This is a genomic window from Alteromonas sp. K632G, from assembly GCF_017653625.1.
Lineage (GTDB): Bacteria > Pseudomonadota > Gammaproteobacteria > Enterobacterales > Alteromonadaceae > Alteromonas > Alteromonas naphthalenivorans.
Genome location: NZ_JAGGDM010000001.1, coordinates 311,531 through 369,201, shown reverse-complemented (window position 1 = coordinate 369,201; position 57,671 = coordinate 311,531). Strand labels below are relative to the sequence as shown.

51 protein-coding genes (2 of these 51 running past the window's edge) are annotated in these 57,671 nt (G+C 43.5%); 18 read left to right on the top strand and 33 right to left on the bottom strand.

The window, feature by feature from the left end; translation table 11 throughout:
* A protein-coding gene (locus J5X92_RS01595; protein WP_063458284.1) for a M20/M25/M40 family metallo-hydrolase crosses the window boundary here: on the top strand, positions 1–1,065 show its 3' portion. Its footprint begins 336 nt before the window's first position; only the last 1,065 of its 1,401 coding nucleotides appear in the window; its start codon lies beyond the left edge, outside the window; it ends in the stop codon at positions 1,063–1,065.
* 69 nt (positions 1,066–1,134) lie between these two features.
* Here the strand turns inward: J5X92_RS01595 and J5X92_RS01590 are convergent, their stop codons facing one another.
* The 4 genes from J5X92_RS01590 to J5X92_RS01575 all read right to left on the bottom strand — a co-directional run bounded on the left by J5X92_RS01590 (position 1,135) and on the right by J5X92_RS01575 (position 5,295).
* Positions 1,135–2,331: an alpha/beta hydrolase-fold protein gene (locus tag J5X92_RS01590; RefSeq protein ID WP_244360031.1), complete on the bottom strand. Its 1,197-nt coding sequence runs from the start codon at positions 2,329–2,331 to the stop codon at positions 1,135–1,137.
* Positions 2,332–2,870: 539 nt separating this feature from the next.
* A complete protein-coding gene (locus J5X92_RS01585) occupies positions 2,871–4,538 on the bottom strand; it encodes a diguanylate cyclase (RefSeq protein WP_126871910.1) in 1,668 nt (555 codons plus the stop codon).
* A gap of 189 nt (positions 4,539–4,727) precedes the next feature.
* Complete coding sequence (locus tag J5X92_RS01580) at positions 4,728–4,916, bottom strand: hypothetical protein (protein ID WP_013784965.1); 189 nt, start codon at positions 4,914–4,916, stop codon at positions 4,728–4,730.
* Positions 4,917–5,082: 166 nt separating this feature from the next.
* Positions 5,083–5,295 (bottom strand): cold-shock protein, encoded by a 213-nt coding sequence (locus tag J5X92_RS01575; RefSeq protein WP_013784966.1) that lies wholly within the window; start codon positions 5,293–5,295, stop codon positions 5,083–5,085.
* Positions 5,296–5,848: 553 nt separating this feature from the next.
* Between J5X92_RS01575 and gloA the strand changes: the two genes are divergently transcribed.
* Together gloA and glpQ are read left to right on the top strand one after the other, a co-directional pair.
* The gene (gloA, locus tag J5X92_RS01570) at positions 5,849–6,235 is read left to right on the top strand and encodes a lactoylglutathione lyase (RefSeq protein ID WP_013784967.1); all 387 of its coding nucleotides are present in this window, start codon (positions 5,849–5,851) and stop codon (positions 6,233–6,235) included.
* A gap of 59 nt (positions 6,236–6,294) precedes the next feature.
* Positions 6,295–7,308 carry a glycerophosphodiester phosphodiesterase gene (gene glpQ, locus J5X92_RS01565; protein WP_041452973.1) on the top strand — a complete coding sequence of 338 codons (1,014 nt, stop codon included), beginning with the start codon at positions 6,295–6,297 and terminating at the stop codon, positions 7,306–7,308.
* 93 nt (positions 7,309–7,401) lie between these two features.
* On the opposite strand, the gene J5X92_RS01560 is transcribed toward glpQ, so the two are convergent.
* Complete coding sequence (locus J5X92_RS01560) at positions 7,402–8,208, bottom strand: OmpA family protein (protein WP_049791830.1); 807 nt, start codon at positions 8,206–8,208, stop codon at positions 7,402–7,404.
* Positions 8,209–8,524: 316 nt separating this feature from the next.
* Between J5X92_RS01560 and rnt the strand changes: the two genes are divergently transcribed.
* Entirely contained in the window at positions 8,525–9,181 is a 657-nt protein-coding gene (gene rnt, locus J5X92_RS01555; RefSeq protein ID WP_013784970.1) for a ribonuclease T, read from the top strand.
* A 178-nt stretch (positions 9,182–9,359) separates the two neighbouring features.
* On the opposite strand, the gene J5X92_RS01550 is transcribed toward rnt, so the two are convergent.
* Positions 9,360–9,965, bottom strand: a complete 606-nt coding sequence (locus J5X92_RS01550; RefSeq protein ID WP_013784971.1) for a peroxiredoxin C — start codon at positions 9,963–9,965, stop codon at positions 9,360–9,362.
* A gap of 251 nt (positions 9,966–10,216) precedes the next feature.
* Between J5X92_RS01550 and J5X92_RS01545 the strand changes: the two genes are divergently transcribed.
* Positions 10,217–10,411, top strand: coding sequence for a bacterioferritin-associated ferredoxin (locus tag J5X92_RS01545; RefSeq protein ID WP_013784972.1), 195 nt, complete (start codon positions 10,217–10,219; stop codon positions 10,409–10,411).
* Between the two features lie 94 nt (positions 10,412–10,505).
* Here the strand turns inward: J5X92_RS01545 and J5X92_RS01540 are convergent, their stop codons facing one another.
* The gene (locus J5X92_RS01540; protein ID WP_041452975.1) at positions 10,506–13,340 is read right to left on the bottom strand and encodes a TonB-dependent receptor; all 2,835 of its coding nucleotides are present in this window, start codon (positions 13,338–13,340) and stop codon (positions 10,506–10,508) included.
* Positions 13,341–13,575: 235 nt separating this feature from the next.
* Between J5X92_RS01540 and J5X92_RS01535 the strand changes: the two genes are divergently transcribed.
* Positions 13,576–13,815 (top strand): hypothetical protein, encoded by a 240-nt coding sequence (locus J5X92_RS01535; RefSeq protein WP_126871912.1) that lies wholly within the window; start codon positions 13,576–13,578, stop codon positions 13,813–13,815.
* Here J5X92_RS01535 and J5X92_RS01530 read toward each other — a convergent pair.
* The 4 genes from J5X92_RS01530 to J5X92_RS01515 form a co-directional block, all read right to left on the bottom strand.
* Entirely contained in the window at positions 13,791–14,861 is a 1,071-nt protein-coding gene (locus tag J5X92_RS01530) for a FecR domain-containing protein (RefSeq protein WP_126871913.1), read from the bottom strand. The genes J5X92_RS01535 and J5X92_RS01530 overlap by 25 nt on opposite strands.
* A gap of 1 nt (position 14,862) precedes the next feature.
* Entirely contained in the window at positions 14,863–15,423 is a 561-nt protein-coding gene (locus J5X92_RS01525) for an RNA polymerase sigma factor (protein ID WP_013784975.1), read from the bottom strand.
* 147 nt (positions 15,424–15,570) lie between these two features.
* Complete coding sequence (locus tag J5X92_RS01520) at positions 15,571–18,132, bottom strand: TonB-dependent receptor (protein ID WP_013784976.1); 2,562 nt, start codon at positions 18,130–18,132, stop codon at positions 15,571–15,573.
* A gap of 293 nt (positions 18,133–18,425) precedes the next feature.
* Positions 18,426–18,776 carry a Grx4 family monothiol glutaredoxin gene (locus J5X92_RS01515; RefSeq protein ID WP_013784977.1) on the bottom strand — a complete coding sequence of 117 codons (351 nt, stop codon included), beginning with the start codon at positions 18,774–18,776 and terminating at the stop codon, positions 18,426–18,428.
* Positions 18,777–19,286: 510 nt separating this feature from the next.
* Here J5X92_RS01515 and sodB point away from each other — a divergent pair.
* From sodB to J5X92_RS01495, 4 genes are all read left to right on the top strand, one after another.
* On the top strand, positions 19,287–19,868 hold the full coding sequence (sodB, locus tag J5X92_RS01510) for a superoxide dismutase [Fe] (RefSeq protein WP_013784978.1): 582 nt from the start codon (positions 19,287–19,289) through the stop codon (positions 19,866–19,868).
* 241 nt (positions 19,869–20,109) lie between these two features.
* Entirely contained in the window at positions 20,110–22,032 is a 1,923-nt protein-coding gene (locus J5X92_RS01505; RefSeq protein WP_208804336.1) for a PrkA family serine protein kinase, read from the top strand.
* Between the two features lie 43 nt (positions 22,033–22,075).
* Positions 22,076–23,362: a YeaH/YhbH family protein gene (locus tag J5X92_RS01500; RefSeq protein WP_208804518.1), complete on the top strand. Its 1,287-nt coding sequence runs from the start codon at positions 22,076–22,078 to the stop codon at positions 23,360–23,362.
* Between the two features lie 3 nt (positions 23,363–23,365).
* Positions 23,366–24,880, top strand: a complete 1,515-nt coding sequence (locus J5X92_RS01495; RefSeq protein ID WP_208804334.1) for a SpoVR family protein — start codon at positions 23,366–23,368, stop codon at positions 24,878–24,880.
* Positions 24,881–24,978: 98 nt separating this feature from the next.
* On the opposite strand, the gene J5X92_RS01490 is transcribed toward J5X92_RS01495, so the two are convergent.
* From J5X92_RS01490 to prmB, 4 genes are all read right to left on the bottom strand, one after another.
* Complete coding sequence (locus J5X92_RS01490) at positions 24,979–25,443, bottom strand: hypothetical protein (protein ID WP_126871917.1); 465 nt, start codon at positions 25,441–25,443, stop codon at positions 24,979–24,981.
* 192 nt (positions 25,444–25,635) lie between these two features.
* Positions 25,636–26,811 (bottom strand): MFS transporter, encoded by a 1,176-nt coding sequence (locus tag J5X92_RS01485; RefSeq protein ID WP_013784983.1) that lies wholly within the window; start codon positions 26,809–26,811, stop codon positions 25,636–25,638.
* Positions 26,812–26,925: 114 nt separating this feature from the next.
* The gene (gene aroC / locus J5X92_RS01480) at positions 26,926–28,044 is read right to left on the bottom strand and encodes a chorismate synthase (protein WP_208804332.1); all 1,119 of its coding nucleotides are present in this window, start codon (positions 28,042–28,044) and stop codon (positions 26,926–26,928) included.
* A 9-nt stretch (positions 28,045–28,053) separates the two neighbouring features.
* Positions 28,054–28,989 carry a 50S ribosomal protein L3 N(5)-glutamine methyltransferase gene (gene prmB / locus J5X92_RS01475; RefSeq protein ID WP_013784985.1) on the bottom strand — a complete coding sequence of 312 codons (936 nt, stop codon included), beginning with the start codon at positions 28,987–28,989 and terminating at the stop codon, positions 28,054–28,056.
* Positions 28,990–29,077: 88 nt separating this feature from the next.
* Here prmB and smrB point away from each other — a divergent pair, with 88 nt between their 5' ends.
* Positions 29,078–29,671 (top strand): endonuclease SmrB, encoded by a 594-nt coding sequence (gene smrB, locus J5X92_RS01470; protein ID WP_208804330.1) that lies wholly within the window; start codon positions 29,078–29,080, stop codon positions 29,669–29,671.
* 84 nt (positions 29,672–29,755) lie between these two features.
* Here the strand turns inward: smrB and J5X92_RS01465 are convergent, their stop codons facing one another.
* The 11 genes from J5X92_RS01465 to J5X92_RS01415 form a co-directional block, all read right to left on the bottom strand.
* On the bottom strand, positions 29,756–29,881 hold the full coding sequence (locus J5X92_RS01465; protein WP_208804328.1) for a DUF3149 domain-containing protein: 126 nt from the start codon (positions 29,879–29,881) through the stop codon (positions 29,756–29,758).
* A 275-nt stretch (positions 29,882–30,156) separates the two neighbouring features.
* Entirely contained in the window at positions 30,157–31,545 is a 1,389-nt protein-coding gene (locus J5X92_RS01460) for a HAMP domain-containing sensor histidine kinase (RefSeq protein WP_208804326.1), read from the bottom strand.
* A complete protein-coding gene (locus J5X92_RS01455; RefSeq protein ID WP_013784989.1) occupies positions 31,542–32,885 on the bottom strand; it encodes a sigma-54 dependent transcriptional regulator in 1,344 nt (447 codons plus the stop codon). The genes J5X92_RS01460 and J5X92_RS01455 overlap by 4 nt, the downstream gene beginning before the upstream one ends.
* Before the next feature lie 22 nt (positions 32,886–32,907).
* Complete coding sequence (locus J5X92_RS01450) at positions 32,908–34,116, bottom strand: FtsX-like permease family protein (RefSeq protein ID WP_208804324.1); 1,209 nt, start codon at positions 34,114–34,116, stop codon at positions 32,908–32,910.
* A 10-nt stretch (positions 34,117–34,126) separates the two neighbouring features.
* Complete coding sequence (locus J5X92_RS01445) at positions 34,127–35,440, bottom strand: FtsX-like permease family protein (RefSeq protein ID WP_126871921.1); 1,314 nt, start codon at positions 35,438–35,440, stop codon at positions 34,127–34,129.
* A gap of 1 nt (position 35,441) precedes the next feature.
* Positions 35,442–36,176, bottom strand: coding sequence for an ABC transporter ATP-binding protein (locus J5X92_RS01440; protein ID WP_013784992.1), 735 nt, complete (start codon positions 36,174–36,176; stop codon positions 35,442–35,444).
* 18 nt (positions 36,177–36,194) lie between these two features.
* On the bottom strand, positions 36,195–37,451 hold the full coding sequence (locus J5X92_RS01435; protein WP_013784993.1) for an HlyD family efflux transporter periplasmic adaptor subunit: 1,257 nt from the start codon (positions 37,449–37,451) through the stop codon (positions 36,195–36,197).
* Positions 37,452–37,813: 362 nt separating this feature from the next.
* On the bottom strand, positions 37,814–38,761 hold the full coding sequence (locus J5X92_RS01430; protein WP_041452569.1) for a transposase: 948 nt from the start codon (positions 38,759–38,761) through the stop codon (positions 37,814–37,816).
* A 254-nt stretch (positions 38,762–39,015) separates the two neighbouring features.
* Positions 39,016–39,654 (bottom strand): hypothetical protein, encoded by a 639-nt coding sequence (locus J5X92_RS01425; protein ID WP_013784996.1) that lies wholly within the window; start codon positions 39,652–39,654, stop codon positions 39,016–39,018.
* Between the two features lie 66 nt (positions 39,655–39,720).
* The gene (gene gshA, locus J5X92_RS01420) at positions 39,721–41,319 is read right to left on the bottom strand and encodes a glutamate--cysteine ligase (protein ID WP_208804322.1); all 1,599 of its coding nucleotides are present in this window, start codon (positions 41,317–41,319) and stop codon (positions 39,721–39,723) included.
* Between the two features lie 91 nt (positions 41,320–41,410).
* Positions 41,411–44,248, bottom strand: coding sequence for a pitrilysin family protein (locus J5X92_RS01415; protein WP_208804320.1), 2,838 nt, complete (start codon positions 44,246–44,248; stop codon positions 41,411–41,413).
* A 230-nt stretch (positions 44,249–44,478) separates the two neighbouring features.
* Between J5X92_RS01415 and J5X92_RS01410 the strand changes: the two genes are divergently transcribed.
* From J5X92_RS01410 to J5X92_RS01400, 3 genes are read left to right on the top strand one after another with little or no spacing between them, the layout of a single operon-like run.
* The gene (locus J5X92_RS01410; protein WP_013784999.1) at positions 44,479–45,036 is read left to right on the top strand and encodes an Hpt domain-containing protein; all 558 of its coding nucleotides are present in this window, start codon (positions 44,479–44,481) and stop codon (positions 45,034–45,036) included.
* Complete coding sequence (locus J5X92_RS01405; RefSeq protein ID WP_208804318.1) at positions 45,037–45,873, top strand: pseudouridine synthase; 837 nt, start codon at positions 45,037–45,039, stop codon at positions 45,871–45,873.
* A 5-nt stretch (positions 45,874–45,878) separates the two neighbouring features.
* Positions 45,879–46,955: a 2-dehydropantoate 2-reductase gene (locus J5X92_RS01400; RefSeq protein ID WP_244360028.1), complete on the top strand. Its 1,077-nt coding sequence runs from the start codon at positions 45,879–45,881 to the stop codon at positions 46,953–46,955.
* A gap of 90 nt (positions 46,956–47,045) precedes the next feature.
* Here J5X92_RS01400 and lysS read toward each other — a convergent pair whose 3' ends face one another.
* Positions 47,046–48,602, bottom strand: coding sequence for a lysine--tRNA ligase (gene lysS / locus J5X92_RS01395; RefSeq protein ID WP_208804316.1), 1,557 nt, complete (start codon positions 48,600–48,602; stop codon positions 47,046–47,048).
* Between the two features lie 25 nt (positions 48,603–48,627).
* Positions 48,628–49,726, bottom strand: a protein-coding gene (gene prfB, locus J5X92_RS01390; protein WP_126871927.1) for a peptide chain release factor 2 whose coding sequence is annotated in 2 segments (ribosomal slippage) — positions 48,628–49,650 and positions 49,652–49,726 — 1,098 coding nt in all. Because the reading frame shifts where the segments join, the coding sequence is not laid out codon by codon here.
* A 508-nt stretch (positions 49,727–50,234) separates the two neighbouring features.
* Between prfB and J5X92_RS01385 the strand changes: the two genes are divergently transcribed.
* The gene (locus tag J5X92_RS01385) at positions 50,235–50,792 is read left to right on the top strand and encodes a sigma-70 family RNA polymerase sigma factor (RefSeq protein ID WP_208804314.1); all 558 of its coding nucleotides are present in this window, start codon (positions 50,235–50,237) and stop codon (positions 50,790–50,792) included.
* Positions 50,782–51,129, top strand: coding sequence for a DUF6768 family protein (locus J5X92_RS01380; protein ID WP_208804312.1), 348 nt, complete (start codon positions 50,782–50,784; stop codon positions 51,127–51,129). Before J5X92_RS01385 ends, J5X92_RS01380 begins: the two co-directional genes overlap by 11 nt.
* Before the next feature lie 90 nt (positions 51,130–51,219).
* On the opposite strand, the gene J5X92_RS01375 is transcribed toward J5X92_RS01380, so the two are convergent.
* The 4 genes from J5X92_RS01375 to J5X92_RS01360 all read right to left on the bottom strand — a co-directional run bounded on the left by J5X92_RS01375 (position 51,220) and on the right by J5X92_RS01360 (position 54,337).
* Positions 51,220–51,657 carry a DUF2177 family protein gene (locus J5X92_RS01375; RefSeq protein WP_013785006.1) on the bottom strand — a complete coding sequence of 146 codons (438 nt, stop codon included), beginning with the start codon at positions 51,655–51,657 and terminating at the stop codon, positions 51,220–51,222.
* A gap of 93 nt (positions 51,658–51,750) precedes the next feature.
* A complete protein-coding gene (locus J5X92_RS01370; RefSeq protein WP_013785007.1) occupies positions 51,751–52,377 on the bottom strand; it encodes a DUF6515 family protein in 627 nt (208 codons plus the stop codon).
* Between the two features lie 127 nt (positions 52,378–52,504).
* Positions 52,505–53,125 (bottom strand): HD domain-containing protein, encoded by a 621-nt coding sequence (locus tag J5X92_RS01365; RefSeq protein ID WP_013785008.1) that lies wholly within the window; start codon positions 53,123–53,125, stop codon positions 52,505–52,507.
* 3 nt (positions 53,126–53,128) lie between these two features.
* Positions 53,129–54,337 carry a TauD/TfdA family dioxygenase gene (locus tag J5X92_RS01360; protein ID WP_013785009.1) on the bottom strand — a complete coding sequence of 403 codons (1,209 nt, stop codon included), beginning with the start codon at positions 54,335–54,337 and terminating at the stop codon, positions 53,129–53,131.
* A 96-nt stretch (positions 54,338–54,433) separates the two neighbouring features.
* On the opposite strand from J5X92_RS01360, the gene J5X92_RS01355 reads away from it, so the two are divergent.
* Positions 54,434–55,342: a LysR family transcriptional regulator gene (locus J5X92_RS01355; RefSeq protein ID WP_126871928.1), complete on the top strand. Its 909-nt coding sequence runs from the start codon at positions 54,434–54,436 to the stop codon at positions 55,340–55,342.
* Between the two features lie 73 nt (positions 55,343–55,415).
* Here J5X92_RS01355 and J5X92_RS01350 read toward each other — a convergent pair whose 3' ends face one another.
* Positions 55,416–55,997: an NAD(P)H-dependent oxidoreductase gene (locus J5X92_RS01350; RefSeq protein ID WP_126871929.1), complete on the bottom strand. Its 582-nt coding sequence runs from the start codon at positions 55,995–55,997 to the stop codon at positions 55,416–55,418.
* 348 nt (positions 55,998–56,345) lie between these two features.
* Here J5X92_RS01350 and J5X92_RS01345 point away from each other — a divergent pair, with 348 nt between their 5' ends.
* Positions 56,346–57,671, top strand: partial view of an EAL domain-containing protein gene (locus tag J5X92_RS01345; RefSeq protein ID WP_126871930.1) — the 5' portion only. Its footprint extends 1,863 nt past the window's final position; the window shows 1,326 of its 3,189 coding nt (coding positions 1–1,326); it begins with the start codon at positions 56,346–56,348; the stop codon falls past the right edge of the window.

Genomic DNA, 57,671 nt, shown 5'->3' with positions numbered 1-57,671 from the left:
CAGGATTTATACGGTACTGCTTTAGGTGGTGGCGCTCCATCAAAAGAGAGTATTGATGCCGATGTAGTATATTTTAGAGATATTCACGCATTATCAGATGTTAAGGATGGCAGCCTTAGCGGAAAAATTGCTTTTGTCGATGGCGACAAAATGGTTAAAAGCCAAACCGGCGCAGGTTATGGCCAAGCCAATCAACGTCGAAGAATTGGCTGGCAACATGCGCAGCGTGGTGGCGCTAGCGCATTGGTGGTTCGCTCTGTCGGTTCAGACTCACATCGATTCCCACACTCAGGGATGATGAGTAAAGACGGTGACAAATGGGCAGATATTCCAGTTATCGCTATCTCAAATCCTGACGCTGATCACCTTCGCCGCTTACATGGATTAAGCAAGCCTATAAGTCTTTCACTGCATTCAGAATCAAAATGGAAAGGCGAAGTGAAAAGCGGAAATGTTGTTCTCGATTTAGTGGGAAGTGAGAAGCCTGAAGAAATCGTACTTATTGGTGGCCATCTAGACAGCTGGGATTTAGGCACTGGCGCGGTTGACGATGGCGCAGGCGTTGCCATCACTACCGCAGCTGCCGCGTTGATTGCTAATTTACCGACTCGCCCCAAGCGCACCATTCGGGTGGTAATGTTTGGTGCAGAAGAAGTGGGTTTACTTGGTGCATTCGCCTATGCGAAACAACATGATGCGAACCTACAAAACCATGTTTTGGCAACCGAATCTGACTTTGGTGCGCAAACCATTTGGCAGTTAGTATCAAACGTCAATCCAGAAGCTACCTTGCTGATGGATGAAGTAGGAAAAATATTGTCCCCTCTTGGCATAGTGAGAGGAGGATCAGATGTTCCCGGCGGTGGTCCTGACATCATTCCCTTGGCTAAAAAAGGTGTACCGACCATTCGATTAAACCAAAATGGACAGGATTACTTCGATTTACATCATACGCCTGATGATACGCTTGATAAGATTGATCCCAATGAATTAGCGCAAAATATTGCCGCTTATGCAGCAAGTATATATTTAATTGCTGATTCAGATGTGGCATTAAAGCCTTAAGATGGCATAAGCGGGCTAGGACTGAGCTAGTACAACTGAGCAACTCTCCTGCCCGTTTACATTTGCGCTTTAACTCTCACCCAGCTTGTTCAATAACCGTTCCCGTCTACCCACGTAAACGTCATAGCCATCGTAATCCGATGAAGCTAGCGCTAATGCCTTATTCACCTGCTCCAGTGCTTTTTCAAACTGGCCTGACTGCTCGTAGCCATAGGCAAGACCATTGTATGCATCAGGCGAATTGGGATAACGTTCAATACCGTACTGAAATAGCTTTATAGCTTCATCGAAATCTTGTTCTGTCACGAAGTGATAACCTAATTCTCTTATTACCCATTCCGCCGCTTCGATTTTCTCGCCTCGTTGCTGTGATACCACTTCGTAATACTTTTCAATCGAACTCAAATCACCATCATAGTCTTTCGGGCGCATATACTCTGAGTAAAATAAACTGTAATACGCTTTAAAGCTTGCTGCATTGGTCACAAGGTTATGAGGTACGTCATTGAATACATCGTTATGCCACCGTAGCCCCACCGGCTTGTTTTTACGGATATCTGAAATCATCGCATCGTAATAAGGGCGCATGGGCGCACCTTCGTTGCCAATAGCGGTATAAAGGTAATGATCGAGCTTTTTATTATTCTTTATGAACTCAACCGTAGTCTTTGCCGTTGCGCCATGTGCCCACCATACCGCAGCACTGTAAGTTAAGGCAGCATTGAACAATTCAGGCGCTTGCTGCATTGCATACAATGAGAAAGCGCCTGCAGCCGATGCACCTGCAATAACTCGAAAATCATGCACCCGATATTTACTTTCCACCATCGGCATCAATTCTGAAGTGATAAATTGTAAAAACTTAGCACCTCCGCCGCCATAACCCACGGGACCACTGGGGTCTTTATTTACGTTAGGGTATAAATCCCGAAGACGGTCGGTGTTTTCGATTGCCACCACAATAACTTCTGGCGCCGCCCGCTGAGATTGCAAACTTTCAAGAACCGCATTCAACATGACGAGCGTAGTAGCGCCATCAAGACGGTAAATAATAGGGTATTTTTTATCTGGGTTTTCAGCATAGCTTTTAGGGAGTTGAACAACCACAGTGCGCTCTTCTGATAATACCTTCGATGTTAGCTTTTCGGTAATTAGGGTGTAACTGAAGCTTTGTGTTTCATCTTCTACAGAAGCATCTTGCCCATAGGAGATTGGGCTGATTGATAGTAGAAAAAAACATAGTACCTTTATTCGCTGCAGCGCCATGAAAGTTAAGTCCTTTTAATGCGTTATGATAAATTGTGCGATTTAATTACGTTACCACAAAATCAACGGGGTCGGAAAAGGAGGCGAACAAGGATGTGGAAAAAGGCGCCATAGGAAGACAGAAATGAGAGCCGATCCCCCCAGGCGAGCGACTTTTCATTTGAGCGGGCTGGACGCTTGAGCCACTTGCAAATACATGATTAATCATTGATCTATCTATTAAGTGAACAAAACAGTGGGTGTTGAGCATGAGACCTGAATTAATCTTTTTACTGCCCTTGGCCTTGATGATAGCCGCTTTTTTTACGCTCAGCATCACCGTAAAGCTTCAAAGAAACCTTGATAATGTTCACTGTGATGGTGAAATGCGTAATTTTTACTGAGTTCAACACCTAATACGATAAAGCTTGGCTCTCCACGCTTGGCGGTTTAAATAGTTGGCACTGAAACTAAAAGCGAAGTCATATTATTTACAGAGGCTAAGCGTTTCCACTGAGCCCTTATTAAGAACTCTTACAAAAAGCCTTTTCACTAAGCGCCTAGCCAGAGCGCGGATGCTTCGATTTAGCTTTGTGTTGATACATACGTTTATCTGCCAACGATATACATTCTGAAGGCACCTTAGTCTCAAGGCTTGTTGCAATCCCAAAGCTAACGCCCGCATCACTCCATTGCTTGCTAAGCTCCATTGAAACATTCGATACTATTGATAAGGCGCTATCAGCCACGTTTCGGGTTTCTCTGGTCGAATCGGCTTGCAATACCCCTACAAACTCATCGCCTCCTGAGCGGAAGATATCTCCCAAAAAGTAAAACGATTGTTGCAATAGGCTCGCAGCCTTAATAATAAGTTTGTCGCCTTCATCATGACCGTGTTTATCGTTAATGGCCTTTAAACCATCTAAATCGATGAAAATAATAACGTAGTAGTCATCTAAGGCTTCAATGCATTCTGTTAGAGAGAATCTGTTACCAAGCTGAGTCATTGAGTCTATGCGCGATAAGTACTGGTTTCGATTGAACTCCTTTTGCTTTAATTTAAACCACTCAGTTAAGCACAACAAAATACATAAGCAATCTAGCGACAATGCAAATATAACAACAGATTCGGGGTACGCTAGCTCACCGAAATACTGGCTGTGAGCAGCAATGTAGTAGCCAAGTGATGCACTGTAGAGTAGATTGCCTGCCAAAAAATATTTCGCGCGGAAATCTTGCTGTCTAATCATGCTCACACCCACCGCTATGGTCACCACTATCCAGAACATAGCCAATAAGTGAGATAGTAAATATGCGATAGAAAATGGCATAAACCACATGCCAACGCCTAATACAACGCTTACTAGACTCAAAGTGTTAAGAAATTTGAACAACTTTTTGTGGTCGGTTTTGCACTCAAATAAATCTGAGACAAACTGAGCAGCACAGGCAATAGCGAAAGGAAAAAGTAGCATTCCCCAATAACTGGTATTGAATGGGAAATGAACGATATCACCTAGCATTCCAGAAGCTGCCATCCAGCCAATAGCGTGAATACCCAAATAGCCTGCACAGGTTAATGCTACTCTTTTCCTCGTCCCAGAATAGATGAGCAAGGCCAGCAAGGACAAAATGAACATGGTGGTAATGCCAGCTATGGAAATACCGTTATTAAATTTTTGGAAACGATAAAACTCTGTACTGTCTAACACAGTAATGGAAACTGGCGTAGGAAACTGCTTGGCCTTAATAAACAGCCATAATTCTACTCGCTCATTTGCCATAACGGTTTGCACCGTCACGGCTTGAAAATGAAGCACCGGCGGCGAGCTGTCATCAAGAAGTTGAGAGAAGACTTGAGTGCTAAGTTCAGGCTGAACAGGCGACGAATATGAAGCTAAACCAACATCAATGAAGTTGGCATTAACGACAACAAAGTACTGCCCTTTTTGTGAAATATCTAAGACTACTTTGGTAAAGTAACTTCCCGACTTCCCACCCAGTGATGGCACAACCGCGGCGTATTCATAAGCCTCTTTTAAAATTGCTAGCTTATTTTTTGATTCGAGATTTGATGTATCAAAAGAGTAATCTAATTCGTGCCACACATTAGCATCAGCGATTATACGCTTATCATCACCGACTGATATAGGTTCCTGACCAAATGCGGGGACTACCACCAGCATGAGGAGAAAATAAAAAACACCCAAATGAAAGTAAGAAAGCAAAATCGAACCTTGTCTGCAGGTAAAAGGGCAACAAAACTGTTACTTGTCCTATATCAAGCATAAACCTGCTTGCTCAGAATACATAATATAAAAGAGGAAATTTACTTTTTTATACGCAATATTCTGTAAGGCAATAGCGACACACGAGCTCTTAACGCAGTATTAATTTTGCTTCAGCCTGCTTATTAGCTAAGCATAAATACTTTCAACCGTAGTATTAAGCAACCAACGTAAAAATACTTTAGTATCTCTGTTGTTGTGAAATTGAACTGACTTTTGACACTCTTTATCGGTAAAAACAACGTTGAAGTTATTTACTGAGATTGTCGAAATAGGGGGAAGTGTACGGAGCGAAGCGCCGTTAATAGTATGAGACATATAATTTTTCTTTGTATAATAATGTTGCTAGTTTTTTATTCGTTTTAAAATTCCTTTCAAAATTCTGTTCTTATCAAACCAAAAATAAATAAAAATATTAGTACTGCACAATTAAAAAAGGCTAAGTAGAAACTTAGCCTTTTGTCGTTGTATTTTAAAGTTCTACTTAAAGAACAACAACGTTTGCAGCTTGAAGGCCTTTTTGACCTTGTTCTACGCTGAAGCTAACCGCTTGGCCTTCAGAAAGAGTTTTGAAGCCGTCAGAAGCGATTGAACGGAAATGTACGAATACGTCTTTACCGCCACCGTCTTGAGTAAGAAAACCAAAACCTTTATCTTCGTTGAACCATTTAACTGTGCCGTTTACTGTATCAGACATGTTTGTAACCTTATATATTTGAAGTAATTGGTGAAATTCACCGGATAGCAATAGATTTAACTTACTAGTAACGCAAATGTATATCTATTAAAACTTCGGTAAAACTGAAGAATAAAAGGGTACAAGGCAGTAGTAGAAAAAGCTTTTTATTATCTAAAGCGGGCATAATGTACATCTTTCCGTAAGGTAAGTCTACCGATATTGCTATTTATTTCTATTATCGAGCAACATATTACTGTATTACTTCCATTACAATCGCCCACACACCTTAACCCTCGAGCCCTCCCCCTTCATTCACCATCAATGGCAGGCGCAATCACTACAGACATTTCACATACGTAAGTCGATAGAATAGTTGTGTTATTTACTACAACGTCGCCGTCACCTTAAAATAGACAATAAGGGAATGTATAACTTTTAATTGTCCTTTTTTGCTAGCGGTTTACCGATAGGTGCTTGCAGCTATTGTATTTGGGCTTTAGTGTCTCATTCCTTTCACATACCCATAGTAAACTGATATATATGATGTTCTTAGAAGAACGGGGAGAGTCGAATGAGAATGCTACACACCATGCTTCGTGTTGAAGATCTTGATGCATCTTTGCACTTCTACACTCACTTGATGGGCATGAAGCTATTGAGGAAGTCTGAAAACCAAGCTTATGAATACACGCTCGCTTTCGTGGGTTATGGTGAAGAAACTAACACTACCGTACTTGAACTCACTTATAACTGGGGCGACAACACCTATGAAAAAGGCACGGCTTACGGCCACATCGCCATCGAAGTAGACGATATTTATCAGTTCTGCGAAAACCTAGAGCAAAATGGCTGTGATGTATACCGTAAGCCAGGCCCCGTAAAGGGCGGCTCTACTGTCATTGCTTTTGTTCGCGATCCAGATGGCTATGCCATCGAACTTATTCAAACAAAACAATAAGTCTCTATTTTAAAATACAGCGGCCCTATTAATAAGGATATTGCCCTATCATGCTAAAAATTCGTCACGCTCTACTTACTTTCTCGCTTTCTATCTCGATTTTTGCAAGCCCAGTACTATTGGCGAAAGACTTCGATGTTATTGCTCATAGGGGCGCGTCAGGTTATCTGCCTGAGCACACATTAGAAGCCGCCACGCTTGCTTTTGCCATGAACCCTGACTTTATTGAGCAAGATGCGGTTATTACTAAAGATGGGATTGCTGTGGTCTTGCACGACATACACTTAGAAACAGTAACCAATGTTGAGCAAGTATTTCCAGAGCGTGCACGTAAAGATGGTCGCTTTTACGCCTTAGACTTCACGTTAGCTGAGCTTCGTACTCTGCAAGTACACGAACGAGCGAACAGCAAGGGTGAACAAGTTTTTACAAAACGCTATACAGGGAATACGGCAAATTTTACCGTGGCAACCTTAGAAGAACACTACGAGCTTATTACTCAGCTTAATCGAGAGTTCAATACCAATGTAGGGGTTTATACGGAAGTAAAATCACCAGCGTGGCATAACGAACAAGGAGTAGATGCTAGCCAGATTGTGATTGCATCACTAACACGATTTAATCTTGCCAATAAAGACGCCAACAGTTACTTGCAGTGTTTCGACTTCGATGAAATAAAGCGCATTAGAAAAGACCTAAACTATGCGGGAAAAGTGGTCATGCTAATAGGTGAAAACAGTTGGGGAGAATCAACCACAGACTACGATTGGATCAAAAGTGAAGCAGGCATGAAAGAAGTGGCTAAATATGCCGACGGTTTAGGCCCTTGGTTAGGCCAACTACTAGACCCCCAAGCGATGGAAACAGGCAAACTGATACCCGCATCTTGGGTTGAGTATGCCCATTCAGAAGGTTTCATTATTCATCCCTACACGTTCCGTCAAGATGCCCTACCGCCAGGTATGACTGCAGAGCAACTTCTTTCTACCCTGAAACACGTGGTAAACGTAGACGGCGTATTTACCGACCATGTGCCGCCGGTAAAAGCCTGGCTTGAAGCACAAGGCGAATAGCAACAACAAATATATTATTCACTTCACAAAAAAGCGGCCATTAAGCCGCTTTTTCAAATTTGTTTATATTTTTTACTTAGTTTTTAGATAACCCTAAGATTTAGATAACCGCACTACTACCCTTCTATTTTGCGCTCGCGACTCTCGGGTATCGTTATTTGCTATATGGCGCTTCTCACCGTGCCCCGTCAGTTGAATTCTGTCATCGGGCACGCCTATGGTAGTTAAGTAGCTTTTTACTTCATTGGCTCGGCGTATAGATAATTGTTCGTTGTTCCATCGCCCGCCATAGCTATCGGTATAGCCATCAAGCAATACTAACTCTAAGTCGCTATCTTCTTTTAGGTATTCCCCAATCATTGTTAGGCGCTTTTGAGAATACTTAGTCAGTTCGGTACTGTTTTTCTGATACGACAACACCGTATAGGCAATATCGTCGAAGTTGTAAGGCAATAAGTTAGACACACACTTAACGAAGTCTCGATACACCATCGAGAAATTACTGGCGTTTAATGCAACACTCACTTTATCGTATTCGTTATACCAGTCTTGATAATAAATGGTGGGCCAGAAGCCTTTTTCGAGTTCACTTAGCATAGTCCATGCAGCGTCTTGCGGAAGGTCACCGTTATATTGCGTGCGCAATGTCATATCGGCGATGGTTTTAGGCGCTACACCCGGCATCCACTTTGGCGGTACAGAATAAACAGCAGCTACATCGAAGCGGTTAGGCAATAAATGCATGTCTAGCTCAAATTCCATATTAAGCCGTTTAGAAGCCACGCTTGTAAACATGGCATCGCCGTAACCGGGTAAAGGATGGTTCAATGTACATTGCAAACGCGATGCATCAACCACTTCCCAGTTAGACGTTTCTACCGTAGCAGAATACTGACGCATAGCACCGCTTGCGACCGTAGTAAAAAACAACGGAATAAGTAAACCGAATTTACGCTTCACAACTATACCCACTCAACTGATAAACCATACCTAACGAAAAGGCGCTTACAGAATATATCGTCCTTAGTGTAGAAAAGTTTAGCCTTCTATACCATTAATACCATCAATTATGCCCTCATTTCAGGTTTCTAACGCCCCACATTGAAATTCAGGCTGGATACCGTGGGTTATCCTTGCCATAATCCCAGCACTTTTTGTAGCATTTCTATGTTGATACAGCTTTGTTACGTAACCAAAGAACCTGCTAAGAGAAACTATGTCTGAGTTGCACCACTCCCTTCCTCATCGTTTTAGGGGCTACTTCCCTGTTGTTATCGACGTTGAAACCGCCGGTTTTAATGCTGGGACCGATGCCTTACTTGAAATTGCTGCCGTAACGGTAAAAATGGAAGAAGATGGTCTGATTTATCCCGACCAAACTTTTCATTACCATGTCGATCCTTTTGAAGGCGCGAACTTAGAGCCTGCAGCGCTAGAGTTTAACGGCATTGACCCTCACTGTGCCCTGCGCGGTGCCATAGAAGAAAGTGAAGCAATGAAGTCGTTGTGCAAAGGTATTCGTAAAGCGCAAAAAGATGCGGATTGCCAGCGCTCGGTGATTGTGGCGCATAACGCCACCTTCGACCAAAGTTTCGTCAACGCGGCTATCGCTCGTTGTAATATCAAACGCACGCCTTTTCACCCCTTTGTGTCTTTTGATACCACCAGCCTTGCCGGTTTAACGTTAGGCCAAACTGTTTTGGTTAAAGCCTGCCGTGCGGCAGGTATTGAGTTTGATCAAAAAGAAGCCCACAGCGCATTATATGATGCGCAAAAAACCACGGAACTGTTTTGCTTTATGGTAAATCGTTACAAAGCATTGGGCGGCTGGCCCTTAGCTGGTGAACCTATCAGCCCTGATGAGCCTTGCTGATAAGCAACGTCTGAAATGCTGCCTTAGCTGCAATCGCTTCAAATTAAAATTTATTCAGTAGAAATAAAAAACAGCGCCGAATGGCGCTGTTTTAGTATTAGGTAGACGTATTTGCATAAAGCCTATTTAACAAGCCTGAGTGCTTACTTTTAAAGCTTTTGTAGATACTTTCGGCCTATTATAACTTGTCAGCTTCTGCTGCAAGGTACTTGGCTACGCCTTCTGGTGAAGCATCCATACCCGCTTTACCTTGTGTCCAACCTGCTGGGCAAACTTCGCCATGATCCTGATGGAATGCAAGTGCATCGACCATACGAAGCATTTCGTCTACATTACGGCCTAGCGGAAGGTCGTTAATCACTTGATGACGTACTAGGCCTTCTTCATCAATCAGGAAAGAACCTCTAAATGCCACGCCATCTTCTGGATGCTCAACATCATACGCCTGACAAATTTCATGTTTCACGTCGGCCACTAACGTATATTGAACTGGACCAATGCCACCTTCGTTTACTGGCGTATTTCGCCATGCGTTATGAGAAAACTGTGAATCGATAGAAACCCCAATCACTTCTACGCCCCGTTTTTTAAATTCTTCAAAACGCTTATCAAAAGCAATAAGTTCAGATGGGCAAACAAAGGTGAAATCTAGCGGGTAGAAAAAAAGTACCGCTTTTTTGCCTTTGATGGTTTCAGATAGTGAAAATGAATCAACTATTTCACCTGAACCTAATACTGCAGCAGCGGTAAAATCCGGCGCTGGACGGCCAACTAATACACTCATAAATATCTCCAATTTATATAAAAACTAAATAATAAGTAAAACGTCTTTTCACTTGGCGTTTTCTAACTCTCTTTATTGGTACTTTATCTTAGATAACAAGCGGTAACGCACTCTACTTCTGCTAATTTTTCACTCATCGTACCAACGGCCACCCTTTTTGATGATTTCTTGAGTGTGAATACGACTAAATCTCACTTGCATTAGAATGAAATAGCAATTATTATCATTTACAGACTTATTTGGAGTGTTTTATGTTTGTATGTATGTGTTACGGCGTTACCGATAAAAGCATACGCGCCGCAGTACAAGGTAATGGCGTAGGTAACATGCGTGAATTGCGTGAACATATGGAACTTGGTTCCCAGTGTGGCAAGTGCATCCAAATGGCACAACAGATTATCGATCAAACCATCATCGATGATTCTATGTTTAAAAACGTAGGCTAGCCCTTTCTTTTTTCCTAGGTATTTTCCTAGTTTCTATTTTTTAGATTCTATCCAAAATTTATCTGACCTTCTATTTCAATCAACTTTTGTGTCGTTAATCAACACTGTATTCCAATCCTAAATAATAGAATGCGCCATTAATCCCCCCTGGCGATGTTGGCGGATATAAAGCCCCTACTTCCCCACTAAACGGATTGCTATCAGGTTTTGTATCAAATAAGTTTTGCACACCTAGCGTAACTCCCCACGACGGTGAAAAAAACCATGCTACTTGCGCATCTGCCGTTAGCGTGTCGCTTCCATAAATATCCATTCCCGCAGAAGCATCTAGATGGTCTTCGTAATATTTGCCGTAGTAGTTTGCCCGCCACGTAAAATTAAAGTCACCAATGTACTGTTCGAGCGTCAAACTGCCTCTGTGTGCTGGCAAGTTATCTTCTAGCATTCTAATGCGCTGCGTTGTCAGGTTTGGCATTAAGGTTATCTCACCATCAACCATGGTGGGATACAAGGTCACCCGCTCTACTTGTGTGTCTGTCCAATTGTAAGCTAACAACAATGTCTGCTTCCAATCTTGTACCATGAAGTCGTAGTGAACCACTAAATCGACCCCTTGGGTTTGGGTATCAAAGTCATTGGTGAAAAATTTGGCGGCATTGTAGTTCGCCGCATCGTCGCGGCCGTTCGCACTAAGCACTTGGATGTCTGCCTCACTAAGCGGTATTGCTGACGTGGTACTGATCCTGTCCATTAAACGGATATTAAAATAGTCGAGGGTTGCGAAAAAGGTATCACTTACGTGCATCACCACACCTAAACTAAAGTTAACCGACTCTTCTGGAGTGAGCGGTGTTGCACCTAGCTGTTGTGATATCAAATCAGTGGGCGGCAGTGTGGCTTGGTCTTCTAGTCCATTCGCGCTATAAGCCGTGGTGACATTAATCACATTACTTTGACCAACCGTCGGCGCTTTAAAGCCAGTATTGATAGAGCCTCGAAGGGCAAATAAGTCATTAACCTTATATCGCGTACTTAGCTTGCCATCAAAGGTAGAGCCAAAATCAGTAAAGTGTTCAACGCGGGTGGCTACACCAAACTGCCATGCTTCACTTAAGAAAAACTCCAAGTCTATGTACACCGCCCAATTACTTCTGCTCCAGTGCCCTGCAGATTGAGGCTGGTAACCAGGGAATCCGTTCGAGCCAATGCTGAACCCTTGCGATGCCCCCGTTGTGGGGTCAAAAGCGAGCGAGTCAGCGGCATAAGAGGCATCATCACCGGCTTTTTGAAAGTAAGTTTCTCTGCGCCACTCTGCGCCCATAGCAATACTAATTGGCTCTTCAAATACGGATTGAATTAGCTTTGCGAAATCAAGATTAAACGTACGCTCTACTTGGCTAACTGAGCCTGGAGAAAAAGAGAGCGGAGAGTCTGGCCCAAGAGAAGGATTAACGGTGCCAGATAAACGATAAGCGATATCTGAATACCCTACACTGGCACTCAAATCCATCGCCCAGCCATTATCTAATTCCGTTTTGACGCCAGCAAATACAGAGGCATCAGTGATTGTGCCACCAAATTGTGGGGTAAACCCACCGGGAAACCACTCGTTAAAGGCAAAGCAGTTCGCACCAAGTGCGGTGGTATTATCGGCAATACGCAAATAATCGGGGTTATCCAATACATTGGTATCATCAAGGAAAATGGTGGGGCATCTAATCCCCTGCCCTATACCGTCTAAATCCCCAACCAATAAGCGACTCTCGCCCGTTTCTTCGTTCGTTTCAGAAAAGACACCTTCTCGGGTTTGTGGGTTGCGAAAGTAAAAACCGCCACTTATTTCACGATGGGCATAAGTTGCTAACGCGTAACCTTCGTAGTTAGGCGCAATGTCCCACCCCGCATTTGCCGACATTTTCATGTCTTCGTTAACATCTAACGCGCCCCATATTTGCGCAGGGCTGCTTATAAGCCTATTACCCGCATCAATGAGGCCTTGTGCATCATCACGCTGAACAGAGCGTGATGTGCCTTGTTGCTGTCGATATTCTACCGTGGCGTTCAAGAAGCCGTTTTCACCTAAACGAAAACCTTTATTAGCCTGTATCTGAAATAACTCACCATCACCTTCAGAATAGGTACCCGTTTTAAGTGCGATGCTGCCACCTGAATCACTATCATCAAGTACGAAGTTAATCACGCCGGCAATGGCATCTGAACCGTATTGTGCCGCAGCACCATCTCGTAAAACTTCAATTTGTTTTAATGCATAAGCAGGGATAACCGAAATATCCGGCCCCTGTGCGCCATCAGATAAGCCACCGCCAAGAAAAGTAATGACTGCCGAGCGATGTCTGCGTTTACCGTTGACGAGCAGTAATGTGTGATCTGACGCCATACCTCGTAAATTAGCAGGTCGCACTAAACTGGTAGCATCATTAATAGGCTGATCGTTGACGTTTAAAGAAGGCACCATGGTGCTTAGCATCGACAAGGCATCGCTGTTGCCTTGTGAACGTAACGATTCTGAGCCAATAATATCGAGTGGCACGGGCGATTCGACCACACTACGAGGAGAACTTCTGGTCCCTACTACGGCAATGCGCTCAAGCGCATTACTTGTGTCTTCTTCTTGAACACTCTCTTCACCCTCGTCTTTTCTATTTTGAGCAACTACATCACTGCGAGAACGAATACTGACTTGCCCAGCACTGTCAGTAACCACAGCAAGCTCGGTGCCATCAAGCAATTTTGATAAGGCTTCGTTAAGGGTGAAGTTGCCTTCTAAAGAATTAGTTTTAACCGTTTGCGCTAAGTCGAAAGGAAATAAGAGTGTGGTATTAGCTTGCTTTGCTAGTTCTGTTAGCGCGTCATCGGCATCTTGGGCTGGAATTGAAAACTGAAAGGCCGTTTGATTAGACTGCTTTATTGGGCTTGGCGCATTTTCTTGTTTGCTACGTTGACCAGCTTGAGACTCGGGCTCTTGCGCGAATGCGCCCTGAATAGGACCAGCACAAACGGCTAACACAAAGCAAATACTTGCCTTGCGCACACTGTTATAGCTGCGCACTACTGCACGAGAAAAATTGGCCGAACGCAAATGATGCAAGATGAGAAATCGTACTTATTATTTGTTTTATTATATTGTCACAATAGTTAAGCTTATGCCAAATAATGCATTTGCACTGGTATTTAAGGCACGCATTACCCGCGTATTATTCGTCAGTTATTTAGTGATATTTAGCGTCGAATTATTAACCTTCAACCACCAACCTTCAGCCACCAACTTTGAGTCACTCAACCTAGATTCATTGCCGTTATTCATCAACTGCGAATTATCTGCGAATGAGCCATACAGCAGCTCTACACCGGCCTTAAACTATCCTCGAGAAACCGAAAGCTGAATACTAGTATCGGATACTTTTTCGTATTCAATATTAAAGCTGTTTTTAAGTGCAGCTAGCAAGCCATCAATATCGCCCACTTTAAAGTAGCCTGCAACACGGCGGCTTTTAAGCGATTCGTCAGAAATCTGAAAGTGTACTTGCGTATATCTACCAATTTCAGCAAGCACGGCTTCTAAGCGCTCACCTTTAAACACAATCATGCCTTGCTGCCATGCTAAATCATCATCAATGTCGTTTTGCGATAAACTCTCGCGGGCATCAACATCGCCTTTTACTGTGGCTTTTTCACCCGCAAACATAAGCAGGCCTTCACCTTCAACAGGCGCTTTGGAAAATAGTGACTGATTACTACTGAATGCACTAAATCTGTCTTTAACTAATACCTTTCCATCGGTTACCACTAATTCGAAAGCGTTGTCGTCAACATACTGCATGTTAAACGCAGTACCCACTGCGGTAACCGTATTATTACCTGCGGTTACCGTGAAAGGTCGCGTGGTATCGTGCGCCACTTCAAAATGCGCTTCGCCTTTTAGCAATACAATGTTTCGCACATCGTCAGAAAAATCGACGGTAACACGCGAGTTTGTGTTTAAAAGCAGTGTAGAGCCATCTGAAAGCACGAGATTTCTTTGTTCACCAATACCGGTTTCAATTTTCTCAGACATGTGCGCCACTACATCTGGCGCTTCTAGCCAAATACGGTCAACCACAACAGCTACCGCAATAGTCATAACTAAAAACGCAGCTGCTACGCTCATGCGAGCTTGAGTAACTATACCCACGCGGCGCTTTTGGCGATTATGGGATTCGGTTTTGTTCTGATGACGAGGAAACAAGCCACTTAACTCGTTAAGTACTGACATATCATCCCACAAGCTTGCGGCCTCCATGAGTGCCTTGCGATGATTTGGACTTTCGGCAAGCCACGCATCTAGCTGTGTTTTTTCGTCTTCGCTAAGTTCGCGATCGAGACGGCTTATCCACAAGCAGGCTTGCTCTTGGATATCTTCTTTGCTGGAAAACTGACGAATATTGTTCATGTTAACTACGGCTTATGTCCTGAGTCGCATTACGAGATGTGCGCACGGGGGCGTCATCTTTAGATAGCTCGGCTAAATATTTCGAGCACAACATTAATCCTTTAGCGACATGCTTTTCTACCGTACTCTCGCTTAAACCAACGAGTTCTGCGATGTCTTTTTGGCGCATGCCATATACTTTTTTAAGTAAAAATACCCGCTTAACATCCGCAGACAATGTATCTGTCGCTCGACAAAAGTGGATGAAGCGCTCCTTACTTTCTACATTTTTTTCTAGGCTATAACCCACCAGTTCGTGGGGTAAAATGTCCATGTCATCAATAGGCTGATTATTTTTATTTTCGGCTCTGGCAACATGGTTTAATGCTAAGTTACGTGCTGTTTTCAGCATGTACGTGCGTTCAAAGCGAATCTCTTGATTCATCTCAGCTTCATAACTTTTTATGAATGCTTCTTGAACGATGTCTTCTATATCGTCGGCACCCACAATAGTACTCACCGCACGCATTAGCTTTGCGCGATATTTTAAGAAGGATTCGGTGACTGTCGACTTTCTGGTCATATTAAAATTTTGCAGGTGTTTCAAATTGCTTACAGTTATTTCACCATCATGCCAATTTATTGGTCTGCTTGCACGATGAAATCTTATATTTTTAGCATTTAGAGAAATAAAAGGAGGCGAACGCCTCCTTTTACCTGGTTTCCGTTTTTAGAAAGTGTAAACACCTCTCAGGTAATAGAAACCGCCATTGATACCGATGGGAGACGTAGTCGGATACAACGAACCTGCAATACCTGCATACTGCGTGTTTTCATCTGGGTACTCATCAAACGCGTTTTTCGCACCCACTGTTACGGTCAGCTCTTCTGTGAAGTTATAAGCCATTTCCAAATCAATCGTGATTTCAGACCCTACTTTATCGATAGGTAGTGCTGAATCTAGGTGATCTTCATAGATGCTACCGAAATAGTTTAGGCGAGCTAGGAAGCGCCAGTCACCATTCGTATGGTTAGCTGTTGCACTGTAGCGTACTGCCGGAAGGTTATCTTCCAACATGCGGATGCGTTCAGCTGAAATATTATCAGATGCTCTATCTACTTCGGTGGACGTCCAGTTGTACGCGAGCGAGAACTTAGTTTCGCCTTCGAACATATCCATGCTGTAGTTTGCTACCACATCAAGACCTTCGGTTGTGGTATCGAAGTCATTGGTAAAGAAACTAATTTCACTAAAGCTAGACGCATCACTGATGCCTTGATCAAGCAAAATCGCTATATCTTCATCAGTAAGCGCAATACCAGAAGCGGTACTGATACGGTCAGTAAGTTCAATGTTGTAGTAATCAGCAGTAACGAACAAACCGTTATCGAAGTCTGCCACTACACCAAAGGTAATACTTTCAGATTCTTCCGGAGTAAGCTGCTCACCACCTTTAAGCTGTGACACAGGATCGGTAGGTGGAAGCGTAGCACGGTCGATAAGCTTGCCATCAGTACCAAATGCTGTGGTTACGTTACGTACGTTACTTTGTCCTAATGTAGGTGCTTTAAAGCCAGTTGAGAAAGCACCACGGAACGCGATGTTTTCAAGCGCTTGCCAGCGGAACGCCACTTTACCTTTAGTGGTATCACCAAAGTCTGAGTAATCTTCGTAACGAATAGCACCCGCTAACATAAAGGTCTCAGTGATGTACGCTTCTGCATCTACGTAGAACGCGATGTTATGACGCGATACTAAGCCTTGGCTGTTTGCCGCTAAACCAGGGAAACCATTTGAACCAATACCAAAGCCTTGTGACGCTAGAGGACCAATTTCATAAGATGCAGTATCACCGGCAAAACTCTCGTAGCTTTCATGACGGTATTGGAAACCACTTGCTACAAATAACGGCTCATACAAACCAATTTCAAAAGGCTTAGTGAAATCTACGTCAAGGGTTTGCTCTGATTGCGTATAACGACCAGGGCTAAACTCGAACGGAGTATCGGGACCAAGTGATGGGTTGATGGTGTTGCTGATAACAAAATCAACTTCGTTTTCACCTAAGTTCAAACTTACGTCATAAGTGATGTCGTTCGCTAATTCACCACGGGTTCCGAATACCAATGACATATCGGTAACCGTTCCACCGAAACGCGGTGTGAAACCACCTGGCAATATTTCGTTGAACGCAAAACAATCGGGGTTATTAGCCACTTCATTGATGTAGCGTTCGTTAGTTAATACGTTGTCGCCAGGGATGATGTCGGTAGGGCAGTTACCTGAAAGGTCGTCGGTTAAGTCACCAACCAATAGGGAACCGTCATCAGCCGCGTAAACACCGCCACGAGTGTGCGGGTTACGGTAGTAGAAACCACCTTCCACTTCACGCTCAGCGAAGTTACCGAACATATAGGCTTCTGCGGTATCACTTAGCTCTAACCCTAGGTTAGCGAAAAGTTTGTAGTCGTGTTTAATTTCAGGCGAACCCCAAATTTGTGCAGGGTCGGCAACGAAAGTATTGCCAGCAGCGACTAACGCAGCTGCATCATCACGCTGAACACTTCGAGAAGTATCATCGGCAGTACGGTATTCTGCAGAAAGGTTAATGAAACCTTTATCAGATAACGGCATACCAATATTACCAGACAGCTGAATCATGTCGCCGTCACCTTCGTAATACGAACCGTAGCGAGCTTCAAATGAGCCGCCTTCTGACGCATCGTTTAATACGAAGTTAATAACACCGGCAATGGCGTCTGAACCATACTGCGCCGCAGCGCCGTCTCGTAATACTTCAATTTGCTTTAATGCCGCTGCTGGAATAACCGAGATATCTGGGCCTTGTGCACCATCAGACAAGCCACCACCTAGAAATGTGATTACCGCAGAACGGTGACGACGCTTACCGTTTACTAGCACAAGCGTGTGATCTGATGCCATACCACGAAGGTTAGCAGGACGAACTAGGGTAGATGCATCATTAATAGGTTGGTCGTTAACGTTAAACGACGGAACAACCGTTTGCATCATAGAGACAACATCGGTGGCACCCTGATTTTTAAACTCTTCATCAGAGATAATATCGATAGGTACCGCAGATTCAGCGACAGAACGTGGCGCTGCGCGTGAACCTACAATGGCGATTTGTTCATAATCTTCTGCGTTCGCTTCTGCTGCATCTGCCGCCTCTTGGGCGTGCACTGGCGCAATGGCCATAACAGAAAATGCCGCTGACGCAGCAAGTACGCCTCGAACGTGTTTGGTCAATAAAGACAAAGATGTATTCATAGTGGTTTCCCGGGATTTTCCCCCTGTCACCTCTACGCTTTCATGAACGTAATAAGTGCAGCGAGTGATAGTTATTTTATACCTTTAACGCTGACCATATACTTGTCAGCACCCACGTTTTATAAGATGTAAACTCTTATAAAACAAACGTTTTTGGACAAAATAATTATTTATTTTCAAACCATAGAGGATTTTGTTTTCTGGTCTGTCTATTAGTATTTACGGGAATTGAAAGTGGTGTGATTTTGCGGGGTTTTAATCAAAAAAGCCGGCTAATTGCCGGCTTTCTAATCTTATTCTTCAGTCTTGTGTTTCTCTGCCGTTTCTTTAATTAACGGCTGCAATTCGTTTTGTTGAAACATTTCCATGATAATGTCACAACCACCAACTAACTCGCCGTCTACCCATAATTGCGGGAAAGTTGGCCAGTTCGCATACTTTGGTAGTTCAGCGCGAATATCTGGATTTTGCAAAATGTCTACATACGCAAACGGTTCACCACAGCCCATTAGTGCTTGTGATGCTTGTGAAGAAAAACCACAACTTGGCAGTTTAGGAGAACCCTTCATATATAAAAGAATAGGGTTTTCTTCAATTTGTTGCTTAATTCTGTCTACGGTGGATTGAGTTTCAGTGTTATCCATCAGGTCCTCTCAGCGGAAAAGTTATTCCCTATAAGTGGGAATGAGCGTGTAGAATTCAAGGGTAATATTATCATAGTTTCTTTCATGGGTTTATACTCACCGCATCTGAAAGGGATATTTATATAACCCGTGGTGCCCACGACAATTGTGGATAGCAGTAGTCTTATATAGCGTAGTCGCATTGGTAAGATGAAAGTGATCTTATATCCAATGCTGATATTACTTACTATCAGTACTCTCGTTTCTATCGTTTGCAAAGTAGCGGCTACGCAGCATAACCTAGCATTCATGATATGGGGATTTGAAAGGCAATTATTATAACTAGACAAGAATTTAGAATTTTCATAAATTTGTCATTGAGTTATACAAATTTGCCCCTACATCTACAGCATGCTTTTGCTATTATAAAATAAGCATCTTAGATAAAGTATTTATACAGGCTCGTTGAACAGGCATTGCGAGCTTAAATTAACGTTGTTTAAAAAACATTAAACCAACATGGAGACCGATATGGCTTTTGAATTACCAGCATTACCATACGAAAAAAATGCACTTGAACCGCATATTTCTTCTGAAACGCTGGACTATCACTACGGCAAGCATCACGCTACTTACGTAACTAAATTAAACGGTTTAGTTGAAGGTACTGATTTGGAAAGCAAAAGCCTAGAAGAGATCATCAAGTCTTCTGAAGGTGGCGTTTTCAACAATGCAGCACAAGTTTGGAACCACACGTTCTACTGGAACTGCTTAAGTCCAAATGGCGGCGGCGAACCTACTGGTGCACTAGCTGACGCAATTAATGCAAAATGGGGCTCATTCGCTGACTTCCAAGCAGCATTCAATGATAAAGCAGTGAACAACTTTGGCTCTAGCTGGACTTGGTTAGTTAAAGCGGCTGACGGTTCTCTAGACATCGTGAATACAAGTAACGCCGAAACACCAATTTCTGGTGACGAGCTTACACCTGTATTGACGGTTGACCTTTGGGAACACGCTTACTACATCGATTACCGTAACGTACGTCCTAAGTACCTAGAAAACTTCTGGGCACTTGCTAACTGGGAATTTGCTAGCGCGAACTTCGCGTAATCATTTTCAGACAAATTCAAAAACCCGCTTAGGCGGGTTTTTTTATGCCCATTATTTAATAATATACAGACTTTTAAGTAATACTAATGGGGGTATTTGACTCAATTTTAACGAAAAAATTCCATTTTTCGTTAGATCAAACATTTCACGTCTATACAAAAGTTTACTATGATTTTTGTTTCCTATTTCTAAATACCGACTAAGCTGAAATTACGGGCAACCGTTTTTTTAAGAGGTATTCATGGGTATTTTCGAACATTACCAAAACCGATACGAAGAACGAAAGCAGGAAGAGTTTACCATTGAGGAGTTCCTTGAGATTTGCAAGGACGACACAGCAGCTTATGCAAATGCTGCTGAGCGATTGCTCAGTGCCATTGGCGAGCCTCAAATGATAGACACCGCGACGGACCCCGCACTGAGTCGCATATTTTCAAACCGCGTGATTTCTCGCTACCCCGCGTTTAATGAATTTTATGGTATGGAAGAAGCTATTGAGCAAATAGTCTCTTACCTAAAACATGCCGCACAGGGGTTAGAAGAAAAGAAACAAATTCTTTATTTATTGGGGCCTGTAGGTGGAGGTAAATCGTCGTTAGCTGAACGTTTAAAAGAACTGATGCAACATGTGCCGATTTACATCATTAAAGGTTCGCCGGTTAACGACCATCCGTTTTGCTTATTTGATGCAAAAGAAGACGGCCATCTACTTGAGCAAGAGTATGGTATTCCGAAGCGCTACTTAAAAACCATTATGTCACCATGGGCACGAAAACGTCTGCATGAATATAATGGTGACATTACTCAATTTAAAGTTGTGCGTGTCTACCCTTCTGTGCTTGATCAGGTGGGTATTGCGAAAACTGAACCTGGCGATGAGAACAATCAAGATATTTCAGCCTTGGTAGGTAAGGTAGATATTCGTCGCTTAGAACAATACGCACAGAACGACCCAGATGCTTATAGCTATTCAGGCTCACTGTGTAAAGCGAACCAGGGATTGATGGAATTCGTAGAAATGTTTAAGGCGCCAATTAAAGTGCTACATCCACTACTTACTGCCACCCAAGAAGGTAACTATAATCCTACGGAAGGCTTTTCAGCGTTGCCTTTCGATGGCCTGATCTTAGCCCACTCAAATGAGTCAGAATGGCAAACCTTCAGAAATAATAAGAATAACGAAGCCTTTTTAGACCGCGTTTACATTGTTAAAGTGCCCTACTGTTTGCGAGTAAGTGAAGAGATTCATATCTACCGTAAACTGCTAGATAGCAGTGAACTAAAAGGGGCACCGTGCGCACCAGATACCTTGGAATGCTTAGCGCAGTTCACTGTGCTATCTCGATTAAAAGAACCTGAAAACTCGAGTTTGTTCTCAAAAATGCGGGTTTATGATGGGGAAAGCTTGAAAGACACCGATCCTAAAGCGAAGTCATACCAAGAATACCGCGACTATGCAGGCGTAGATGAAGGCATGGAAGGGTTGTCCACTCGCTTTGCCTTTAAAATACTATCCCGTGTGTTTAACTTCGATCATCAAGAAGTGGCTGCCAACCCTGTGCATTTGTTTTATGTGCTTGAAAGGCAGATTGAACGTGAACAATTTCCACCTGATTTAAGTGAGCAATATTTAGAGTTCTTAAAAGGCTATCTGATACCAAAATATGTTGAATTTATTGGTAAAGAAATTCAGACCGCGTATTTAGAATCTTACTCAGAATACGGGCAGAATCTTTTCGACCGCTATGTCACTTATGCAGACTTTTGGATCCAAGATCAGGAGTATCGTGACCCTGAAACCGGTCAACTTTTTGACCGCGCGTCGCTAAATGCTGAACTTGAGAAAACCGAAAAGCCTGCGGGAATTAGCAACCCTAAAGACTTCCGTAATGAGATAGTGAATTTCGTACTTCGTGCACGAGCCAACAATGGTGGTAAAAACCCATCGTGGACGAGTTATGAAAAATTACGCACTGTGATTGAAAAGAAAATGTTTTCCAACACGGAAGATTTGCTGCCAGTTATTTCGTTTAATACAAAAGGGTCAGCCGACGAACAGAAAAAGCATGACGACTTTGTAAATCGAATGACGGAAAAAGGCTATACACAAAAGCAAGTCAGACTATTGTGTGAGTGGTATTTACGAGTTCGTAAAGCCTCATAATGGGCTATTTACTCGTGGTTCACCCTATGACAAGCAGGTGGTTATGGCGCATTTCATCGACCGAAGACTTAATAGTAAAGGCAAAAGCACGGTAAACAGACAGCGCTTTATTAAACGCTACAAACAACAGATAAAGCGTGCTGTTACCGATGCAGTCGGCAAACGTTCTGTTACCGACCTAGACTCGGGCGAGCAGGTAAGCATTCCTACTCGCGATATTTCTGAACCTGTATTTCATACCGGAAAAGGGGGCAAGCGAGATATTGTCCACCCCGGTAATGACCAATTCATTGCAGGCGATAAAATTGACCGCCCACCAGGTGGCGCGGGTCAAGGTTCTGGTGAAGGGGAAGCGGGTAATAGCGGCGACGGAGAAGATGAATTCGTTTTCTCCATCTCGAAAGACGAATATTTAGATATCTTGTTCGACGACTTGGCGCTGCCTAATTTAAAGAAAAATCAGTTTGATAAAGTGATTCAACATGAAACCTATCGTGCTGGGTATCAAACTGACGGTGTGCCGAGTAACTTAGACATTGTTCGTTCTCTTAAAGGATCGGTGGCAAGACGAATTGCGTTAACCGGTTCTACTCGAAAGCGTATCAGAGAGTTAGAAGAACAGTTAGCCATACTGATGACTGCGCCTACTAACAATGCACTAGCCATTGAAGAAATTGAAAAAGAACTCGCACTACTTAAAGCCAAAGTGGCTAAAGTCCCTTTTATCGACACCTTCGATTTACGTTTTAAAAACTACGACAAGCGCCCTATTCCTACCAGCAAAGCGGTGATGTTTTGCTTAATGGATGTTTCAGGCTCTATGGATCAAGCGACCAAAGATGTAGCAAAACGCTTTTATATTCTACTGTATTTGTTTTTAACCCGTACCTACGAGAATGTAGAGGTGGTGTATATCAGGCATCATACTCAAGCGAAAGAAGTCGACGAACAGGAGTTTTTTTACTCTCAAGAAACCGGCGGTACGATAGTCTCAAGCGCACTAAAGCTCATGGATGAAATCGTGCGAGAACGGTTTAGCGATGGCAATTGGAATATCTACGCGGCCCAAGCATCCGATGGCGATAACTGGGCCGATGATTCGCCTTTATGTAGCTCACTTTTAGTTAATAACCTATTACCCGCCACCCGCTATTTTGCCTATATTGAAATAACCGAACGCCAACACCAAACCCTTTGGCGAGAATACGAAAGGGTCAGTCAATCTTCCGACAATATAGTATGTAAACACATTCAAACGCCGGATGATATTTACCCTGTATTCAGAGAAATATTTAAGCGTACTGAGCAGTTTAGTGCGCAAGGAGGTTAGCCCATGTCTTTAAGTGCAGCGCGTCAAAAACATAAATTAGATGACGGCCCAGATTGGACGTTTTCATTACTCACCGAGTATGAAACAGAAATAGACCGTATTGCTAAAGATTTTAAGCTAGACACCTACCCTAACCAAATTGAAGTTATTACCGCTGAACAAATGATGGATGCGTACGCCAGCATAGGTATGCCACTAAACTATACGCATTGGTCGTTTGGTAAAAAGTTTATTCAAACCGAACAACAGTACCGCAGGGGCCAAATGGGCTTGGCCTATGAAATTGTGATTAATTCTGACCCTTGCATAGCGTACTTAATGGAAGAAAATACCATTACTATGCAAGCGTTGGTAATGGCGCATGCCTGCTATGGCCACAACTCTTTCTTTAAAGGTAACTACCTTTTTCAAACTTGGACAGATGCCAGTTCCATTATCGACTATTTGGTATTTGCCAAGAAGTACATTGCTAAATGTGAGCAAAAACATGGTGTAGAAGAAGTTGAGAACATTCTTGATTCTTGTCACGCGTTAATGAATTACGGTGTGGACCGATATAAAAGACCACAAAAAATATCGCTTCAGGAAGAGAAAACCCGTCAAGAAGAACGTGCTCAGTATTTGCAGTCACAGGTTAATGAGCTGTGGCGAACCTTGCCGGACAACCCTAAAAGTAAAGATACAAACACCCTACGTTTTCCTTCCGAGCCACAAGAGAACTTACTGTATTTCATTGAAAAGAATGCGCCACTGTTAGAACCCTGGCAACGCGAAATTGTGCGCATTGTGCGCAAGGTATCTCAGTACTTCTACCCACAAAAACAAACTCAAGTAATGAATGAAGGCTGGGCCTGTTTTTGGCATTACCACATTCTAAATAAAATGTACGACGAGGGATTAGTCAGCGACCGCTTTATGATGGAGTTTTTGCACAGTCATTCCAGCGTAGTCATGCAGCCCGATTACAACAGCCCATACTATTCTGGTATCAACCCTTATGCATTAGGGTTCTCGATGTTCATGGATATCAAACGGGTGTGCCAGTCTCCCACCAAAGAAGATTATGAATACTTGCCAACTATCGCTGGTAAAGATTGGCTTGAAACCGTGCATTTCGCCATGCACAACTTTAAAGATGAAAGCTTTATTAGTCAGTTTTTGTCACCCAAGCTAATGCGAGATTTCAAATTATTTGCCTTAGAGGACGACGCGAGTAATTCCTATGTAAGCGTCAGTGCTATTCACGATGAGAACGGCTATCGGACCATTAGAGAAAAGCTCTCCGCCCAATATAATTTGAGTAATTTGGAGCCTAATATTCAGGTATATAACGTTGATGTAAGAGGCGATCGGTCTTTAACCCTTCGCTACGTTCCTCAACATGGTATTCCCTTAGGAAACTCCAAAGGTGAGGTTATGCGTCATCTTCATAGATTGTGGAAGTTTGATGTAAGACTTGAGCAAGAAAACAGTGCCGGGCTTCCTACCCTACTGGCCGAGTGTCGAACCAGTAAATGATTGTACCTTTCACCTTCTGATATGCGGGGCAATCACTCATATGCACATTCTTAGTTGCACACAGGAGCCTGACTTACTGCTGCAAAGGCAGGGGTATGTCAGGCATTCAGTGTTTTAATTGTTTGATTTGGCTTAGGGTCATCAAGAAAACCATTTTCAGAGGCGTAGAGAAACGCGTCATCGATACTCAGCACGTGAAAGCTGACGTAATCTTTGGCTCGTTCGGGTAGCATTTTAGCCAGTTGGTATCGTTTGACGGGGTTAGTTTGGTATACATAAAACGTTGCTTTAACACCCTTTTCGTAACACCATATTCCGTATTCGGTAAACTTGTCCATGGCATCAAATGTGGTCAAATCCCACTTATCCAATAACACGATATGCAGCCAACGCTTATTAAATTTTGACGATACTTCCTGCTTAACATCAGCAATATAGCTATTTGATATTTCAGTAGACCATTGACCGACTAATTCACTAATAAGTGTAGAGCCCACAATCTCAATGCTATAAGCGGCATGGGGAAACTTTTTATAACACACCATATCAGAGCGTGTATTCATGCTAACACTCCTCTTTAATACAAGAAGAATGCTGACAATAAAGCCTATATCTATGGCGCAGAGTATCGCTCCATGATGCCATCGATTCTTCCTACCTTTTTCGTGTTGCGTCTCTCACAGTATAGTCAGTTATTGTAAGTAGGCTAATTTTTGGCAGCGCTTTTGAACAATAGTCTTTGATAAGAATAACTTCTACATAAGGTGCTTACGCTTACAGAAAAACAAGGAAGCCGCCCCTATCGCCGAGAACACCGCTGCGGTGGCAAAGGTTTCGTACGCGTTGGCTCCTTGGTCCCATTGCTGCCCTGCCATATAGTTACCGAACGCACCACCGAACCCAAATGCCACACTAATATAAATGGCTTGACCTCGGCTGTGAAATGCAGGTGGTAAAAATTGATGAATGAAGTGCACAGACACCGCATGGGTTAACCCGAAACTGAGTGCATGAATAACTTGGCTGAGTAATATCACCGCCATGCTATCGGCAGCAGATGCTAATGCGTACCAACGCAGTGCGGTTAATAACAAGCTGGCGAATAACAGATTCCACACGCCAAAACGTGCAGTTAAACGGCTAGCAATAAGAAAAATACCCACTTCAACCAGTACGCCCAGGGCGATAAATAAACCAGTTTGCTGACCGCTGTAGCCAAGGTCGCGCATATACAACGCGAAAAAGCCGTAATAGGCTCCGAAGCTAATTTGTAAGCATATAGAAGCAAAGATGAAAACTACAAACGGGCGCTGTTTGGCGTACTGCCAAATACTGCCTACGGCCGTGTGTTTCTCGGCACTGGCTTTAGGCGCTTGAATGAATAACGTGGTCACGAACAACAGCAATAACACGCCCACACTCGCTATTACTGGCGTTTCAGTAGAAAAGCTATCTAAGGCTTTACCTACACCTACCGTTAAGCATATAAAGCCAATGCTTCCCCACAACCTTATAAGCCCGTAGCTGGCTTTAGTGCCTTCTACTGACTTCATGGTGATAACCTCTAATTGAGGTAGTACCGCGGTCCAAAACATCATCATTAAGCCGAAAGAAAGGGTAAGCCCCCAAAATCCTTCGAACAAGAATACGGAACAGAAAGTTGCCACGGTAAGAAAACTACCCAGCCTTAACACACTCACCGCGTTGCCTTTTTTATCAGCAATGCCCGCCCATATTCCTGGCCCTAAGATACGTGCAAGGGTTATCACTGCAAAAAGCTCCCCTATTTCAGCAGAGCTAAAACCACGACCATCGAGAAATATTCCCAAGTAAGGGACCAAAACACCTAACTGACCAAAGTACAGCCAATAGGTTAACGCGAGAACAATGAGTGATTTATGGTTAGCAAAAGGCAATTTAGCGAATGGCACTGCACAACTCCGTATGCGATAGCGCCACAGGTAACGTTACCTGTGGCGTATGAAGGGGATAAGCTGGATGGTATATTATACTGACGCGCTGTTTTCTTATCGCTTAGTTAGCGCTTATTCAGCTTTACCTGCCTGACCTGCCTGACCTGCAATAGCTACGGTAGTCGATACCACAGAAGCGTTTTGCGCACGGTGACGCAAGTAGTGATCCATCAATACAATCGCCATCATCGCTTCAGCAATAGGCACCGCACGAATACCGACACAAGGGTCGTGACGACCTTTGGTGATGATTTCGATTTCTTCACCCTGCTTGTTGATGGTTTTACCTGGCACTGAAATACTAGATGTTGGTTTAAGTGCCATATGTACTTCAAGATCTTGTCCTGTTGAAATACCGCCTAATACGCCACCCGCATGGTTTGATTGGAAACCTTCAGGTGAAAGCGTATCACGGTGCTCACTGCCTTTTTGGTTAATAACCTCAAAACCGTCGCCAATCTCTACGCCTTTAACCGCATTAATGCTCATCATAGCGTGCGCAATATCGGCATCTAATCTATCGAATACTGGCTCGCCCAAACCCACTGGTACGTTTTTTACCACGACTGAAACTTTAGCACCGATGCTATCGCCAGATTTCTTTAGCTCGCGCATGTATTCATCTAGCGCTTCGAGTTTGCTTTCATCAGGGCAGAAAAAAGGATTGGTATTCGTCACCGCATGGTCAACGTTTTCAACGCTAATAGGCCCTAATTGAGAAAGGTAGCCATGTACTTCAACGCCATGCACTTCTTTTAAATACTTTTTGGCAATACCACCCGCAGCAACACGTACCGCAGTTTCACGGGCAGACGAGCGACCACCACCACGATAATCACGTGAACCATACTTTTGATCGTAGGTATAATCGGCATGGCCTGGGCGAAAACGGTCGGCAATATTTGAGTAGTCTTGGCTTCGTTGATCTTTGTTTTTAATCAACAAACCAATACTGGTACCCGTCGTTTTTCCTTCAAACACGCCAGACAAAATTTGCACTTCATCATCTTCACGACGGGCGGTGGTATAACGGGATGTACCAGGCTTACGTCTGTCTAAATCGCCCTGTAAATCAGCTTCACTTAACGTGAGGCCAGGAGGGCAACCATCAACAACACCGCCAATGGCGATACCGTGGCTTTCTCCAAATGTGGTAACGGTGAAGAGTTTTCCAAAGCTGTTGCCTGACATAATCGAGAATTAATCCTTGCTGTTAAAATAGTTTTTTAATGTTGAGCTGTTCACGGCAAATATCCCCTGCCCGCCATTTTCAAAGCTAAGCCAAATGACTTCAAGGCCTGGGAAACGAGTGTCCATGTGCACTTCGCTGTTACCCACTTCAATGAACAACCAGCCGTTATCGGTTAGGTATTGTGGTGCTTCACGCAGCATAATATCCACAAGTTCTAACCCGTCGTCTCCGGCTGCTAATGCAAGCTCGGGCTCGTGATGATATTCATCAGGTAAGTCGGCCATGTCTTCAGCATCAACATAAGGTGGGTTTGATACGATTAAATCGTACTTCTGCCCGGTTAAATTAGTAAATAAATCAGAATGAATAGGGTAAACACGGTGACTTAATTGATGCTCTTGAATATTAATATCGGCCACTTCAAGGGCATCTTCGCTTATATCTACCGCATCAACCTGTGAGTCGGGGTACGCATGCGCAAGCGCAATAGCAATACAACCACCCCCTGTGCACATATCTAAAATATGCGACGGTGCTTCTTTAACGAAGGGCTCAAAATTATTTTGAATCAGTTCTGCAAACGGAGATCGAGGGATAAGCACGCGCTCATCAACGTAAAATGGCATGCCGCAAAACCAAGCTTCGTTGGTAATGTAAGGCAGAGGCATACGGGTTTGAACTCGTTTTAAAACAAGCTCAGCAATTTTTTCGCGCTCACTTTTTGTGAGTCTTGATGACAACATGCTGTCGCCAACATGCTCAGATAACGAATGCGGCAAGTGTAGCGCTTGCATGGTAAGGCTTAATGCTTCATCCCAAGCGTTATCGGTACCATGACCAAAATAGAGGGCGGCGTCGTTAAATCGACTGGTAGCCCACCGAATCATATCAAGTATGCTGTGTAAATCTTCGATGGCTTCTTCTAAGTAAAACTTGTCGGTCATAAGAGCTTGGGTACATCAGGAATATGAAAGCTGGTATCATACCCAAAGATAACGCCTGCGCCCACGTTAATTTGCATATCGGTTCATAATGAAAGCATTTAAAAAAGAACTAAAAGCCATGAAAAAAGGCATTGAGAAGCCAAAAGTGATTGAAGATACCTTCTCATTTGCTGATGCTGTGCAAGGTGTAAAGCCCATGGAGCAGGACAAGATTGTTCCGAATAAGAAAGTCGCCCTTGAAAAGAAAAAGCAATTAGCAGGGGTTAAAGACCTAAAAGGCAGTAAGCAGGTAGCGGCGAGTTTTAGTTTTTCCGATATGTACCAAGCCGTACTTCCGCAAGAAGGCCCCATGCGGTATTGCCGAGAAGGCGTGCCAACGCATGTACTAAAACAGCTTAGACGAGGAGACTATTCCCCTGAGTTTCTGCTGGATTTGCACGGTATGACCCGAGAAATGGCAAAAACAGAAATAGCCTCATTAATTTATACCGCCCGAAAAGAGTCGGTAGATTGTGTTTCTATTATGCACGGGTTTGGACAGGGCGTTTTAAAAAATGCACTCCCCCACTACTTAATACAGCATCCACACGTGAATGCTTTCCATCAAGCGCCACTTGAATACGGCGGACAAGCGGCATTGCTTGTGTTGCTAGATGTGCCCACGCCAGAATATAAGCGATAGTGAACGTAGTTATCGTTACTGAGTTCTTGACCTATCATTTACCTAATTCATGTCAAACGCCGCGACATACAGGCAAAACAATTTTTACTTATCAAGTTCTGCGCTGTTGTGCATAAATAGGTAGGTATAAAACACGCCCATTCCAATAATAATACCAATACCTAAAAGCGAGCCCCATACAACGGGATCTGAAATCATACTTAGTAACATAGTGTTTCTCCTCACAGGGTTAATAAGGTAATGATAGCGATTTCTTGGCGAAGGTTTGTGATCTGGATCAAGTCTGAAATACGGTAAATAGAAGGGATGTAGAGAAGTTGATCGAGATCAATGTATAAAAAAATTAAAAATAATCTAAAATGCCATTGCAAATCATTCTCATTTGCAATACATTGTACATGCCTGTTCGACGTAGGTTAAAAACGGTCTTGGCTTAGCGTCGTAAGGGGAACAGACGCCCGTCTGTTCCCCTATTTTTTTGCCTGCTACTTTGTGGTTTTATCAATAATAAAACGCACACATAACCCCTTATTTTTTCGGTTTTGAATTACTAAGTGGCCATTATGCGCATCCGTTATTTCTCGGCATAGCGCTAACCCTAATCCACTCCCATTAGCTTTAGTGGAATAAAAAGGAACCAGCGCATTCGTCATCACGCTATCCGTCATGCCTTTTCCGCTATCGAGTACTTCAATAATAACTTGAGAAGCCGTTTGTTTAATGACGAGCTCCACATCCTGTGGGTCGCCTCCCGACTCATGGGCATTTTTAAGTAAGTTAATTAATAGCTGCTCTAATTGGACTGCATCGGCTTTCACCTCAACAGCCTCTTGCATGGTTAACTTAAAGTCACATTGATTGCTGAGTTGCGCCGTTATTTTATCCCAATCAATTGTTGCTAAAACTGGTGGAGGCAATTTTGCAAATCTTCCATACCCTTGAACAAATTGGTTTAAGTGGGCGATACGTTCTTCAATAGTATGGAACACACGCACCAGACGGGCATCACCATTTTGTTGGCCTACAATTTGGCCGCTATGTAATAGGCTAGAAATAGGCCCCAAGGAATTATTGAGCTCGTGACTAATTACTCTTATTACCTTTTTCCACACCGATACTTCTTGTCGGTTAAGCTCTCGCGTCATTTGCTTAAGAATATACAGTCGGTGAGTTTGATTATTTAATAAAAACGTTCCTGTAGACATATGCCATGTTTGAATGCCGCTAGCCCCCTGAGGCAAAGTAAATAGCCCTTCTCGATTTTCTAGCAAAACATCTTTTAGCGTGTCTGGTTTATTGTTAAGTAAAGTACCGAGGGTGTAACCTTCTAAGCTCCTGGTACCCGAACTGCTAGCAGCCAACTTACTGGCGCCCAACTTATTCGTACCAGCGCCATTTTCCTCAGAGCCTGTATCCTCCACCCTAGTTGTTGGATGGAAGAACTCGCAGGCTTGGCGGTTACTTAGCACCACATGCATCTGATCGTTCACTAACAATAAAACGTCAGGTGAACTATGCAGCACTTTATCTAGCATTAGCTCTCGTTGATACAACCACTGCTTTTCTCGGCGAAGGGTTTCTGCGGTATCGTTATAAAGCTGGGATAAGGTTTTAAACTCGTCGTTTGATTTACAAGACAGTGTTGACGAAAACTCACCGTCTTTAAAATTGAGCAAACCTATTTTAAGCGCCTCTAATTGTTTGTTTATTGGCGCCGTACAAACTTTCACAGCAAGTGTACATAAGCATAAAGACACAAGGACAAGCAAAGCTTTTTGAACAACCGACAGGTCGCTTACATACAACATAGGCGCCATGCCTATTGCTGTGGCACAAAGCGCCGCGACCCGAAGCTTATTTTTAATTAACCTCACGATTTATAATCAATTCCATATTTATCTAGCCGGCGGTAAAGCGCTTGTCTGGATAACCCTAAGTACCTTGCCACTTTAGATATAGTGCCGTTAAATTCTGTAAGCGCCGCCTCAATCTCTGATTTGCTCGGCTCTTTTCCCCCTTTTCGCTCTGTATTCACCTCACCGCTAATAGAGGGTAAACCGAAGTCATCAGCATCCAGCGTACCATCTGGATGTAATATACTGACTCGTCGACATACATTTTCAAGCTCACGCACATTTCCTGGCCACGCATAGGCTTGTAGCGCCTGCTGCCCAGTGAGGCTAATATCTCGACCTGGTAAAAAATGCTTTGCTAAGGCCAACACATCATCTCCTCGCTCATTAAGGGGCGGCACATTAATTTCGATGACATTGAGGCGATAAAACAAATCCTCGCGAAATGCGCCGTTTGCGATGTCGCGAGTTAAATCAGAATTGGTGGCCGATATTATCCTTACGTCTGTTTTTTGTGTTTTCACCGACCCTAGCTTTTCAAATTCACCCGTTTGCAATACGCGCAATAATTTGACCTGGCCTGACAGCGGCAAATTGCCGATTTCATCTAAAAACAAGGTTCCTTGGTGGGCGGCTTCAAAACGGCCAATTCGCGTTTTGTTAGCGCTGGTAAACGCGCCGGTTTCTGCGCCAAAGAGCTCTGCTTCAATAAGCTCTTGAGGAAGGGCGCCCGCGTTTACCTTCACAAATGCTGACTGATTAAGGGGTGATTGAGATTGAATGAGTTCTGCAATCTTTTCCTTTCCGCTTCCATTAGGCCCAGTGATGAGTACCGGTACATCAGATTTAGCCACCTGCACCGACATATCTACTACCCGCTGCATGGCTGCGCTTTCGTACACCAACCCAATACTTACGGCTGCTTGGCGGGTATTGTCAAAATTTGCCGCTTGTTGCTTCAACACTCTATTTTGGCTGGCGGCTTGCCCTAGCGCCACGAGGTTTTTAATGGTGGTAATAAGCTTACTATCATCCCACGGCTTTGGAATGTAGTCAGCTGCGCCTGCTTTTACCAACTCTACCGCTTGTTCTAGCTCTGTCCACGCCGTGATGAGAATAATGGGTAATAGCGGATTTAACTGACGCAGCGCGAAGAAGAGCTCGCGCCCTTCCTCGCCTGAGGTTGTGTCTGCACTGAAGTTCATATCTTGCAACACTAGCCCGATAGCTTGGTAATTGACTATCTGCAGCGCCGCTTTTGGCGTTGTGGCTGTCACCACTTCGTAACCATGAATTTCTAGCAATAGTGATAACGCCTCTAATACAGCGGCGTTGTCATCAACAATTAAGACTTTGGTCATGTCTACACTTCTTAAATACGACTTATATACTGCGAGTAGCAATACTGGGTGAAATATTAGCGGCTCGCATGGCGGGAACAATAACGGCCAGTAGGCTCATTACAAAAATGAACACGGCAGTACCCACAATGAACTCGGGTTCTAATGATGAAATAGAGTAGGATTTCATCATTACATCACCTAAAACCACTGCCGCTAATCCCCCTATCACTAAACCCGCTATACAGACCATGGTATTTTCGACTAAAAAATACCTTACGATAGCAGACTTTCTTGCCCCTAGCGCTCGGCGGGTACCAATTTGTTTTGTGCGTTTGCTAATGTTGAATTGCGTAAGCCCAAATATGCCAAGTGCAGTCACCAGTAGAAGAATAACAACAAGTACAATCAACATACGCATCATGAGCACATCGGTGGCGTCATAGTTTTCTTTGGTTTTATCTAACCCGTCCACATTAATAATGACCCGCTTATCGTAAACGTCCAACATTTTCTGTTCAATATTCGCCATGATGTTAGCTCGTTCAGTTTTATCCGTACGAACTAGAATATGTTGATAATTTTGGACATCCATAAACGGCACAATAGCCGTGGTTTTATCGCGCATACCATTAGGCCAAGGGCTTTTCATTGTTCCCACTATTCCGATAATTTCAAGGGGTCTATTTTTAAGATAGACCGTTTCTCCCAGCGCCCCACCATCGGAAAATAATGCATCAGCAAGGGCTTGAGAAACAATAATTGTGTTGGGGCCGTTACCGGTGAAGTCATTACCAACAATAACCTCTTCTGGCCTAAAGTTTCGCCCTTCAAGCAGTTTTATACCGAAGGTATTTAAACCATGTTCGTCCATATAATAGTAAGGCACGCTGATAGATTTAGACTGCTCAGGAGAAGGCTTTAATGCCACTGATGAAGATGATCCACCGCCTGACAAGGGTACCGCTTGAATCAAACTGGCGTCAATTACGCCAGGGAGGCTTCGAATCATTGTTTCATCGAGTTCTGCTTGTTGGCTGAGGGAGCGGTCTTTCCCGAATGTCATGACCGACAAGCTAAAGATTTCCTTTTCTGGGAACCCTGTATCTTCGCGAAGATACGAAACATAATCATTAATCATAAATGCAGCATTGCTAACAATCGCCATGGTAAGCGCTATTTGAAGTAACAGAAGCACGGCGCCAATTTTGGAACGGCGTATTGCATTGAAGATAGGTTTAATGTCTAACATAGCCTGCTCCTTATTGGCTTTTTAAGTAGATAGCGGGTTGTGTTCTGCACACCAACCAAGCTGGGTACAATCCAGCCAAGAAACTGGCCACAAGGGCGATAATTGGCGCAGCGAGTAACATTGAGACATCCATAGTTGCTAGGGCATCATAATAGCTGTTGGTCACCCGAATTCCCCATAACCCAATTTGCGCAATCACAATTCCTAACAAGCCACCGGCTAGCCCAATCACCGACACTTCGACAATATGCTGGGCAAATATATGACGTTTACTGGCACCGAGTGCCCTCCGGACACCCACCTCTGGCGCCCGCTTTAAAAACTTCGCCAGCAGCAACCCTAAAATGTTGGACACACACACTAATAGAAACATAAAACTCAACCCCACCAGAATACGATTGTCTTCAGATACCACTGAGTTGTACTCCAGCCATTCCGTCACGTTTCGAAGCTTGTATTCCAACGTTTCTCGGTTGAAGCGGCCTTTTTCTCTTTGATCTTCCATGTAAGTCATAAGAAAATTGGCGAATTGTTGCTTCTCTGCTTCCGTATTCAACTGTACCCAAAATTGAATCCACACATGTTCTGAATGCATTAAATCTTGATAGTTCTTAATTCCCTCATGCTTCCACCCGTTTAAGTTTCCCCAGGTGGTAATTTCTTCCAGCGCGCCAATAGCGAAAGGAATATAGAGCTGTTCAGAGGAGTTAAACGCACCGTTGTTCACGTCATAATACTTCACATGGTGGTCCCAATTGGCTGAGACACCCACAATTCGGTAACTGTTATTATCAAGGTAAATATGTTGGCCAACCGAGTCTTTACCTGCAAATAAACGGTTATTAATTTTTTCTGATATCACCACTACATATTCATGGGTGTCTTGTGAGTGTAAAGACCAAGGTGCGCCATAAATAAAAGGTCGGTCGAAGATAGAAAAGAACTCTCTATTCACCATTCGCGCGGGCTCCATGGTAGGTTTAACGTCGGGCGAATTTAGGTGTACAGAGAAGCCACTTCTAAAACTAGGTGACTTGGGGACTGAAATGTCTGCGTTGTACAGATTAACGGCATCTTGATAAGTAAGTTGATACGGCAGGTTGTCAGATGAATGCCACTCACGACCATCGTCCATAATATTTAGCTGAGGATAATAAATCGCGCTGCTTTTGTGGGGAATGGGGTCCATCGACATCATGTGATAAACTGACAGACTGGTCATAGTAAGCCCTATACCAATGGCAATGGCAAACACCATTAAAAAGCTAATGACGGGCGTGCGTTTTATGCTTCGCCAACTTAAATCAATATAGTGGAGAAACATATTACACTCCTGACGCAACAACGGTTTTATTGTCGAGGGTGGCTGCTAAAGACGGCTTACCCTGATATAAGGTAAAGTCGGCTAACTGCCCATCTACGACTTGAATATTCCGAGGCGCTCGGCGCGCTAATTCGGCATCATGGGTTACCATTACAATCGTGGCGCCATTTTTGTTTATCTCTTCAAGTAGCTCCATAACTTGGCGGGCCATCAGGCTGTCCAGATTTCCCGTAGGTTCATCGGCAAGTAAGAAACGAGGCTTGCCCGCAAGAGCTCGTGCGATTGCAACACGTTGCTGTTGCCCGCCAGACAACTGTTGCGGTAAATGTTTAGCTCGGCTGGCCAAACCAACTTGCTCTAAACATTGTTCAATTCTTACTTTACGCTCTTTTGCGGCAATGCCCCGATAACGCAGGGGCACTTCGACATTTTCATATAAATTCAAATCAGGTATTAGATTGAAACCCTGAAATATATAACCAATTTTTTGGTTTCTTAAGTCGGCAGTTTGATTATCTGACAATCCACCGATATCCACGCCATCTAAGGTATATTGGCCTGATGTGAACGGTTCCAGCAAACCAGCAATGTTTAAAAATGTTGTTTTCCCAGAGCCAGAAGGCCCTGTTACCGCAATAAACTCGCCTTCATTTACGGTTAGCGAAAAATCTCTTAGCGCATGAGTTTGTACACTGTTCGTCTGATATATTTTGCTTACGTTGTTCATGGTTAACATTGCTATTTATCCTTTTTATTAGCGCAGAAGTACTGTAGACGCTTGATTAAACTGTTCGTAATTTGAAACTATTATTTGATCACCCTCTTCCAGGCCGCTGAGAATTTCGACTTCTCGGATGCTAGTTGCGCCAATCTGAATGTCTATTCGCTCGGCCAGATCACCGGTAACTAAATAGGCCGTTGCGCCTCCTGCTTGAAGAAAACTCCCACGTTCTACCTTGAGTACATCACTTTTGTTCTCTAACAATATTCGTGCTGACACCTGCTGATTTTGACGAATTGATTGCACGCTGTTTTCAGGGAAGCGTACCCTTGCAATAACTTGCCTATCGACAACTTCTGGGGATATTGAAGCCAGTGTGCCAATCACTTTTTGGACACCCACTTTTAATTCAACACTCATCCCTAACCCCAACTCATTTGCGTAGCTTTCAGCAACATTTAGCTCAGCTTCATAAGCCGTTAAATCTACCAATTTCATTAATGGCTCATTTTTGGCCACAAGCGCATTCGGCTGAATCAGTACATTCCCCACGACACCAGACACGCTGGCTTTAATAGTTAAATCGGCAAGTTGGCGGGTAAGGTCATCAACAACTAGAGCTTGCCTGGCGACCTTCTCTTTCGTGGTCTTAAGCTCAAAGGCTAACGTGTCTGTTGCTAGTTCAATTTCACTAATGGCGTGCTTATAAGTCACTTGTGCTTTGGCTAAATTATCTAGCGCCTCTTCTAAATCTATCTGGCTTATGAGGTGATCTTTAATTGACAATTTTGCTCTTTTTTCTTCTCGCTGGGCGGCAACCAATTCTACGTTAGCAATATCAGCTTGTTTGTTTAATAACAGTGCCTGTCTACGTACATCAAGCTCTTGCCTAGCAAGATCACTTTTCAAGCTTGCTAGCGCGGATTGCTCTTGCTTCATAGTATTCTGCAGTTCGGGAGAATCGACTATTGCTACAATATCCCCTTTTTCTACCGAGTCTCCGGGCTTTACTTTTAAAAGTACATAGCCCTGCTCAGGGCTATACAATTGCGGGGCATTTGAAGCGATTATTCTGCCAGTGGTGACGATATCCCTAATCAGTTCGCCTTTTGTTACTACACTGAATTTTAGCGAATCACGACTGCTAGATAGACCGGCGGTTGAGCTAGAAAAAAGAAAAAAATATCCGAAGACACCCACTATTAAGAGTATAGCTAAGACACCCACCCATTTTTTTCGCGACGGCTGCGTTACAACAACGGTATCCTGACTACTAGTATCCTGAATCATAAGACATCCTCATGACTTACTGACTCAAAATTAGCGAGCAACACTACAATAATAAAAATAACAATAGGTAGGCTGATAAAGTGAAAAAGCAACATATTCATCTAGTTTCTGTTAGGAGTGTAAACTAGTACTACGAATAACGCGCCAAAAGTTAACTGAATGATTAATAATGACTTTATTAGATAAACGGTTATTAAAGTGTCCGAACGGACACTTTTTTCTGTCCGGTTATACTGTGCGGACGGGTTGGTTAAATGTGGCGTTTAATATCAGAAGAATTACTGAGGTTACTAAAAAACAGGCATTAACTCCCTCAGTACTTATTGATTTGAATTACATAAGTTGGGATAGCGAATTCAAGTTCAGCAGGCTAATTGAGGGCTCAATCCAGTTTTTCGTTTTACCAGTGCCAAGCTTATCTTACTGGAGAAGTTACTCTCAATAGAGCTTACAACGGCTGACCAATCTGTTTGTGTTAAACCAGTACGGGATAAAATAGGCTCGCAATTTCGCGGGATCGCTCCTTTGATGTTACTTCTTAGCTGTCTACCGGTTTGATCGACTAACTGCAAATAATCATCTAACCGAAAAGGTAAGCCTTTTACCTTACTATCTTGTGAATCACCAATAAATGGAAGTAACTCTTGGGGTTGTTTATTCTTTTTCGCCTTTGCTATACGACGCTTCACACTGGTATACATGGACTTTTCAGGCGTATTCGCATTACTAGCTCTAATGGGGTTTAAGTCAACATAGGCCATACAGGCCAATAACGCTGATTCATCTAGTAAAGCCTGAGACTTAAACCTCCCTTCCCAAAAGCGCCCTGTGCATTCATCCTCCTTGTTTGCTTTTCTCGCAATAAACTCATTAAGAAGCCGCATGAACCAACTGATATCGTATAAACGCTTTCTATACATCTCCACACAAGATAGTACCGTTTTCACTTGCGCTTCAGAGAGGCCAGGCCTCTGTTCTTTATTCATAAATTGACGAGTGAGCAAAGTTCCATTGTGAAGAGTATGCCACCGACTCAGAACTTCCTCAGGGCTCATTGCAAGCGCATGCCCCTTATCAACACGCAATACAGTATGGGTATGGTTGCTCATTACTGCATAAGCGCAAACATCGATTGCAAAAACACTTGCGAGCTTAAGCAGCCGATTCTCAACCCATTGCCTTCTGTGCTCGTAGCTTCTTCCGCTAAACTTGTCTTTACCGCATAGAAATGCTCTTCGCACACAACGAGAAACGCAATGATAGTAAGGAGTGTCTTCTAAACATATTAGTGACTTACGAGGACGCGGCATGCTTAAATTTTGGTGTGGATATTTGATGCTTATAGTGGATTAATACGCAAGAAAGAAAAACCGAACCTTGGGATAGTTTTTCTACCTGCTTCGGGTTAATTGATTAAGTTTCGCCTTATGTGGGTTTCTTCTCACCCCTTTCTCGCCGAGTGAACCAAAAAACTTGGACACCCATTAATGTCCAAGATTTGGAAATCTGTGAGTGTCCAAATTTATTAAGTGGGTGTCTATGTTGAAAATGGGTGTCTGCATTTCTAGCTAAACAACTTCATGAACCAGCCTTTGCTTAGCTCTTCTTCGCAGGTTTTAAGCTGGGTTGCGTAGCGTAATGATCGTGCTTTTACTTTAGATGCAACCTTCTTCAGCCAAGGTTTGCGGTCGTAACTTCTACGTTTATAGCCACCCCAGCCTTCATGGTAATTCAAGTATTGGGCGTAAGCATCCCACTTCGAAATACCATTCACCTTTTGAGACTTATAGATAAACCAGCCCATGAAGTCGATAGCATCTTCGAAATCGTCGCGGTCAGCGCCGCTGTTGTCGGTTTCGCGCATATAGTCAGCCCATGTGGGTGTCTTAGCTTGCGAATAGCCATAAGCGGAGCTTACTCTGCCCCAAGGGACTAAGCCGAAAAATACGTAATCACGGGGAGGCAAGGCATCGTGGCGAAAGGAGCTTTCTTGATACATCATCGCCATAGGCACATGAATTGGCACACCCCATTTATCACGCGCGTCGGCTGCTGCATCGTACCAATCATCTTTCTCAAAGAAGATTTCGCACAAATTACTGCTGTCTTTCGGTGGTGTTGTAGCGCATCCAGCGATAAACAGCGGAAAAAGCACGACCAAACTTGATAAAAAAATGCACAACGGTTTGAACTTTTGATGCATAGCTTGTCTTAACTTATGTTCTAGTAAAATGTGTGTTTCCCTGGAACCTTCAACGCCTGATTTCTATCAGGCGTTTTTTTTTGCTAACGGTTCGTTGAAATAATCACGAATAAAGCTATCGAAGTCTTTGGTATCTGCAGCTTCCACATCCGCTTGCGCAGCTAACGACGTCTCAGCAGCCTCTGTAAACATAGCTTCCGTAGTTTGCTGATAAGCGAACCCTTTCATCTGCTCTTGATAACGTGCAGCTAACTCTAGGCCGTAAACACCATTATCTTTGTCATGTTTAAGCAATTCCTCTAAAAGCACGCCTGAAGGGGTTAGCCCTGGATTCGCCACTTTCATCGACTCTGCGGCAACCGCGTCACTATATCGCGTTGTGTCATTTGCCAAGTCGAGTATCTCTGCCACTTGCTCAAACTCGTCAAACAATGATGAAGCCCACGCCGTTAATGTTGTTTCCTCATTATCGCGAATAAGCGCCAAATTAGGTTTTCTGCCTTCTAATACCACTCTATTCATGTTGTCTTTAGCTTCATTTAACTGCGCTTCGTCTAACTCCGCACTAGGCTTCAATAAACAGGTCAACAAGAACACATCAAGAAAATCAAATTGGGTTTGGCTAATACCAATTGGCGAAAAGGGATTTACATCTAACGCACGCACTTCAATGTAGCTGATGCCACGTTTTACCAGGGCATCGGTAGGCTTTTCCATCGATTGCGTAGGTTGCTTGGGGCGTATCGGCGAATACAGCTCGTTCTCAATCTGTAAAATATTACGGCTGAGCTGCTGATAGTTACCACCGTCGCCAGCAGCAAAGCTACTAAAACGATTGGACGGCGTATCCATAGCGCCACGAAGTAAGCGAACATAATTATCTAACTGGTTATAGCAGATTTTAAGCGATGACTGCTCAGCACTGGTATATCCCAAGTCACTCATTCTTAGAGAGGTAGCATACGGCATGTAATACGTGCCCTTACCGACTTTTTCAAACGGCAATGCGTGTTCTTTTCCTTTTAAAAACGAGCTACACAACGCAGGCGAAGCGCCATATAGATAAGGAATTATCCAGCAGTAGCGACGGTAGTTTCTGATCAATGAAAAGTAGTCGGCTGATGTCTGATCTTGGCTATGCTCAGTACCATTAAGCTCAGCCCATTGCTTCCAGAAATCATCAGAGAAAGAAAAGTTAAAATGCACACCAGCAATCGCCTGCATCATACTGCCGTAGCGGTTTTTTAACCCAATTCGATATACACGCTTCATTTTGCCAATATTTGACTCGCCAAAATAAGCAATAGGGATATGCGCTTCATCTTCGATAAAACACGGCATGCTAAGCGGCCAAATTTGCTCATCGCCAATATTATCAATGGTGTACTTATGAACATCTTGTAACTGCGTAATAGTTTTAACAGCGCTACTTTCAGGTGGCGTAATAAACTCTAACAACGATTCAGAAAAGTCTGTGGTTATCGTGTCGTGTGTTAACGCTGAACCTAACGCTTTGGGATGAGGCTCTTGCGACAGAGCACCGTTTGGCTTAATTCGTAACGCTTCACGCTCAACACCGCGCTTTATTTGCGTGAGTGCCGATAAAAATTCAGGTGATTTAAGCGCAGCCAAACGCTTGTTGAAACACGTTGAGTTTACAGTCAATGTTCATATCCATGGATGAGTTGTTCCCCACAAAATGGGGAACAACGTATTAAATTCAAGTCACCATTACTGATAACTTGCTATCAGGCACTTAGTTTATCTGTTCTCTACTATTGGTATCTACCGATAATTCGATGATCGGCATATTTAACGACTCCAGTTGCTCAAGAATCGCATTTTTATCGCCAACAACGATAACTTGCAGCGCATCTGTCGATAAATACTGCTTAGCCAGTGCGTTAATTTCGTCTTTGCTAATGCTATTAATTATCTCAATTTGCTCTGTTCTGTAGCCTTTTTCAAGTCCATAGCTTTGCAATTGACGAAGAAAGCGCGCCTTACTATTGGGGGTTTCAAACTCTAACGCATCGCTCAACGTAAACGCATTGCGCATAAATTGAATTTCTTCGTCCGTCGCCCCTTTGTCGATATACTGATTTATTTCGTTAAAGACTTCAGTAATACCTTCGGCTGTGTTCGCAGCAGTAAGATCGGTTCCAACTTCAAACCAGCCAAGGGTTTTGCCTCCCATAAACGCACTATTCGCGCCATAGGTAATGCCTTTATCTTCGCGCAAATTCAGATTTATCCGGCTATTAAAGCCGCCGCCTAGCGGGAAGTTCACTAAACGAGATTTAAAGTAATCGCCTGTGGCATCGAAAGGTAAGCTGCGTTTAACGATATAAACAACAGATTGAACCGCACTGGGGCTATCTACCAAAAACACTTGGTTTTTGTCGTAGGTAGGGAACGCATCATAATCTTCAAAGGTATATGCCTCACCTTCCCATTGCGCCACAAAATCTAATGCATCTACTACCGCATCAGAACTCATATTGCCAACAACGACTACACTCGCTTTACTCGGTGAATAGTACTGATTATAAAACTGCTTCACATCGTCAAGTGTGATGGACTGGACGGTTTCAATGGTGCCTTCATCAGGAAGACTTACACGATTATCTGCACCAAATAATACTAAATCTCGTGCACGTCGAGCCAAACTAGACGGGGTTTTCGCTTGCTGCTGCAAACCTTGTAGCACCCGCTCTTTCATTCGAATAAAATCATTTTGTGCAAAAGCAGGGTTGAAGAACTTCTCTTTAAGTAGTGCCAAGGTTGGCATTACGTTTTTGGTTAATGTAGACACATATACCTGAGAGTATCGACCTGCCGCACTAAAACGAATTGAGCTGCCTAACTTGGCAAGTTCGTTCGCTAATTCTTCATTCGTGTAGTTTTGAGTAGATTCATTCATCATTAACGCGGTGAGATACGCTGTACCCGCTTTACCCTCAGCGTCTAGCAACATACCGCCATCCATGCTAAGGGTTAATGTGACAGTGGGTGTCTCACTCATAGTCACCCCCATTACATTTACGCCATTGCTGAGTTCACGCTCCCAATAATCCGGAACCGTGACCACAGGCGCTTCGCCTGCTTTAGGCTGTATAGTTCTATCGAAACTAGATGCTGAAGATGTATATTCGTGCTCGTCTGATTCAGTCTCGGGTAACGTTCGTACAGGACGTTCAAAGGTTGGTTCTGCCGCTTGAAGTTGAGGCTGACCTTTAGGCACAATACTTAACACGACACTATTGGCGTCTTTAATATATTTTTTATACACACGCATCACGTCTTCAGCGGTCACAGAATTATATCGTGCGATATCTTCAGACACTAAATCTGGCGTTTGATAAAAAGTTTCATTGGCCGCAAGCGCAGTCACTTTACCAGCTACACTCTGTAAGCCAAATACTGTTGAGGCTTCAATACTACCTTTGGTTCGCGCTAAATCGTCAGCTTTTACACCGCGGGTTTCAAATTCAGTTAATGTAGCTTCTATTACATTGTGAAGCTCATCAAGTGACTGCACTTTGGCTGGATTAGCCAAGGCAATTAGTTGAAATTCACAGGCCAGCTCGCGGCACGGGTGTGACACTACTGCTTGGACAGCCATCCCTTCTTTCACTAAATTTTTATAAAATAAAGACGTTTTACCTCCACCTAGAATGTCAGATAATACATCTAGTGGTGCTTCATCAGGGTGACGCGCATAAACGGTTGGGAAGGTGATTTGTAGTAAGGGTAAGTGAACCTTATCTTCTAACGTCATATAGCGAGTTTCAGATAGGGTGACAGGCTGTGGTTCAGGATCGTTAACTTCAGGTCCTTTTGGAATATCACCAAAATACTGGGCTATTAATGCTTTGGTTTTTGCAGTATCTATGTCACCACCTATGGTTAACACGGCATTGTTAGGTCCATACCAGCGTTTAAAAAAAGCTTTAAGATCGTTTACATTAACGCGGTCTAAGTCTTCAACGTAACCAATGGTCATCCAGGAATAAGGATGCCCTTCTGGATACATAGCCTCGCCGTTTAGCTCGTGTCTTAGCCCATAAGGCTGGTTATCTACTCGCTGAGCACGCTCATTCTTAACCGTTTCACGTTGGTTTTCGAACTTAGTCTGGTTTACCGCTTCAAGTAAATACCCCATGCGGTCTGATTCAAGCCACAACACTTTTTCAAGCTGGTTAGCAGGCACAGTTTCGTAGTAATTTGTTCTGTCGGTATTTGTCGAACCGTTCAAACTACCGCCGGCTTCGGTGATCACTTTAAAATGCTGTTCATCTGCTACATGCTTTGAGCCTTGAAACATCATATGCTCGAAAAAGTGTGCAAAACCAGACTTACCCACTTCTTCACGCGCAGAGCCTACGTGATAAGTCACATCTACATGAACGAGGGGATCTGAATGGTCTTCGTGAAGAATAACCGTTAATCCATTACTGAGCGTGTACTTTTCGTAGGGGATAGTAACTGCGGAGCTATCGGCGGGGGTATCTACTTTTGCCCGTTGGCATCCGTTAAGTACGCTAATAGCAAAAACTGCAACAATAAGGCGAAACGCCAAACTTCCTGACATGCTGGATCCTTCTAGGTGGCCTCGCTTTTGTAATACATTTAACTCGCATCACACTAGCGTCTATAATAATACAACCGTTGAGACAATGGCCTGGGGCATACGTTTCATCGAAGACTACCAGACTTTTTAACGCTTTACTTGCTCTGACTTGCTATCATTGTATTAATTTGTAAAATTCTGAAATACACTGGCATAGAACACAGTATAAAAACGTAGTTAAAGGAACTTATATGGATCAGCCCGCAACAGTCTTAGATTTTGAATTTGGCATGTCTCAACTAAGTGGTAATAAAACACTGTTGTTAACCTTATTAAATAAGTTTTCAGATGAATATCGCTCAGCAAACGATGATTTACAGCAATTAGTGAAAGAAGGGAATTTCGACGAGGCATACTCTTTAATCCATACGTTAAAAGGTGTGGCAGGTAACTTAGGCTTATTTGCTTTGCATCACGCCAGTAAACCCGTTGAAGCAAGCGTTAGAAATGACAAATGCCTTCCTGATGACTACGCCAGTTTTTCTGCTCTTGTTGATGAAACCATAGCGGCTGTAGATGCACTATCTGCAACCCCTGTCCCCGCCGCGCCTGAAGCAAATAGCGCAGTTGCTACCCAAGCTCGTGAGCAATTTATGGCCGCATTAAAAGCCAGTGAATTCATTTCCCAATCGACACTTGATGAGTGGCTAAGCGTGCTTTCACTTTCTGCTGACACGAAGCAAGGAATTGAAGACGCGGTAGACGAACTAGACTACGACGAAGCCATCGCCCTGCTTGAAAAAGCCTAAGTGAACGAAATACCTATTTTAGTTGACGATGAAGATGTGCTTATCGTCAACAAGCCTTCCGGCATCGCCATGCATGACTGTGCTAATACTGCCAATATTGCAAATACCCAGAGTACTGGAACTGCTGAGAACATTAGCGCCGGTGAAGGCGCTGACGCCTGCGGTCTCAATAACATAGGTAGTAAAATAGATAGTAAAATAGACACCCATGCATTTGGTATTGTCACCCTACTTCGAGAACAAACCGGTTATAGCCAACTTCACCTTTGTCATCGCTTAGATACCGGCACCTCTGGCTGTCTGTGCTTAGCCAAATATGCCCAAACAGCAGCGCTTATTGGTGATGCCTTTGCATCCCGTCAGGTTAGTAAATACTACCTAGCCATTAGTGCCGACAAGCCGAAAAAGAAACAAGGTTCTATTGTAGGCGATATGAAAAACCGTCGCGGCGGCCAATTCATGCTTCTTAAAAGCAAAGATAACCCTGCAGTCACCCAGTTTTTTAGTCAATCAGCCAAACCTGGCTATCGCGGATTTATCGTAAAACCGCTTACAGGAAAAACCCATCAAATTCGAGTCGCCCTTAAGAGTGTGGGCGCAGCGATACTTGGTGACACACTTTATAGCGGTGCACCATCCGACAGATTACATTTACATGCCGGCTGGCTACGCATTCCCCTTCCCTCTCGCACTATTTCAGTGAAAGCGCCGATACTCTCTGGTGATTTATTTACTGATAGCGAAGTAAAGCGTTGGCTTACTGAATTACCTGAGCCAGATACCTTCAATTGGCCTGCGATTGCCTCTTCTTTACTACAGCTAGTTAGCAAAACCTAAAGCTTATGAAAGGTCAAAAAGCCAAGCAAGGTGCGAAAGGAACAGAAAACCTATTGGGTGAGAGCAAGTCGCAGGCACAAGGCAAATTTAAGGCTGAGCAGCTCGAAATAAAAAAAATCCACATTGCGGGCAGTGGCGCTATTGGTTCTTTACTTGCTGGGGCTGCAGAAAAACAAGGCTTACCTTACGGGCTTTACCCAAGAAACCCAGTGTTTCAAGTTAACAAAGCGAGTATAGAGAAACCTGAATTTGAGCCCGCTAAAACTGAGACACCCACACCCTATTTTGTAGAATGGACTGACGGCACCGAATACCCCATTAGGCAAATCAACAGTAACAAGCCACATCTTTCGCCTAGCGATATGTTGGTATTGCCATTAAAAGTGCACCACTTGAAAACCGCGCTTACTCAATGGCTGCCACTTATCGATAAGCGTACCCCTGTTGTGCTTCTACACAATGGTATGGGTGGGTATGAAATAGCAAAATCTATATTGCCAGCCCAGCAACCATTGCTGCTTGCTACCACCAGCCATGGGGCAATGAAGCGCACGTCAACTCAGGTTATTTACACCGGTGTGGGCAACACCCAAATTGGTATTGCTCCCCATTTGGTTTCACACAAACAACTCACTATGCCTGAGTGGGCGAAAAGTGTGTGTCACACTTTACATGCGCTACTTCCACCAGTGCGTTATCAAACTGACATCATGAAAGCGTTGTGGGCCAAGCTTGCTATTAACGTGGTGATAAACCCGCTAACTGCGCTGAATAATATAACCAATAGCCATATTGCTGGTGATCTGTTTGCGAAAGAACGTAAAATACTTTGTGAAGAGTTTGCTCAAGTGGCAAACGCATGTGGGCAGTCTTTTGATGCTATTGAAATTGAACAGCAGGTAATTAAAGTTGCTGGCCTTACCGGCAGCAATTACTCCAGTATGCATCAAGATGTGAAGAACCAAAGGCAAACCGAAATTGAAGCTATTAATGGTTACATTGTTAGCATGGCACAAAAAAAGGGTATTGAAGTTCCCCTCAATACCCTTCTTACAAAACAAATCACTGCGCGTTTAACATAAGCGCTGTAAGCTGTTTTTATAATTTATAACGCAGTATTTTATAACGCTACTTTATATAAAGTAACTAACGCATAACGTTATTTGCGCAGCTTATTCTTCTTCGGCGCCTTTCGACACTTCAGGTTTCATATGCGGGAATAAAATCACGTCTTTAATCGTTGGGCTGTCAGTAAATAACATTGCCAAACGGTCAATACCAATACCTTCACCGGCCGTAGGCGGCAAACCATACTCTAACGCACGAATATAATCTTCGTCGTAGTGCATCGCTTCATCATCACCTGCATCTTTCTCTTCAACTTGTTTAGAGAAACGCTTAGCTTGATCTTCAGAGTCATTTAACTCGCTGAAACCGTTTGCTAGCTCACGGCCGCCAACGAAGAATTCAAACCTGTCGGTAATGAATGGGTTTTCATCGTTACGACGAGCAAGTGGCGATACTTCCCACGGATATTCGGTAATAAACGTTGGCTGTTCAAGTTTCTCTTCCGCAGTGGCTTCGAAGATTTCACATAAGTATTTACCAGCACCCCAAATACCATCAACTTCAGGCTCTTTAATATGCAACTGTTTCGCCATGGCTTTAAGTGCATCAAGGTTCGCTTCTGGGTCGCGAATAGCGGCTTCATTAGCTTCTGGCCAGTATTTCAAAATGGCGTTGCCCATGCTTAAGCGCTCAAACGGCTTACCAAAGTCATACTGTACTTCTGAAACCACGTTTCCGTCGGTATCTTTAGTGGTGTTAGTAATAACACTAGAACCTAAAATATCTTCGGCAAGAGTACGCAACATGTCTTCTGTTAGGTTCATCAGGTCGTTGAAATCAGCATAGGCCTGATAAAATTCCAACATGGTGAACTCTGGGTTATGACGTGTTGAAAGCCCTTCGTTACGGAAGTTACGGTTAATTTCGAACACGCGCTCGAAACCACCTACTACCAAACGCTTCAAGTAAAGCTCTGGGGCAATACGCAAGTACATATCAATGTCTAACGCATTATGGTGTGTAACAAACGGCTTCGCAGTTGCACCACCTGGGATCACCTGCAGCATAGGCGTTTCTACTTCAAGGAAGTCGCGCTGAGTAAGGTAGTTACGAATACCATTTACAATCTTACTTCTGATCATAAAGGTTTTGCGCGTTTGTTCGCTGGTAATAAGGTCAACGTAACGCTGACGATATTTGGTTTCTTGGTCGCTTAGGCCATGGAACTTTTCTGGTAGAGGGCGCAGCGCTTTTGTTAGCAATGCATACTTTTCCGTGTTCACATATAAGTCGCCTTTACCCGACTTATGCAAAACACCAGCAACACCAATAATGTCACCAATATCTAACGCACCGTACTGCGCTTTAAGGGCTTTTTGGGTGTCTTTGTCTGCGTAAGCTTGAATGCGACCAGTCATGTCTTGAAGCAACATAAACGGGCCACGCTTAGCCATAATACGGCCAGCAATGCTTACTTTGTTACCCTGCTCTTGCAAGGTTTCTTTATCTAATTCACCGAACTTGCCTTGAAGTTCGTCAGCATAGTTTTCACGACGGAAGCTGTTTGGGAAGCCATTTGCACGGCACTGCTCACGAATTGCGCTTAGTTTTGCTCGGCGCTCAGCAATTAATTTGTTTTCGTCGGTTTGTTGGTCAGTCATAACCTATTCACTTTCGTTGTTCGGATTACAGCCCTGATTTAAGGCTGGCTTCGATAAATTTATCCAGGCCACCATCTAGCACGGCCTGAGTGTTGCGTGTTTCCACGCCTGTACGCAAATCTTTAATGCGAGAGTCGTCTAGTACGTATGAACGAATTTGACTTCCCCACCCGATATCTGACTTGCTGTCTTCCATCGCTTGTTTCTCGGCGTTTTGCTTTTGAAGCTCATACTCGTAGAGTTTAGCTTTCAGCTGCTTCATCGCCTGATCTTTGTTTTTATGCTGCGAGCGGTCGTTTTGGCACTGCACTACAATACCTGTAGGTTCATGGGTAATACGCACCGCGGAATCTGTTCTGTTTACGTGTTGACCACCCGCGCCAGATGCGCGGTAAGTATCAATACGTAAATCTGAAGGGTCTATATCAATATCGATATCGTCATCCACTTCAGGGTAAACAAACGCTGATGAAAATGACGTATGACGGCGGTTACCTGAGTCAAATGGTGACTTACGCACTAAGCGATGCACACCCGTTTCGGTACGTAACCAACCAAAAGCGTACTCACCCGCAATACGCAAGGTAGCACTTTTAATACCCGCTACGTCGCCATCAGACACTTCAATAAGTTCGGTCTTAAAGCCGTGGGCTTCACCCCAACGAAGGTACATGCGAAGGAGCATATTCGCCCAGTCTTGCGCTTCTGTACCGCCAGAGCCAGATTGAATATCAATATAACAATCGTTGGCATCGTTAGGCTGGGAAAACATACGGCGAAACTCAAGCTTTTCAAGTTGCTCCAGCAGGCCTTCTAGTTCTTTGTTGGCCTCATCGAAAGTTTCTTCATCTTCTGCTTCGACGGCGAGTTCAAGCAAACCTTCAACGTCTTCGGTGCCCTGCTCAAGGTTGTGAATCGTTTCTACAACCAGCTCTAAGGCCACCTTTTCTTTGCCTAACGCTTGTGCGCGTTCCGGCTCGTTCCAAACCTCGGAGCTTTCAAGCTCTCGGTTAACTTCTTCTAAGCGCTCTGACTTCGCATCAAAGTCAAAGATACCCCCTAAGCGCGTCGGTGCGCTCGCGGATATCTTTTATCGCATTGGTAACGGGGTTTACTTCAAACATAGTCCGCTTATCAACTGTAAAATAAGACCGCGGATAGTACCGAATTTGGACGAAATTTGATAGGGGCTTTGAGAAATAAAACAGTCGCCTGAACAGGTTTATTTAGCGACTTGGTAAGAATTTCATTAACCCGATAATGGGTGTCATATCTAAAAAAACAAATTCCAGAGTCCTATAAGATGAAGAGCATGGTTAGGACAAAGGCAAAATCTAGAATAAAAAGTTAAAAGTGTACGAACCTAGTGAGTGTATTTGTCGTCTTTAATAATTAATACACACTGTTATAGTGACATCGAATGAAACTGTGCTGCCATACTAACAACAAAATCAATACTTATCGTTACAATAATAGCCCCAAAAGCCGCGCCAAGATTAGTAACAGTATTAGTAAGAAAACGGCTACCATACGACATGGACTCTGTACTTTTTCAAGTGATGTATTACGTGCCCTACTGGATTTTTTGAGGGCCTTATTGAAAGGACTTATTGAATTAATTTTGCGGTATTTATGAGCAAATCTACAGCGTTAACTTTAGACATGATTAACCTGCTCGCACTGCAAGCAAAGCATGGTGATGACCATGCATTTAATATGCTCTACACGCACTTTTTCATACCTATGAAGCGCTTTGCGTTTGTGCGGGTTAACGACAATATGTTAGCCGAAGATCTTGTACAAAATGTGTGGTTAAAAATCAGTAAGAGAATTAAAACGCTTGACGATATCACCCTGTTTAGAAGCTGGTTATTCAAAGCACTGAAGTGGGAAATTTCTGACTCGGTGAAAAGCAGTAAAAATAAAATATTAGCAAATAGCGCTCATGAAGACGCTAGCGACTCTCAAGTAGCAGACCAAGCTTTGGACATGGGCCAGCTTATGCCAATACTAGCAGGCTTGCCTGCATCTGAAGCTGACGTAGTAGAGCTTCATTACTTAAATGGGCTTTCAGTTCAGGAAACCGCGCTTGCGCTGGATGTTCCAGAAGGAACCGTTAAATCACGGTTATCACGCGCAAGAGAAACGCTTCGCACTTCTATATACGAGGAATCTAACTATGAACTTTGAACAAAAGCTAAAACAAGATCTTAATAAGCAATCAGAAGAACTTGACTCATTAATGAGTGAAAACAAAAGTTTAGGCGGTTACCTTAAACTAGGTTTCAGTAGCAACATGGGCTGGGTGATGAAAGCAGCTTACGGCTTAGGTGTACTATTTTCTATTGCTCTTTTTTACACTGGCTATCAGTTTTTTACGGTTCACCAGAATGAGCAAGTATTCTGGGGGGTATTATTAATACTGAGCTTTCAGGCACAAATTGCGACCAAACTATGGATTTACATGCAAACCAACAGAATGTATATCTCAAAAGAATTGCGCTTGCTTGCCGCGCGTAATTCATGAGTTAGTAGCCAGCAATGAACCTGCTCGCTACGCTTTTAAAATGTCGTAAACCCTCTTTTTAAAAGCTAACTATTTTTTCGAACGATCAGTTCAGATGCTGTCTGGCTTTCTCGCTTTTTGAAAACCTACCCAGCCAGCCATTGCGCTTGCGCTGGTTAAGAAGGTGCCCCACGCCCAATCCACCACGGTTATAAACAGCGTAAAGCCTTCAACAATACTGTAGTTGGTTAGGTTATAAGCACCATAACTGGCGAGCCCAAGCAGCGCTCCATCAATACCTGCGTAGTAAAGTGGTTTATCTCTGTTCGCCACTACGGCTAATACAAAGACGACAAAACCATACATTAAATAGAACACCACCCAAGGCCAGGTAATATAGTTTTCCCGCAGTAAGGTCGCCATTTCAGTGGTATACCAATCTCGGGCTATCCAACCTAGCCATAATGCATCTAACACACCAAAGCACAATAAAATAGCCAGTATCGACAGCAAAATACTGGAAGAAAACGTAATAATTTTTTGTAGCATGAACTCACGTTCCATTCATAAACAAGCGTAGTTTTTCAGTGTGTCATGTCTATGAATAAAATAGCAATATGAAAAATTGGTGCCCTCACAACCCTAGTTCAATCTTACCGCTAGATAGCTAACTTTCCCTTCAGATGATTGGGGAAGAAAATATAAACCACCGTACAAAAAGTATTGAGTGCCATGTACTTTTACTGGCTGCGCATCTTCGGGAAGGACATCATAGCGCTTGCCTGCTTCATACTCGTTGGTTTCTGCTCGCGGCCACTCAACAGGAGCCTTCACTACGATATACTCACCATCTATGCGCTTGTAGTACACCCCCTCTACGACATAGTAAGTTTCCCCATCGACAAAAATAGTATCAGGGTGGTCAGGCAGGGTGTGAATGATGACACCAGGGGGTGGAAGCACTACCGTAAAATCGCCCCCCATTTTGCGATAATACACACCATTTCTATATCGATAGTCTATGCCTCGATGGCGGATAAAGGCAGCGTCTTTAGGTAAGTGCTTCACCCTATGCCCCGGCTCATATCGCGGAGATGCAAGCACGGCGACAGCAACCCCTGCCGCAATGCCAGCGCCGATACTTAGTGCGGCATTTCCACCGTGAAAGCCGCCACGAGCACCACCTCCATGCAGCGGCACCGCACACGCGCTTAGCAAAGTGATTGAGCAAATAATGGGTATTAAGCGTAATTTCATAAGTAGTTTCATAAAGTATTACTCCCAACAAATTAAGAGTACGGCGACTATGCCGTGCACTTAGTTATATGGGGGTATAGACCAACACAAGAACAGAACCACTTATGCCTTTACCTAACATTTACAAGGCTTACACCATTTACTCACTCGTCCCCGACATAGCGATATCTACTGCACTTTTCCCCATGGTTTGTTCACCTACATACTGAGGATCGAAAGCCGTTCTAGAGAATATCTTTCTGACTAAGGGCTCAAAGTGTGAGAGTGGTTTAGTTGGGTAATCAGGGTCGAATGACGACTGATCCCACTTTTCACAAAAATCCACACAAGCTTGATACCAAGGGTGATCTTTTAAATAGTCGCGCTCATTCGGATCGCCCCCTAAAAAGTGGGCGTAGTACACGTTTTGAAATAACCCATGCTGGTTGATAATCCAAGTTACTTCGGGGCGTACGTAGGGGCGCAAAATTGAAGCCGCGTATTGTGAGTGATTGTGCGGCGCTAAGTCATCACCAAGATCATGGATAAGTGCCGCGACTATCATTTCCTCATCGGCACCATCGGCTTCAGCACGAGTTGCTGATTGTAGTGAGTGTCCAAGCCGTGAAACCTGATAACCCGATAAGGTGTTCTCTAAATTTTTAAGCGCTTCCAATATTCTATCGGGCAAGCCTTTCGCGTATTCATCTTCATGTTTGGTAAGAAACAAATACTCTTCTTTTGTTCCGTCTTTCATTTGGCGAAATTGAACAGTTTCCATTTCTTAACCTCTCATTTCTGCTGTTTCTGCTGTAGCTTTGCTATTAACTATTTTAAACTCACCGTTCGTATTTTCTGCTTCGAGTTCATCCTGGATGCGAATAGAGCTTTGCTTTCTTTTAAGCGCATTGTAACGGCCTTTCGGCGCATCAATATCAATATAAGCGCCTTGCAGGTGACGTCGCCCCTCGCTCGGGTCGAACCCGGTGCGCCCATGTAATACGCGGGTGTTGTGGAACATCTGCAATTGCCCCGGCTCTAATCTGAAGCGCCATTCGTATTCAGGCGAACATAACAACTGCCCCAAACGTTTACGGGCTCGATGAAATATAATCATGTCTTCATCTTGTAACAACGGCAAATAGTCCAAGCGAGGGCTGTATGCGATACCCGTAATTCTGCCACTAGGGTCAGACTCAATCATGGTACGTCTTTCTATCAAATCAACATCGTTGTCGTAATAACGGTAACGAACAGGTACCTTGCAAAGCAGGGCGAAACCTTCCGGATCTTCCTTTTTCAGCTGTTCTAAAACTGACAAGCTATCGACCAACGTCGACAATCCTTCGGTAGTCTGATTTTCTAAACAATGCAGAAGTTGAATACCCGGCATGGGGTTACGGTAAGGGTTGTCAGTATGCGGCCCTAACGGCACAGAGCGATAGGCAAGATCGTTCGAATTTGGACGGGTAAATACCTCGAAGTACTTACCAAAGTTAGTTTCCCTTACATGCCCAAATAAATTTGCTACTTCTAATACCGCGTCGGATTCAGTAGGCACGTTATCAACAATTAATACGCCGTAGGTTAAAAATATTTCTATTCCTTTAATTAAACCCTCTTGTGATTTCAATGTAGCTAAATCAATATGAAACAATGACTTGTCTACATCGCTTTTCCACGCTATATCGTTAGGCGCACCGTCCCAAACATCGAAGTCGGCAGCGAACTCATTCAAATCGTACTCACCTGAATACCCGTCACTAAACGTAAGGTTAGCTAGGGTATTGTGCTTCTTTTCTACCTTGGTCAGCGACACATTTTCATCTAGCTGATGTGGGTCAAAAAAGCGCTGTTTGGTGGTTTTATCAAGATTTTCAGAATCTTGGCAACGCTCTCGAAGCCACAATGCGGGTAAAGGATAGTGTTGTCCATTTACAATCGCTGACACGGAAGCATTCGCTTCGTTGATAACATAGTCTATTTGCTGCACGAGAATCTCCCTTAAAAATCAATAAGAGAAGTATCAAGTAATCGTGGTTTATATTACAGTAGCAAAGCCTTATAGCTAACATGCAAATTAGTAATAATGAAAGAATCTGAGTTACCTACCCTTAACGGCTTATTGTGTTTTGAAGCAACGGTAAGACATGGCTCTATGACATTAGCAGCGGAAGATCTTGGTATTACACAGCCATTGGTATCCCAAAGAATTCGCGCCCTGGAAGATGTGGTAGGTGGTATTTTAATTGACCGTAGTAAGAAACCCGTTACCCCTACCGTTGAAGGGCTTAAGTATTACAACGAGTTAAGAGGCTCTACATCATCTATTCTGCGTGCTACTGATAATGCTCGTAAAGATTTTCGCGATACAAAAACAAAGATATCTATTAGTGCCTATTTTGGCTTTGCGTTTCACTGGATAATGCCTAGGCTACAACGTTTACAACAAGCCTTTCCTGTTTATCTTTTTGAAATCCAACCCACGAATAGCTTAAGCGACCTCACCACTGCACATGCAGATATATTATTTCACTTCTCATCAAAAATTGGTAAATACCAGTTTGAAAAGATGTTAATTCCCGAAGTGGTTTTCCCGGTTTGCTCTCCGGATTTCGCTATTAATCATGGTTTAAAGGCCGGCCAAATGCTTAGTGACCTTAGAAACCTTCCTCTACTGCATAAAGATGTAGATGATTCTAGGTGGTTAAATTGGCAACGCTGGGCACAAGCGTTAAATGTGAAGCCTTCTTCTAGTCCAATTTTATTTCGTTACAACAATTACCCCCTTATTGTTGAAGCGGCAATTGGCGGGCATGGTCTCTGTTTAGGATGGGAAGGGTTAATAAACCCTTTTATAGAAGATGGTAAACTTGTTGAGTTAGGGCCGCGATTAAAATCTGAAACTCGGGGATATCAGATTTGTTCAGACCAATATGCTAACTTTGCAATAGGTAATGTGATCAAGTGGTTTATTAATGAAGTAGAGCAAGACTAAATTACAAAAGGCTAGATTGAGAAAAAATAGAGGCGACGATTTGTCGCCCCCTCGCCTGAGCACTAGCCCTACCTTATAGAACCTGTGCGGTCATTTTCATCGTTAATTCAGCGGTTTGTTTACCCAAGTTTTTAAGTTGTTTGATGGTTTTCTCGTCGGTTACTACGCCATTGTTATCCATTAAGGTATTCACTTTGGCTACAGCAAGTTGTGCTGGTAACACCGTAACGCCTATGTTTGCCAATAGCATGCGTAAAACCACTAATACTCTCATTCCGCCCAAACCGCCGGCAGATGCAGCCATAATCCCTGCCGTCTTGCCTTTAAAAGCCTGCATGGGTTTATCACCTTCTTCCATGCGAGTAGCCCAATCTATGGCATTTTTAAGTAGTGCAGGATAACTCGAATTGTACTCTGGAGAAGCAATTAAGAAACCATCATGTTCAGTTAACAGCTGCTTGAAGGCTCTTGCATTTTCTGGCACGCCAGACACTTTCTCTTCATCTTCATTAAACAGAGGCATTGGATAATCGGCTAGATTAACCACAGTTACTTTGGCGCCCGACTCCCGAGCTCCTTCAGCTGCAACCGTGAGTATCGCTTGATTAAAAGAGCCGTTCCGTGTGCTTCCAGCAAAAGCAAGTAGCTTCGTCATAATATAAATTCCTGTATTGGTGTCATTACAAATTTAACGTGCCGTTGCGGATACATTACTACATTATTGAACATAAAAATGCGAAGGGCGGGCCTATTAATTAAACGTTACTGTAAAATAGTTCCCTACTCTATTAGTAAACAAGTCGTGACGCATTCAATAAAATTTAGTTAAAGCAACACGTTAATCATAGTTAACGCTTTTATAGTATTATTACTATACTTACCCCAGTTGCCAGTGCGCTTGCAATACAACCAAAGATAACGCACGGTTTGCTATGTTTATACACTACGATAAATCTTACATTTTTCGTAGTCACCTTCGTAAAATGGATTTATAAAAAATTACATGGCGTATCTTTTTCAAACACTGCAGTCGAGAATAATTCTTCTCATCATTATGGTTGCCCTACCAGGGTTGATTGGTGTTTTTTACGACTCATACGTTGAAAGAGAGCGCGCTGTAGAAGCTGCCATAAGCCAATCGGTTAATACCGCCCAAGCCACTTCAAAATTCCAATCTGCGCTTATTGATAAAACACGTATTTTTCTGCAAAACCTTGCCAGCTTCGATGCGGTTAAAAATCCAAACTCCCAAGCATGCAGTGCATTTCTTGCCGATGTACTTAAGGTAAATAGTAACTATATTAACCTCGGCGTACCACGGGCAGATGGCGAACTACTGTGTAACGCCCACCCCATAAAAACCCCCGTAAATGTCTTCGATCGCGCTTACATTCAAGAGGCGCTAGCTACTCGTGAATTTTCGATAGGTGAATTTCAAATAGACCGAGCAACTAACCTTACCAGTGTGAATTTTGCCTATCCGGTAATGAACACTACAAACGATTCTGTGGTGGCGTTAGTGGTAGCGGTTATCTCACTAGAATGGTGGAGTGAAGCACTCTCTGAGTCCCATTTACCTGATAATACCGTGGCTTACATTACCGATAGCGAGAATAAAATTGTTGCCGCATATCCAACGAACAATAGCCTCTTAGGGACCCCATTAAACACCTCCAGCGCTGCAATAGATAGTTCCAATACTGCAACTAATTCCAGCGCCTTTGTTAGCAATGCCCCCTATCAACGGGTTTATGTAAAACGCCCATTATTTGAAGATGGCAAGCAAATCAATATCACGGTGGGCATTCCTCTTAAACAAACCCTTGAAGCCATTAATAAACGATTGATTAAAACGGCGGGAATTTTGACCGCGATAGTCATGCTACTTGTAGGTGTCTCAGTATGGGGGGTGCGAAGAAATGTACTGAAACCAATACGCACTTTACTTCAATCTACTAAAGCTCTTGCTGAGGGCAAAGAGGTAAGCGACGCGCCGATGCATGGTAGTGTTGAGTTGGTTAAACTACAGCAACGCTTCACTTCGATGGCAAAAACACGGCTTGAGGCAGAAAAACGACTCATCGATAGCCAAGCTTCCTTGCTGGAAAGTAAAAATATATTAGCAAGTCATATCGAAAATACGCCTTTAGGGTGCATAGCCTGGGATCCTCAGCTTATCTGTACCGATTGGAATAAATCGGCAGAATTTATTTTTGGCTATAAAAAAGAAGAAGCGATTGGTAAACATGCCTCGGAGCTCATTATCCCCCCTGAACTTCAAACGGAAATAGACAACGGATTCGCTCAACTGCTTAAGAAAAAGGCGCCA

What these genes read in the sequence shown, in the direction of transcription:
- J5X92_RS01350 (WP_126871929.1), bottom strand. Translation starts at nt 55,997, where the DNA reads ATGACGAAGCTACTTGCTTTTGCTGGAAGCACACGGAACGGCTCTTTT.
- J5X92_RS01445 (WP_126871921.1), bottom strand. Translation starts at nt 35,440, where the DNA reads ATGTTTCTCCACTATATTGATTTAAGTTGGCGAAGCATAAAACGCACG.
- J5X92_RS01535 (WP_126871912.1), top strand. Translation starts at nt 13,576, where the DNA reads ATGCCAAATAATGCATTTGCACTGGTATTTAAGGCACGCATTACCCGC.
- prmB (WP_013784985.1), bottom strand. Translation starts at nt 28,989, where the DNA reads ATGACCGACAAGTTTTACTTAGAAGAAGCCATCGAAGATTTACACAGC.
- J5X92_RS01375 (WP_013785006.1), bottom strand. Translation starts at nt 51,657, where the DNA reads ATGCTACAAAAAATTATTACGTTTTCTTCCAGTATTTTGCTGTCGATA.
- J5X92_RS01425 (WP_013784996.1), bottom strand. Translation starts at nt 39,654, where the DNA reads ATGCATCAAAAGTTCAAACCGTTGTGCATTTTTTTATCAAGTTTGGTC.
- J5X92_RS01410 (WP_013784999.1), top strand. Translation starts at nt 44,479, where the DNA reads ATGGATCAGCCCGCAACAGTCTTAGATTTTGAATTTGGCATGTCTCAA.
- J5X92_RS01365 (WP_013785008.1), bottom strand. Translation starts at nt 53,125, where the DNA reads ATGGAAACTGTTCAATTTCGCCAAATGAAAGACGGAACAAAAGAAGAG.
- J5X92_RS01505 (WP_208804336.1), top strand. Translation starts at nt 20,110, where the DNA reads ATGGGTATTTTCGAACATTACCAAAACCGATACGAAGAACGAAAGCAG.
- J5X92_RS01415 (WP_208804320.1), bottom strand. Translation starts at nt 44,248, where the DNA reads ATGTCAGGAAGTTTGGCGTTTCGCCTTATTGTTGCAGTTTTTGCTATT.
- smrB (WP_208804330.1), top strand. Translation starts at nt 29,078, where the DNA reads ATGAAAGCATTTAAAAAAGAACTAAAAGCCATGAAAAAAGGCATTGAG.
- J5X92_RS01455 (WP_013784989.1), bottom strand. Translation starts at nt 32,885, where the DNA reads ATGACCAAAGTCTTAATTGTTGATGACAACGCCGCTGTATTAGAGGCG.
- J5X92_RS01590 (WP_244360031.1), bottom strand. Translation starts at nt 2,331, where the DNA reads ATGGCGCTGCAGCGAATAAAGGTACTATGTTTTTTTCTACTATCAATC.
- J5X92_RS01495 (WP_208804334.1), top strand. Translation starts at nt 23,366, where the DNA reads ATGTCTTTAAGTGCAGCGCGTCAAAAACATAAATTAGATGACGGCCCA.
- J5X92_RS01500 (WP_208804518.1), top strand. Translation starts at nt 22,076, where the DNA reads ATGGCGCATTTCATCGACCGAAGACTTAATAGTAAAGGCAAAAGCACG.
- J5X92_RS01435 (WP_013784993.1), bottom strand. Translation starts at nt 37,451, where the DNA reads ATGATTCAGGATACTAGTAGTCAGGATACCGTTGTTGTAACGCAGCCG.
- lysS (WP_208804316.1), bottom strand. Translation starts at nt 48,602, where the DNA reads ATGACTGACCAACAAACCGACGAAAACAAATTAATTGCTGAGCGCCGA.
- J5X92_RS01430 (WP_041452569.1), bottom strand. Translation starts at nt 38,761, where the DNA reads ATGCCGCGTCCTCGTAAGTCACTAATATGTTTAGAAGACACTCCTTAC.
- gloA (WP_013784967.1), top strand. Translation starts at nt 5,849, where the DNA reads ATGAGAATGCTACACACCATGCTTCGTGTTGAAGATCTTGATGCATCT.
- J5X92_RS01400 (WP_244360028.1), top strand. Translation starts at nt 45,879, where the DNA reads ATGAAAGGTCAAAAAGCCAAGCAAGGTGCGAAAGGAACAGAAAACCTA.
- rnt (WP_013784970.1), top strand. Translation starts at nt 8,525, where the DNA reads ATGTCTGAGTTGCACCACTCCCTTCCTCATCGTTTTAGGGGCTACTTC.
- J5X92_RS01380 (WP_208804312.1), top strand. Translation starts at nt 50,782, where the DNA reads ATGAACTTTGAACAAAAGCTAAAACAAGATCTTAATAAGCAATCAGAA.
- J5X92_RS01560 (WP_049791830.1), bottom strand. Translation starts at nt 8,208, where the DNA reads ATGCGTCAGTATTCTGCTACGGTAGAAACGTCTAACTGGGAAGTGGTT.
- J5X92_RS01440 (WP_013784992.1), bottom strand. Translation starts at nt 36,176, where the DNA reads ATGTTAACCATGAACAACGTAAGCAAAATATATCAGACGAACAGTGTA.
- sodB (WP_013784978.1), top strand. Translation starts at nt 19,287, where the DNA reads ATGGCTTTTGAATTACCAGCATTACCATACGAAAAAAATGCACTTGAA.
- J5X92_RS01545 (WP_013784972.1), top strand. Translation starts at nt 10,217, where the DNA reads ATGTTTGTATGTATGTGTTACGGCGTTACCGATAAAAGCATACGCGCC.
- J5X92_RS01520 (WP_013784976.1), bottom strand. Translation starts at nt 18,132, where the DNA reads ATGAATACATCTTTGTCTTTATTGACCAAACACGTTCGAGGCGTACTT.
- J5X92_RS01525 (WP_013784975.1), bottom strand. Translation starts at nt 15,423, where the DNA reads ATGACCAGAAAGTCGACAGTCACCGAATCCTTCTTAAAATATCGCGCA.
- J5X92_RS01550 (WP_013784971.1), bottom strand. Translation starts at nt 9,965, where the DNA reads ATGAGTGTATTAGTTGGCCGTCCAGCGCCGGATTTTACCGCTGCTGCA.
- J5X92_RS01530 (WP_126871913.1), bottom strand. Translation starts at nt 14,861, where the DNA reads ATGAACAATATTCGTCAGTTTTCCAGCAAAGAAGATATCCAAGAGCAA.
- J5X92_RS01575 (WP_013784966.1), bottom strand. Translation starts at nt 5,295, where the DNA reads ATGTCTGATACAGTAAACGGCACAGTTAAATGGTTCAACGAAGATAAA.
- J5X92_RS01465 (WP_208804328.1), bottom strand. Translation starts at nt 29,881, where the DNA reads ATGTTACTAAGTATGATTTCAGATCCCGTTGTATGGGGCTCGCTTTTA.
- aroC (WP_208804332.1), bottom strand. Translation starts at nt 28,044, where the DNA reads ATGTCAGGCAACAGCTTTGGAAAACTCTTCACCGTTACCACATTTGGA.
- J5X92_RS01450 (WP_208804324.1), bottom strand. Translation starts at nt 34,116, where the DNA reads ATGTTAGACATTAAACCTATCTTCAATGCAATACGCCGTTCCAAAATT.
- J5X92_RS01515 (WP_013784977.1), bottom strand. Translation starts at nt 18,776, where the DNA reads ATGGATAACACTGAAACTCAATCCACCGTAGACAGAATTAAGCAACAA.
- J5X92_RS01580 (WP_013784965.1), bottom strand. Translation starts at nt 4,916, where the DNA reads ATGTCTCATACTATTAACGGCGCTTCGCTCCGTACACTTCCCCCTATT.
- J5X92_RS01355 (WP_126871928.1), top strand. Translation starts at nt 54,434, where the DNA reads ATGAAAGAATCTGAGTTACCTACCCTTAACGGCTTATTGTGTTTTGAA.
- J5X92_RS01385 (WP_208804314.1), top strand. Translation starts at nt 50,235, where the DNA reads ATGAGCAAATCTACAGCGTTAACTTTAGACATGATTAACCTGCTCGCA.
- J5X92_RS01370 (WP_013785007.1), bottom strand. Translation starts at nt 52,377, where the DNA reads ATGAAACTACTTATGAAATTACGCTTAATACCCATTATTTGCTCAATC.
- J5X92_RS01490 (WP_126871917.1), bottom strand. Translation starts at nt 25,443, where the DNA reads ATGAATACACGCTCTGATATGGTGTGTTATAAAAAGTTTCCCCATGCC.